The 56,169-nt window shown below is 65.3% G+C and carries 50 protein-coding genes, 4 tRNA genes, 1 other RNA gene, 2 pseudogenes and 1 riboswitch (2 of these 58 only partly in view); of the genes and pseudogenes, 37 read left to right on the top strand and 20 right to left on the bottom strand.

Going from position 1 to position 56,169, the window contains the following annotated elements:
• Both gndA and NQJ30_RS09045 read left to right on the top strand, forming a co-directional pair.
• Positions 1-1,258 carry the 3' portion of an NADP-dependent phosphogluconate dehydrogenase gene (gene gndA / locus NQJ30_RS09050; RefSeq protein ID WP_255769548.1) on the top strand. Its footprint begins 179 nt before the window's first position, so the window shows 1,258 of its 1,437 coding nt (coding positions 180-1,437); its start codon lies beyond the left edge, outside the window; its stop codon occupies positions 1,256-1,258.
• Between the two features lie 111 nt (positions 1,259-1,369).
• Positions 1,370-2,227 (top strand): oxidoreductase, encoded by an 858-nt coding sequence (locus tag NQJ30_RS09045; protein WP_255769547.1) that lies wholly within the window; start codon positions 1,370-1,372, stop codon positions 2,225-2,227.
• A 3-nt stretch (positions 2,228-2,230) separates the two neighbouring features.
• Here NQJ30_RS09045 and epsC read toward each other — a convergent pair whose 3' ends face one another.
• From epsC to msrA, 3 genes are all read right to left on the bottom strand, one after another.
• A complete protein-coding gene (epsC, locus tag NQJ30_RS09040) occupies positions 2,231-2,815 on the bottom strand; it encodes a serine O-acetyltransferase EpsC (protein ID WP_255769546.1) in 585 nt (194 codons plus the stop codon).
• A 39-nt stretch (positions 2,816-2,854) separates the two neighbouring features.
• Complete coding sequence (gene cysK, locus NQJ30_RS09035; RefSeq protein WP_255769545.1) at positions 2,855-3,790, bottom strand: cysteine synthase A; 936 nt, start codon at positions 3,788-3,790, stop codon at positions 2,855-2,857.
• A gap of 65 nt (positions 3,791-3,855) precedes the next feature.
• Positions 3,856-4,380, bottom strand: coding sequence for a peptide-methionine (S)-S-oxide reductase MsrA (gene msrA, locus NQJ30_RS09030; RefSeq protein ID WP_255769544.1), 525 nt, complete (start codon positions 4,378-4,380; stop codon positions 3,856-3,858).
• A 99-nt stretch (positions 4,381-4,479) separates the two neighbouring features.
• On the opposite strand from msrA, the gene NQJ30_RS09025 reads away from it, so the two are divergent.
• Positions 4,480-5,397 (top strand): Nif3-like dinuclear metal center hexameric protein, encoded by a 918-nt coding sequence (locus NQJ30_RS09025; protein WP_255769543.1) that lies wholly within the window; start codon positions 4,480-4,482, stop codon positions 5,395-5,397.
• Positions 5,398-5,575: 178 nt separating this feature from the next.
• Complete coding sequence (locus NQJ30_RS09020) at positions 5,576-6,331, top strand: zinc ribbon domain-containing protein (RefSeq protein WP_255769542.1); 756 nt, start codon at positions 5,576-5,578, stop codon at positions 6,329-6,331.
• Positions 6,332-6,375: 44 nt separating this feature from the next.
• On the opposite strand, the gene NQJ30_RS09015 is transcribed toward NQJ30_RS09020, so the two are convergent.
• Complete coding sequence (locus NQJ30_RS09015; protein ID WP_255769541.1) at positions 6,376-7,140, bottom strand: YaaA family protein; 765 nt, start codon at positions 7,138-7,140, stop codon at positions 6,376-6,378.
• 67 nt (positions 7,141-7,207) lie between these two features.
• Positions 7,208-8,035, bottom strand: coding sequence for a slipin family protein (locus NQJ30_RS09010; protein WP_255769540.1), 828 nt, complete (start codon positions 8,033-8,035; stop codon positions 7,208-7,210).
• Positions 8,036-8,167: 132 nt separating this feature from the next.
• Here NQJ30_RS09010 and rnpB point away from each other — a divergent pair.
• The 4 genes from rnpB (at position 8,168) to NQJ30_RS08990 (ending at position 11,465) form a co-directional block, all read left to right on the top strand.
• Positions 8,168-8,551: RNase P RNA component class A (rnpB, locus tag NQJ30_RS09005), an RNA gene on the top strand.
• Between the two features lie 267 nt (positions 8,552-8,818).
• A complete protein-coding gene (locus tag NQJ30_RS09000; RefSeq protein WP_255769539.1) occupies positions 8,819-10,297 on the top strand; it encodes a glyceraldehyde-3-phosphate dehydrogenase in 1,479 nt (492 codons plus the stop codon).
• 65 nt (positions 10,298-10,362) lie between these two features.
• Positions 10,363-10,566, top strand: coding sequence for a hypothetical protein (locus NQJ30_RS08995; protein WP_255769538.1), 204 nt, complete (start codon positions 10,363-10,365; stop codon positions 10,564-10,566).
• A gap of 101 nt (positions 10,567-10,667) precedes the next feature.
• Positions 10,668-11,465, top strand: a complete 798-nt coding sequence (locus tag NQJ30_RS08990) for an HNH endonuclease family protein (protein ID WP_255769537.1) — start codon at positions 10,668-10,670, stop codon at positions 11,463-11,465.
• Between the two features lie 18 nt (positions 11,466-11,483).
• On the opposite strand, the gene def is transcribed toward NQJ30_RS08990, so the two are convergent.
• The 3 genes from def to orn form a co-directional block, all read right to left on the bottom strand.
• Positions 11,484-12,056: a peptide deformylase gene (gene def / locus NQJ30_RS08985; RefSeq protein ID WP_255769536.1), complete on the bottom strand. Its 573-nt coding sequence runs from the start codon at positions 12,054-12,056 to the stop codon at positions 11,484-11,486.
• A gap of 114 nt (positions 12,057-12,170) precedes the next feature.
• A tRNA-His gene (locus NQJ30_RS08980) sits at positions 12,171-12,243 on the bottom strand.
• A gap of 130 nt (positions 12,244-12,373) precedes the next feature.
• The gene (orn, locus tag NQJ30_RS08975; RefSeq protein ID WP_255769535.1) at positions 12,374-12,988 is read right to left on the bottom strand and encodes an oligoribonuclease; all 615 of its coding nucleotides are present in this window, start codon (positions 12,986-12,988) and stop codon (positions 12,374-12,376) included.
• Positions 12,989-13,139: 151 nt separating this feature from the next.
• Here orn and mptB point away from each other — a divergent pair, with 151 nt between their 5' ends.
• On the top strand, positions 13,140-14,750 hold the full coding sequence (gene mptB / locus NQJ30_RS08970; RefSeq protein WP_255769580.1) for a polyprenol phosphomannose-dependent alpha 1,6 mannosyltransferase MptB: 1,611 nt from the start codon (positions 13,140-13,142) through the stop codon (positions 14,748-14,750).
• Here mptB and NQJ30_RS08965 read toward each other — a convergent pair.
• Positions 14,747-15,430, bottom strand: coding sequence for a DNA alkylation repair protein (locus NQJ30_RS08965; RefSeq protein ID WP_255769534.1), 684 nt, complete (start codon positions 15,428-15,430; stop codon positions 14,747-14,749). The two genes, mptB and NQJ30_RS08965, sit on opposite strands and share 4 nt — an antisense overlap.
• Positions 15,431-15,566: 136 nt before the next feature.
• Between NQJ30_RS08965 and NQJ30_RS08960 the strand changes: the two genes are divergently transcribed.
• On the top strand, positions 15,567-15,965 hold the full coding sequence (locus tag NQJ30_RS08960; RefSeq protein WP_255769533.1) for a hypothetical protein: 399 nt from the start codon (positions 15,567-15,569) through the stop codon (positions 15,963-15,965).
• 127 nt (positions 15,966-16,092) lie between these two features.
• Here the strand turns inward: NQJ30_RS08960 and NQJ30_RS08955 are convergent, their stop codons facing one another.
• Positions 16,093-17,178, bottom strand: coding sequence for a LacI family DNA-binding transcriptional regulator (locus NQJ30_RS08955; protein WP_255769532.1), 1,086 nt, complete (start codon positions 17,176-17,178; stop codon positions 16,093-16,095).
• A 175-nt stretch (positions 17,179-17,353) separates the two neighbouring features.
• Between NQJ30_RS08955 and NQJ30_RS08950 the strand changes: the two are divergent.
• Together NQJ30_RS08950 and NQJ30_RS08945 are read left to right on the top strand one after the other, a co-directional pair.
• Positions 17,354-17,920 (top strand): annotated as a pseudogene (locus NQJ30_RS08950) (Gfo/Idh/MocA family protein); the annotation flags it as partial.
• Between the two features lies 1 nt (position 17,921).
• Positions 17,922-18,518 (top strand): annotated as a pseudogene (locus NQJ30_RS08945) (sugar phosphate isomerase/epimerase family protein); the annotation flags it as partial.
• Between the two features lie 108 nt (positions 18,519-18,626).
• Here the strand turns inward: NQJ30_RS08945 and NQJ30_RS08940 are convergent.
• Positions 18,627-18,702, bottom strand: a tRNA-Arg gene (locus NQJ30_RS08940).
• A 228-nt stretch (positions 18,703-18,930) separates the two neighbouring features.
• Here NQJ30_RS08940 and NQJ30_RS08935 point away from each other — a divergent pair.
• The 3 genes from NQJ30_RS08935 (at position 18,931) to ettA (ending at position 21,864) form a co-directional block, all read left to right on the top strand.
• Complete coding sequence (locus tag NQJ30_RS08935) at positions 18,931-19,467, top strand: single-stranded DNA-binding protein (RefSeq protein WP_255769531.1); 537 nt, start codon at positions 18,931-18,933, stop codon at positions 19,465-19,467.
• 107 nt (positions 19,468-19,574) lie between these two features.
• On the top strand, positions 19,575-20,135 hold the full coding sequence (locus NQJ30_RS08930; RefSeq protein ID WP_255769530.1) for a DUF6993 domain-containing protein: 561 nt from the start codon (positions 19,575-19,577) through the stop codon (positions 20,133-20,135).
• 46 nt (positions 20,136-20,181) lie between these two features.
• The gene (ettA, locus tag NQJ30_RS08925; RefSeq protein ID WP_255769529.1) at positions 20,182-21,864 is read left to right on the top strand and encodes an energy-dependent translational throttle protein EttA; all 1,683 of its coding nucleotides are present in this window, start codon (positions 20,182-20,184) and stop codon (positions 21,862-21,864) included.
• Positions 21,865-21,938: 74 nt separating this feature from the next.
• Here ettA and NQJ30_RS08920 read toward each other — a convergent pair whose 3' ends face one another.
• Positions 21,939-22,919, bottom strand: coding sequence for an acyl-CoA thioesterase (locus NQJ30_RS08920; protein WP_255769528.1), 981 nt, complete (start codon positions 22,917-22,919; stop codon positions 21,939-21,941).
• 62 nt (positions 22,920-22,981) lie between these two features.
• Here NQJ30_RS08920 and NQJ30_RS08915 point away from each other — a divergent pair, with 62 nt between their 5' ends.
• Positions 22,982-23,638 (top strand): hypothetical protein, encoded by a 657-nt coding sequence (locus NQJ30_RS08915; protein WP_255769527.1) that lies wholly within the window; start codon positions 22,982-22,984, stop codon positions 23,636-23,638.
• On the opposite strand, the gene NQJ30_RS08910 is transcribed toward NQJ30_RS08915, so the two are convergent.
• Both NQJ30_RS08910 and NQJ30_RS08905 read right to left on the bottom strand, forming a co-directional pair.
• The gene (locus NQJ30_RS08910) at positions 23,635-24,087 is read right to left on the bottom strand and encodes a globin (RefSeq protein ID WP_304663966.1); all 453 of its coding nucleotides are present in this window, start codon (positions 24,085-24,087) and stop codon (positions 23,635-23,637) included. The genes NQJ30_RS08915 and NQJ30_RS08910 overlap by 4 nt on opposite strands.
• Before the next feature lie 4 nt (positions 24,088-24,091).
• Positions 24,092-24,787, bottom strand: coding sequence for a mechanosensitive ion channel family protein (locus tag NQJ30_RS08905; RefSeq protein ID WP_255769526.1), 696 nt, complete (start codon positions 24,785-24,787; stop codon positions 24,092-24,094).
• A 116-nt stretch (positions 24,788-24,903) separates the two neighbouring features.
• Here NQJ30_RS08905 and NQJ30_RS08900 point away from each other — a divergent pair, with 116 nt between their 5' ends.
• Positions 24,904-25,896: an NAD-dependent epimerase/dehydratase family protein gene (locus NQJ30_RS08900; RefSeq protein WP_255769525.1), complete on the top strand. Its 993-nt coding sequence runs from the start codon at positions 24,904-24,906 to the stop codon at positions 25,894-25,896.
• A 65-nt stretch (positions 25,897-25,961) separates the two neighbouring features.
• On the opposite strand, the gene NQJ30_RS08895 is transcribed toward NQJ30_RS08900, so the two are convergent.
• Both NQJ30_RS08895 and pepN read right to left on the bottom strand, forming a co-directional pair.
• The gene (locus NQJ30_RS08895) at positions 25,962-26,447 is read right to left on the bottom strand and encodes an OsmC family protein (protein ID WP_255769524.1); all 486 of its coding nucleotides are present in this window, start codon (positions 26,445-26,447) and stop codon (positions 25,962-25,964) included.
• Positions 26,448-26,456: 9 nt separating this feature from the next.
• Positions 26,457-29,024: an aminopeptidase N gene (gene pepN, locus NQJ30_RS08890; RefSeq protein WP_255769523.1), complete on the bottom strand. Its 2,568-nt coding sequence runs from the start codon at positions 29,022-29,024 to the stop codon at positions 26,457-26,459.
• A gap of 109 nt (positions 29,025-29,133) precedes the next feature.
• Here pepN and NQJ30_RS08885 point away from each other — a divergent pair, with 109 nt between their 5' ends.
• The 3 genes from NQJ30_RS08885 to NQJ30_RS08875 are packed head-to-tail and all read left to right on the top strand — an operon-like array spanning position 29,134 to position 31,577.
• Entirely contained in the window at positions 29,134-30,144 is a 1,011-nt protein-coding gene (locus NQJ30_RS08885; protein ID WP_255769522.1) for a hypothetical protein, read from the top strand.
• A 51-nt stretch (positions 30,145-30,195) separates the two neighbouring features.
• Positions 30,196-30,690: a ribose-5-phosphate isomerase gene (locus NQJ30_RS08880; RefSeq protein WP_255769521.1), complete on the top strand. Its 495-nt coding sequence runs from the start codon at positions 30,196-30,198 to the stop codon at positions 30,688-30,690.
• Positions 30,690-31,577 carry an Fpg/Nei family DNA glycosylase gene (locus NQJ30_RS08875; protein WP_255769520.1) on the top strand — a complete coding sequence of 296 codons (888 nt, stop codon included), beginning with the start codon at positions 30,690-30,692 and terminating at the stop codon, positions 31,575-31,577. Before NQJ30_RS08880 ends, NQJ30_RS08875 begins: the two co-directional genes overlap by 1 nt.
• A gap of 50 nt (positions 31,578-31,627) precedes the next feature.
• Here NQJ30_RS08875 and NQJ30_RS08870 read toward each other — a convergent pair.
• Positions 31,628-31,698, bottom strand: a tRNA-Gly gene (locus NQJ30_RS08870).
• A gap of 147 nt (positions 31,699-31,845) precedes the next feature.
• Here NQJ30_RS08870 and NQJ30_RS08865 point away from each other — a divergent pair.
• From NQJ30_RS08865 to NQJ30_RS08840, 6 genes are all read left to right on the top strand, one after another.
• Positions 31,846-31,920: transfer RNA gene (locus NQJ30_RS08865), tRNA-Pro, on the top strand.
• A gap of 84 nt (positions 31,921-32,004) precedes the next feature.
• On the top strand, positions 32,005-33,393 hold the full coding sequence (gene tig, locus NQJ30_RS08860; RefSeq protein ID WP_255769518.1) for a trigger factor: 1,389 nt from the start codon (positions 32,005-32,007) through the stop codon (positions 33,391-33,393).
• 267 nt (positions 33,394-33,660) lie between these two features.
• On the top strand, positions 33,661-34,284 hold the full coding sequence (locus tag NQJ30_RS08855; RefSeq protein WP_255769578.1) for an ATP-dependent Clp protease proteolytic subunit: 624 nt from the start codon (positions 33,661-33,663) through the stop codon (positions 34,282-34,284).
• 38 nt (positions 34,285-34,322) lie between these two features.
• The gene (locus NQJ30_RS08850) at positions 34,323-34,982 is read left to right on the top strand and encodes an ATP-dependent Clp protease proteolytic subunit (RefSeq protein ID WP_255769517.1); all 660 of its coding nucleotides are present in this window, start codon (positions 34,323-34,325) and stop codon (positions 34,980-34,982) included.
• Positions 34,983-35,159: 177 nt separating this feature from the next.
• Entirely contained in the window at positions 35,160-36,440 is a 1,281-nt protein-coding gene (gene clpX / locus NQJ30_RS08845; RefSeq protein WP_255769516.1) for an ATP-dependent Clp protease ATP-binding subunit ClpX, read from the top strand.
• Between the two features lie 80 nt (positions 36,441-36,520).
• Entirely contained in the window at positions 36,521-37,135 is a 615-nt protein-coding gene (locus NQJ30_RS08840; protein WP_255769515.1) for a mycothiol-dependent nitroreductase Rv2466c family protein, read from the top strand.
• A 384-nt stretch (positions 37,136-37,519) separates the two neighbouring features.
• On the opposite strand, the gene valS is transcribed toward NQJ30_RS08840, so the two are convergent.
• On the bottom strand, positions 37,520-40,138 hold the full coding sequence (gene valS / locus NQJ30_RS08835) for a valine--tRNA ligase (protein ID WP_255769514.1): 2,619 nt from the start codon (positions 40,136-40,138) through the stop codon (positions 37,520-37,522).
• Positions 40,139-40,200: 62 nt separating this feature from the next.
• On the opposite strand from valS, the gene NQJ30_RS08830 reads away from it, so the two are divergent.
• Positions 40,201-40,581 (top strand): DUF488 domain-containing protein, encoded by a 381-nt coding sequence (locus NQJ30_RS08830; RefSeq protein ID WP_255769513.1) that lies wholly within the window; start codon positions 40,201-40,203, stop codon positions 40,579-40,581.
• A gap of 9 nt (positions 40,582-40,590) precedes the next feature.
• Positions 40,591-41,394, top strand: a complete 804-nt coding sequence (locus NQJ30_RS08825; RefSeq protein WP_304663965.1) for an SDR family oxidoreductase — start codon at positions 40,591-40,593, stop codon at positions 41,392-41,394.
• Positions 41,395-41,478: 84 nt separating this feature from the next.
• On the opposite strand, the gene NQJ30_RS08820 is transcribed toward NQJ30_RS08825, so the two are convergent.
• Positions 41,479-42,552: an endonuclease/exonuclease/phosphatase family protein gene (locus tag NQJ30_RS08820; protein WP_255769512.1), complete on the bottom strand. Its 1,074-nt coding sequence runs from the start codon at positions 42,550-42,552 to the stop codon at positions 41,479-41,481.
• 394 nt (positions 42,553-42,946) lie between these two features.
• On the opposite strand from NQJ30_RS08820, the gene ileS reads away from it, so the two are divergent.
• From ileS to ndk, 4 genes are read left to right on the top strand one after another with little or no spacing between them, the layout of a single operon-like run.
• Complete coding sequence (gene ileS / locus NQJ30_RS08815) at positions 42,947-46,282, top strand: isoleucine--tRNA ligase (protein WP_255769511.1); 3,336 nt, start codon at positions 42,947-42,949, stop codon at positions 46,280-46,282.
• Positions 46,283-46,285: 3 nt separating this feature from the next.
• Positions 46,286-47,656, top strand: coding sequence for a bifunctional folylpolyglutamate synthase/dihydrofolate synthase (locus NQJ30_RS08810; protein ID WP_255769510.1), 1,371 nt, complete (start codon positions 46,286-46,288; stop codon positions 47,654-47,656).
• 1 nt (position 47,657) lies between these two features.
• The gene (locus NQJ30_RS08805; RefSeq protein ID WP_255769509.1) at positions 47,658-48,104 is read left to right on the top strand and encodes a DUF4233 domain-containing protein; all 447 of its coding nucleotides are present in this window, start codon (positions 47,658-47,660) and stop codon (positions 48,102-48,104) included.
• A gap of 38 nt (positions 48,105-48,142) precedes the next feature.
• The gene (gene ndk / locus NQJ30_RS08800) at positions 48,143-48,559 is read left to right on the top strand and encodes a nucleoside-diphosphate kinase (RefSeq protein ID WP_255769508.1); all 417 of its coding nucleotides are present in this window, start codon (positions 48,143-48,145) and stop codon (positions 48,557-48,559) included.
• Positions 48,560-48,649: 90 nt separating this feature from the next.
• Here ndk and NQJ30_RS08795 read toward each other — a convergent pair whose 3' ends face one another.
• The gene (locus tag NQJ30_RS08795) at positions 48,650-49,354 is read right to left on the bottom strand and encodes a vitamin K epoxide reductase family protein (RefSeq protein ID WP_255769507.1); all 705 of its coding nucleotides are present in this window, start codon (positions 49,352-49,354) and stop codon (positions 48,650-48,652) included.
• 465 nt (positions 49,355-49,819) lie between these two features.
• Here NQJ30_RS08795 and NQJ30_RS08790 point away from each other — a divergent pair, with 465 nt between their 5' ends.
• The 5 genes from NQJ30_RS08790 to obgE all read left to right on the top strand — a co-directional run.
• Entirely contained in the window at positions 49,820-53,323 is a 3,504-nt protein-coding gene (locus tag NQJ30_RS08790; RefSeq protein WP_255769506.1) for an Rne/Rng family ribonuclease, read from the top strand.
• Between the two features lie 116 nt (positions 53,324-53,439).
• A riboswitch (TPP riboswitch) is annotated at positions 53,440-53,537 on the top strand.
• Positions 53,538-53,644: 107 nt separating this feature from the next.
• Positions 53,645-55,129 (top strand): bifunctional hydroxymethylpyrimidine kinase/phosphomethylpyrimidine kinase, encoded by a 1,485-nt coding sequence (gene thiD, locus NQJ30_RS08785; protein WP_255769574.1) that lies wholly within the window; start codon positions 53,645-53,647, stop codon positions 55,127-55,129.
• Positions 55,130-55,401: 272 nt separating this feature from the next.
• On the top strand, positions 55,402-55,710 hold the full coding sequence (rplU, locus tag NQJ30_RS08780) for a 50S ribosomal protein L21 (RefSeq protein WP_255769572.1): 309 nt from the start codon (positions 55,402-55,404) through the stop codon (positions 55,708-55,710).
• A 59-nt stretch (positions 55,711-55,769) separates the two neighbouring features.
• A complete protein-coding gene (gene rpmA / locus NQJ30_RS08775; protein WP_009372867.1) occupies positions 55,770-56,033 on the top strand; it encodes a 50S ribosomal protein L27 in 264 nt (87 codons plus the stop codon).
• A 116-nt stretch (positions 56,034-56,149) separates the two neighbouring features.
• A protein-coding gene (gene obgE, locus NQJ30_RS08770; RefSeq protein ID WP_255769505.1) for a GTPase ObgE crosses the window boundary here: on the top strand, positions 56,150-56,169 show its beginning. Its footprint extends 1,570 nt past the window's final position; only the first 20 of its 1,590 coding nucleotides appear in the window; the start codon lies at positions 56,150-56,152; its stop codon lies off the right edge, out of view.

Below are 56,169 nucleotides of genomic sequence, written 5' to 3'. Positions count from 1 at the left end.
GGTCGACTCCCTGGAGAAGCCCCGCCGCGTCCTCATTATGGTCAAGGCCGGCAAGCCGGTGGACTCCGTCATCGAGCAGCTTGAACCGCTGCTGGAAGCCGGCGACATCATCATCGACGCCGGCAACTCGCACTACGAGGACACCCGCCGCCGCGAAGCCGCACTGGCCAAGAAGGACCTGCACTTCGTCGGGGTGGGTGTATCCGGCGGCGAAGAAGGCGCACTGAACGGCCCGTCCATCATGCCCGGCGGTTCCAAGGAGTCCTACAAGGCCCTCGGCCCGCTGCTGGAGAAGATTTCCGCCAAGGTGGACGGGGAACCATGCTGCGCCTGGATTGGCACCGACGGCGCCGGCCACTTCGTGAAGATGGTCCACAACGGCATCGAATACGCCGACATGCAGGTTATCGGCGAAGCCTTCGACCTCCTCCGTTCCGGTGCCGGCATCGAGCCCGCGGAGCAGGCCAAGATCTTCACCGAATGGAACAAGGGCGACCTCTCCTCATTCCTGATCGAAATTTCCGCCGAGGTCCTCGGCCACGTGGACGCCAAGACGGGCAAGCCGTTCGTTGACGTTGTGGTTGACGCTGCCGGCCAGAAGGGTACGGGCCGCTGGACCGTCATCTCCGCACTCGAACTCGGGTCCCCGGTTTCCGGCATCGCAGAGTCCGTCTTCGCCCGTGCACTGTCTTCCCAGACCGAACAGCGCAAGCTCGGCCAGGAACTGCTGGAAGGCGGGGAGGCTGCCGTCGAAATCCCGGAATCCTTCGTGGAGGACGTCCGGCAGGCGCTGTACGCCTCCAAGTTGGTCTCCTATGCGCAGGGACTGGACATGCTGACCTCGTCGGCCAAGGAGTACGGCTGGGACCTCAAGCTGGACGAGATCGCCTCGCTGTGGCGGGCCGGTTGCATCATCCGGGCCGAGCTGCTTAAGGACATCACCAAGGCCTACGCCGCTGATGAAAAGCCTGCCAACCTGCTGTTCGCCCCGGCCTTCACCAAGGCCATCGCGGACGCGCTCCCGGCCTGGCGCCGCGTGGTGGCCACCGCAGTCCAGCTCGGCATCCCGGTACCGGTGTTCTCCTCCTCGCTTGCCTACTACGACGGCCTGCGCCGCAAGCGCGTCGCTGCCGCCCTGATCCAGGGCCAGCGCGATCTCTTCGGGGCCCACACCTACGGCCGCGTGGACTCCGAGGGCACGTTCCACACGCTCTGGGGCGAGGACAAGTCCGAAATCGAAGCGGTGGACACGCACTAGCACTTCATCCGCTGTACCACCTGGCGGCCGGCACTTCCGAGGATATTCTGGGAGTTGCCGGCCGTTGGCGTTTCCCGGCATCCGCGGTGTCCGTCAATCCAAGGAGTCCAGGTGCCCAAGCCAGTCGCATTCGTCACGGGAGCGTCCACCGGAATCGGGTTCGAGGCGGCCAGGACACTCAGCCGCCACGGTTTCCTGGTGTATGCGGGAGCCCGCCGAGTGGAGAGGATGGAGCCGCTGGCGGCGCTCGGAGTCCACGTCCTGGCACTCGACGTGACGGACGAGGATTCGATGCGTGCCGCCGTCGGACGTGTCCTGGAGGAGCGCGGACGGATCGACGTTCTGGTAAACAACGCCGGCTACGGGTCGTTCGGTGCGCTGGAAGAGGTGGACCTGGCCGAAGGCCGGCGCCAGTTCGACGTCAATGTTTTCGGCCTCGCCAGAATGACCCAGCTGGTCCTGCCCGCCATGCGGCAGGCCGGCCGCGGGAGGATCATCAACATTTCGTCGATCGGCGGCAAATTCTATGAGCCGATGGGGGCCTGGTACCACGCGTCGAAGTTCGCCGTGGAGGGCCTAAGTGACTCGCTGCGGCTTGAGCTGAAGCCGCACGGGATCAGCGTGTCCATCATCGAACCTGCCGGCACAGTGTCCGAATGGGGGACTGTTGCCGCCCAGGGGCTGCGTGCCACGAGCGGGACCGGACCGTACGAGTCGCAGGCCCATTTGATGGCAGGTGCGCTCGGGTCCACGGACCGGGCCGGGACCTCAACGCAGCCGGGGGTTGTCGCGGCTGCGGTGCTGCACGCGGCCTCGTCGGTACGGCCCAAAACCCGGTATCCGGTGGGCAACGGGGCCTGGGCCATCCTGGCCTTGCGCCGGGTCCTGCCTGACCGGCTTTTCGACCCCCTGGTAATGCTCGTGCTTAAGCGGGTGGCCGCCGGAACGGTGTCCCGCGGGCGGAGGTAAGCGTCAGATCCGGTATTCGATGTCGTACTCGGCAGGATCCACAGCGGGCTTGGTTTCCCGCTGGGCGTCCCGGTGACGCCACTTGGCGGGTACCCCGGTGACGATGGATTCCGGCGGGGCGTCCTTCACCACCACGGCGTTGGCCCCGATGGCGCTGTCCCGGCCAATGGTGATGGGCCCGAGGACTTTGGCGCCCGCACCAATCGTCACCCGGTCCTCAATAGTCGGGTGACGCTTGACCTTGGCCAGTGACCGTCCACCGAGCGTCACACCGTGATAGATCATGACGTCCTCGCCGATCTCGGCCGTCTCACCGATGACCACTCCCATGCCGTGGTCAATGAAGAAACGTCGGCCGATGGTGGCGCCCGGGTGGATCTCGATGCCCGTCAGGAACCGGCCCAGTTGGGACACCAGCCGCGCCGGGAAGCGCAAGGCAGGGTTTTGCCACAGCCGGTGCGTCAGCCGATGGATCCAAATGGCATGCAGCCCTGAATAGGCAAAAAAGTTCTCAAAAGAACCTCGAGCCGCCGGGTCGTGTGACCGGGCGGCGTCGAGGTCTTCCTTCAGTCTTGCGAAAAAGCCCACAGAGTTCTTTCTACAGGAAACGGGGCGACAACGGCTGGATCAGCCGCGGATGTCGTCATAGAGCACGGTGGAAATGTAACGCTCGCCGAAGTCGCACACAACTGCGACGATCAGTTTGCCTGCGTTCTCCGGGCGCTTGGCAAGTTCCAGGGCTCCCCAGACGATGGCGCCCGAGGAGATGCCGCCGAGGATGCCTTCCTTGACGCCGAGGTCACGTGCCACCCGCACGGAATCTTCCAGGGTGGCGTCCAGGACCTCATCGTAGACGTTCGTGTCCAGCAGTTCCGGGATGAAGTTCGCGCCGAGGCCCTGGATCTTGTGCGGACCGGGGGCCCCTCCGTTGAGGATGGCGGAATCCTTTGGCTCCACAGCCACGATCTGGACACCGGGCTTGCGTTCCTTCAGGACCTGCCCGACGCCGGTGATGGTTCCGCCGGTGCCGATGCCGGAGACAAAGATGTCCACCTTGCCGTCGGTGTCGGACCAGATTTCCTCAGCGGTTGTTTCGCGGTGGATCTGAGGGTTTGCTTCGTTCGCAAACTGCTGGGCCCAGATGGCGTTTTCGGTGTTGGCCACGATTTCCTGGGCCTTCTCCACGGCGCCGCGCATGCCCTCGGAGCCGGGGGTCAGCACAATCTCGGCGCCGAAGGCACGGAGCATCACGCGACGTTCGGTGGACATCGTTTCCGGCATGGTCAGGATGACCTTGTAGCCGCGGGCTGCGCCCACCATGGCCAGGGCGATGCCCGTGTTGCCGGACGTTCCTTCAACAATGGTGCCGCCGGGCTTCAGGGCGCCTGACTTCTCCGCGGCGTCCACGATGGCTACACCGATGCGGTCCTTGACGCTGTTCGCCGGGTTGTAGAACTCGAGCTTGACCGCGACGGTGGCGTCCAGTCCTTCACCCAGCCGGTTCAGTCGGACCAGCGGGGTGCCGCCCACCAGCTGCGTTACATCGTCATAGATCCGTGCCATGTACATACGCCTATCTCAAGAAGGATGAATACTGAGGTCAGCCTAACGACGGCCCGCTGCCGCTGCTAAGCATTAAGCCATGCAGAGTAATATTTGCGGGCCTTCGCAAGCTTGGGGTTGATGATCACCTGGCAGTAGCCCTGCTCAGGGTATTTTGCGTAATAGTCCTGGTGGATGTCCTCAGCCACATGGAACCGTGACAGGCGGCTGACTTCGGTGACGATCGGACGGGACCACAGCGCCTGGTTCCGGTCGATGGCCTCCTCAAAGAGAATCTTCTCCTCGGTGGTCTCATAGAACATCGAGGAGCGGTATTGCGTGCCGACGTCATACCCCTGGCGGTTAAGGGTGGTGGGATCGTGCAGCGCGAAGAACATGTCCAGGATGACTTCAGCCGGAATGATGGCCTCGTCGAAGGTCACTGCCACCGCCTCGGCATGTCCCGTGGTTCCACTGCAGACCGAGTAGTAGTCCGGCTGCGGATCGTGGCCGCCCGTATAGCCGGAGATTACGGAGCTGACGCCCCTGGTTTTCTGGTATACAGCGTCCAGGCACCAGAAGCAGCCCCCGCCAAGAACAAAAGTTTTCATGACCTCTTCAATGGTTGAGCGCCCCGGATGATTCCCTGACCACCCTACGAGACTGTGCCACATGCTGGCCAAACGTGGTGATGGGGTAGAACTGTGTCTATGGAATCTGCAGACACCGGCGTTACAGATGCGGACACGGCCGGCAACGGGGCCGGGGAGAGCACTGACGCGGAAGCCTCCGCTGCCCCCACGTTGGGCCAGGTCCTGCTCGCCGTGGAGGAACTCTGGCCCGAGTCGCTGGCCGAAAACTGGGACGAAGTGGGTCTCGTGGCCGGGCACCCTTCCGCGTCCGTAACCCGGGTGATGTTCGCCGTCGATCCCACCTTGGCGGTGATCGACGAGGCGGTGGAATGGGGTGCCGAGCTTCTCATTACCCACCATCCCTTGCTGCTCAAAGGGGTCACGTCCGTGGCTGCCACCACCGCCAAGGGGCAGGCAATCCACCGGCTCATCGAGTCGGGTACGGCGCTACTGACGGTCCACACCAACGGCGATTCCGCCGTCGGCGGGGTTTCTGATGTCCTTGCCGATGCGCTGGGACTGGAGGATGTTGCACCGCTGACGGTCGCCGCGAACGGGCTCCCCGAAGAGGGCATCGGCCGCGTGGGAGATCTCCCCGAGGTGATGAGCCTCGGCGATTTTGCCGCCCGGGTTTTCGGCATCCTCCCATCGGTGGCCGGGGGAGTCCGCGTTGCCGGGGACAAGGACGGCCTGGTGCGGCGCATTGCGGTCTGCGGTGGAGCCGGCGACTCGCTGTTCGACGAGGTGCGGGCCAGCAGCGCCGATGTTTACGTCACGGCTGACCTCCGGCACCATCCCGCCTCCGAGGCCCGGGAATCGGCGGCGAACGGCAGGCCCTACCTCATTGACGTGTCGCACTTTGCGAGCGAGTGGCTCTGGCTGCCGGCGGCCGCATCGGCACTGGGCAATGTGCTCGCTGACCAGGGCCATGACGTGGAGATCCGCGTCAGCAACACCAACAGTGACCCGTGGGACTTCATTCTGACTCCCGGCTAAGCCTGGCGTGCGAGGTCCTTCGCAGGGCCCACGCCGGCGAGGGACCCACACCGAGCGCAGCGAGGTTTGGGAGCCGGTGGGGATGAAGCGAGGCAGGGGAGCGGGCTAGGCGCTAGAGTCGAGGGAGCGCCGACAGGGTGCCCGGCTCCGGCCGGCAGGATTTAAGCGGAGGTAGCAGTTGGCTAAGGCAGCACCGGCAGAACAGTTGAAGTTGCTCGAACTGCAGGGGCTGGACGCTAAGCTCAAGTCCCTGTCCAACCGCCGCCGCACCCTTAACTCTGATCCGCGGATCACCGATCTCGAGGCCGCGCTCTCTGTCGCCAACGGGGAACTTGGCGGGGCCAAGGTGGCTGTCCACGACGCCGAAGCCGAGCTGAAGCGCGCGGAGGCCGACGTCGAGCAGGTCGCCAACCGGGTGGAACGGGATGAAGCCCGGCTCAACAGCGGAACAGGGCTGTCGAAGGACCTCGTCGCCCTGCAGAAGGACATCGCCTCGCTCAACAAGCGCCGCTCAGACCTTGAGGACGTGGAACTCGAAGTGCTGGAACGCCTCGACTCCCTTCGGGCCCGGCAGGCCGCCCAGCAGCAGATTGTTGATGACATCCAAGGCTCCTTCAGCGGGATCCGTGCCGAACTCGACGCGGCCCTGGCGGACGTGGATGCGGAAGAGCGGCTCATTCGGAGCCAGCGTGACGAATTCGCCGCTGGACTGGACGCCGGAATGCTGGCCATCTATGAAAAGACGCTCGCCAAGCGCGGAGTGGGCGCGGCCCGGCTGTTCCACGGCACCTCCGAGGCGTCCGGAATGAAGCTGAGCCCCGGCGACCTCGCCGAAATCAGGGCTGCGGCGGAGGACGACATTGTGTTCTGCCCTGACTCCGGCGCCATCCTCGTTCGCTCCGCTGAGTGGAACGGCGCCGCCCCAACTAACTAGCAGACAACGTCGTGAAAATCGCGAATGACGACGTTAAATGCGACCTAGTTGGGCAGGATGATGTTCAGGGCGTGCGGCTTGCGGACTGAACCGTCCACCAGCTCCGCCTCCCATCTTTCCCGCGCGGCCTTGAGCAGCTGAGCCGGGGCCTCCGGGGCCTTTCCGCGGCGGGACAACAGGTGCCGGGCCAGTTCGCCGCGGGTATGTTTCGCGAAGTGGCTCACCACCTTGCGCACACCGTTCACCTCGGTGAAAACGTTGACGGAAACGGTTTGTGCGGCCGGCGGGGCCCAGGCGGCGGCATAGGTGCTGGAGCGGCAGTCCACGAGCAGGTGCCCGGCGGCGGCGTCCGTGAGGGCCTCCGCAAGCTGCGGCTTCCAGAATGAGGCGAGGCGGCCGACGTCGGGCAGTGCAGTTCCCATCGACAGCCGGTACGCCGGCACCCGGTCAGCGAAGCGGACGGCGCCCCACAGCGCGGAAACTACCAGTACCGATTCATCGGCTTTGCGGCGCTGCGTCGGGGTCAGCGTCCTGTAGCCGAGGGCGTCATACAGAACGCCGGAGTAGATCTGGTGGGCAGGCGCCGCCGGTTCGATCTGGAGCCGGGTGTTGCGCTCGACGTCGTCCCTGAGTGAGGCGCCGACGCCCAGCAGGGCGAGGGCGTCCTCGTGCGCGCTGACCGTCCCCAATGCTTCGAGGACTTTCGCCCGGTACTGGTTGAGTGCCGGAAAGCTCAGCGCCGGCCAGTCGACGGCGGATCCGCGGACTGCGGGGGTCTTTCCTTCGGAGGGGGGAAGCAGAATCAGCACCGTACGATCCTACCGGCGACGGCGGGACTGCCGCCGCCTGCTCGCGCCGGCCTCGAAGGGCCGGCCCCTACGCGGCCTTAATGGGGGTGGCGGACGCAGCTCCGGCATTGTGAGCCTGGGCCGCCTGGTTTTCGCGGGCAAGGAATGCCGAGAGCTCGCCAATGGTACTCATCAGCGGGGCCGGGAAGACGACGGTGGAGTTCTTGTCCACAGCGATTTCCACGAGTGACTGCAGGTTCCGCAACTGCAAGGCCAAGGGGTGGGCCATCATGGTGTCCGAGGCGTCCCCCAGCGCCGCGGCGGCGATGGATTCGCCTTCGGCAGCAATGATCTTCGCCCGCTTCTCACGCTCGGCCTCGGCCTGCCGCGCCATCGCCCGCTTCATCCCATCCGGGAGTTGGATATCCTTCAGCTCGACTAGGGTCACCTCCACGCCCCAGGCGAAGGTGAGCGCGTCCAGGATCTCCCGGATGTCGCTGTTGATCCGCTCGGTCTCGGACAGCGTCTGGTCCAGGCTGTGCCGGCCGACCACCTTCCGCAGGGTGGTCTGGGCGATCTGGTTGATCGCCGCCGCGACGTTCTCGATGGCCACGACTGACTTCACGGCATCCACAATCCGGTAGTAGGCCACCGCAGAGATGTCCACGCTGACGTTGTCCTGGGTAATGATTCCCTGAGACTGGATCGGCATGGTCACGATCCGCAGACTGACCAGGTGAAGCCTGTCAACCACGGGAATGATGAAGCGCAGGCCCGGCATCCGGACCCCGGCCACGCGGCCCAGCCGGAACAGCACGCCCTGTTCGTACTGGCGCACAATCCGCACTGACATCCTGGCGAGGATGATCAGCACCAGAAGGACGAGGAGGAGCACAACAATGGCGGTGAGGTCCATACGATCACTTCCCGGCTAGGACGGTCCCCGGGCCGTGACCAGCGGCCGGGTCCTACGTCCATTGTCCCACCGGGGCCCCGGAAAGGAACCGGCGACGGCGGTGCCTCCTTCCCCGGTAGACTGGGTTCCGGATGGGTTGACCAGGCGGCCGCGCGTCACGGAAGTGGCTCGAGGAACGTCCGGGCTCCGCAGGGCAGGGTGGTGGGTAACGCCCACTCGGGGTAACCCGCAGGCCAGTGCCACAGAGAACAGACCGCCTGTGTTTCCCTGCCGGGAAGCTGCAGGTAAGGGTGAAACGGTGGTGTAAGAGACCACCAGCTTCCCGGGTGACCGGGAAGGCTAGGTAAACCCCACCCGGAGCAAGGCCAGACAGGACACGTTTGAGGGCTGCCCGCCCGAGTGTCCGGGTAGGCCGCTGGAGGGCGTCGGCAACGGCGTCCGTAGATGGATGGCCGCTACTCCCGCGCTGGTAACGGCACGGGAGCACAGAACCCGGCGTATCGGTCAACCCATCCCGCTCCTCCTGCTGTGACGCGGGAGTCGGGCATGTGAGTGACTTCACGTCCCCGGCGGCTATTGGGAATGCGTCCGCCACTTAGAATAGAGAGCGAACGTAGAAGTTCTGCCACCGGGTCTGCGTTCGCAGCCGGTGGTTTTTCTTTGCGCTTCTCCACGGCGCCCGGGGTGAAAAGAACCCCGCCGGCGCCAGAGCCCCTGGACAACGTCAGGTGGCCGACATTCGTATACGAGGACGTATACGGCTGAACCGAGGAAGGTAGTTCTGTGAGCCAGACGTCAGATTCTTGTCTTGATACGTGGATGGGCCGGGAGGCTCTCGCTGAGGCCATGATTCCGGTGATTGGCCGGCTGTACCGCGAAAACAACGTGGTGACGAGCATCCACGGCCGCAGCCTGATCAACAAGTCCACCATGAACATCCTCAAGGCTCACCGGTTTGCCCGCCGCATGAGCAACACCGAGCTCCTGCTCGAAGAAACCGCACCGCTGCTTAACGCCCTGGCCCAGCTGGACCTTGGTGCAGCCGCCATTGACGTGGCCCGCCTGACGGAGAAGTACAAGCTGGAAGGCAACGGCGCCTCCCTGGAAGAATTCCTCCGCGCCGAACTGGCAGAGATCGTGGGCAAGCGCGGTGCAGATGACCGCACCAGCACCGACGTCGTCCTCTACGGCTTCGGCCGCATCGGACGCTTGCTGGCCCGCCTGCTCATCGAAAAGGCCGGCGGTGGCCACGGCCTGCGCCTGCGCGCCATCGTGGTGCGCCGCGGATCGGACAAGGACCTGACCAAGCGCGCCAGCCTCCTGCGCCGCGATTCGGTGCACGGCTCCTTCGAAGGCACCATCCGCGTTGACGAGGCAGCCAACACCATCACGGCCAACGGCGTGCAGGTCCAGGTCATCTACTCGGACAACCCGGCCACGATCGACTACACCGCCTACGGCATCAAGGACGCCCTGGTAGTGGACAACACGGGCCGGTGGCGCGACGCCGAGGGCCTGTCCCAGCACCTGCAGAGCAAGGGAGTGGCCCGCGTACTCCTGACCGCCCCGGGCAAGGGCGCGCTGAAGAACATCGTGCATGGCATCAACCACGGCGACATCCAGGACACGGACAAGATCGTCTCCGCAGCGTCCTGCACCACCAACGCCATCACCCCGGTCCTGAAGGCCATCAACGACAAGTTCGGCGTGATCCACGGGCACGTGGAAACCGTCCACTCCTTCACGAACGACCAGAACCTGATCGACAACTTCCACAAGGGCGACCGCCGCGGCCGTTCCGCTGCCCTGAACATGGTCATCACCGAGACGGGTGCGGCCACTGCGGTTGCGAAGGCCCTGCCCGAACTTCAGGGCAAGCTTTCCGGCAGCTCCATCCGCGTCCCCACGCCGGACGTTTCCCTGGCCATCCTGAACCTGAGCCTGGAAAACGGCACCACCAAGGATGAGGTGAACGACTACCTGCGCCAGATGTCCCTGCACTCGGACCTGCGCAAGCAGATCGACTACATCGATTCCCCCGAAGTGGTCTCCACCGACTTCGTCGGCTCACGCCGTGCGGGCATCGTGGACGGACTGGCCACCATCTCCAACGACAAGAACGTCATCCTCTACGTCTGGTACGACAACGAGTTCGGCTATAGCTGCCAGGTGGTCCGCGTCATGGAAGAGATGGCCGGAGTCAACCCGCCGTCCTTCCCGGCGAAGGAAGCCGCGGCGGCCCTGGCTGCCATTGCCGTCTAATAACGGTCAGGTGTTTCCCGGCTGATTCACTGGAATCAGCCGGGAAACGGGACCACACTGGTGCCATGGATAACGAAACGCTCCACGACACCACCCTCGAACACGCCCTTGACATCGCCAAGGCCAACCACAAAGAGGCCGTCAGGCTACTTGAGCATGCCCGGGGCGCCCACGCGGCCGGCGACATCAGTGACGACCGCGTCCGGCAACTGGAAAGCCTCCTCCACGTGGCGGAAGAGGATCTTCGTCGGGTGGCAAAAGAGCAGTAACGCCGGCCACTCTTCCTCCCCGCTGTGGATAACAGCCTGCGTGTCAGCGGGGTGGCCTAGGCTCGTCTGGTGCAGGAGATTCCCGGACGGGTTGCCAGTCCATGACAGTCAGCTGGAGCGCCTATCGCCGTGCCCATCGGCGCTCACGGCAAGCATGGGCGCTGCTGGCGGCCCTGGCATTGGCCTTGGTGGCATCGGCCGCATGGTTCTTCACGGCCGGACAATTCGCCGCCGCAGAACCCGCTGCCGCCGGACCAAGCCAGGCACCCGTGTTCGACGGGACCTGGATGAAACCGGTGGCACCCGTGTATCCGGTACCCGCGGGCAGCGCCCGGGCCGCCTTGGAGGGTCTGGCCGTCAAAGGACGGGCACCGAAGGACACCTACCGGCGGGAAGCCTTCGGGCAGGCGTGGCTGGATGTTGACCGGAACGGCTGTGACACCCGCAACGACATCCTGCGCCGGGACCTCACGGCAGTGGGCTTCACCGAGGGATCCACCTGCGGGGTGGCGTCCGGCTCCATCGTGGAGCCCTACACCGGGAAGACCGTGGATTTCCGGCGGGGGCCGGAAAGCAGCAAGGAAATCCAGATTGACCATGTGGTGGCGCTCGGTGACGCGTGGCAGAAAGGCGCCCAGGGGCTTACCCCGCAGCAGCGCCAAAGCCTCGCCAACGATCCGCTGAACCTTATCGCCGCGGACGGCCCGGCCAATCAACAAAAGGGTGCGGGCGATGCCGCCACGTGGCTGCCGAAGAACAAGAACATCCGCTGCCACTATGTTGCCCGCCAGATCTCGGTCAAGGCGTCCTACGGTCTGTGGGTCACCCAGCCGGAGAAGGACGCCATGCGGCGAGTCCTGGACTCGTGCCCGGACCAGCCCACCATTGCGGCACAATAGGGGCCACTGGCAAGTGCCTCAGTGACCGAAGGGGTCGGGGTCCACACCCGGCATCCACGTCAGCCCGGGAACACCCCACCCGCTCTTCTTGGCCAGTTTCATGGCCTTCCGTGAATAACGGTCCAGCAGTCGGTTGACGTACAGCTTGCCGTCCAGGTGGTCGTATTCGTGCTGGATCACCCGCGCAAACCAGCCGGTGGCCTCGAAGTCGACCGGCTGCCCGTAGCCGTCAAAGCCCTGGACGCGGGCCCATTCCGCGCGCTTAAGCGGGAACTGACCGCCCGGGAAGGAAAGGCAGCCTTCTTCCTCTTCATCGGGGTCGGGCAGTGCGCCGGAAATCTTGGACAGCGTCAGGACGGGGTTCACCAGGACTCCCACCGGGGGAGCGCTGTCGTCGTTCGCGAACTTGTAGACGAAGATTCTTTTGCCCACGCCGACCTGCGGCGCTGCCAGGCCCACGCCGTTGGCGGCGTCATTGGTTTCGAACATGTCGGCAATCAAGGTGCGCAGTTCGTCGTCGAACACTTCCACCTCGGCGGCCCGGCGGTGGAGCACCGGTTCGCCCCAGATCGTGATCGGCAGAACTGTCATGGCAGGTGACCTTCCGTGCGTGCGGCGTGGCGCCGGCATTTGTGCAAAAAAGAAGGCCGTACCGGATATCCGGTACGGCCTCCAAACTGACGGCTTCGACTGCCGCCTTGTGAGGGTGAGCTACGGGGGTTGAACCCGCGACCTCCTGGACCACAACCAGGCGCTCTGCCAACTGAGCTAAGCCCACCATGTGCCCTGCAGATGATCCGGTGACCCGGCCCTCTGGGAAGGCAACTCAAATAGCTTACCTGCTGTTGGGCGGTGGTTGTGCCACTTTTGCGGTTTTCGCAGAAAATTCCCCCGAAACGTGGCGCAGATTACTCTTCGGGGGCGCCGGTGACCCGTTGGGCGATTCCGCGGGCCGTGACGCTGTCAGGGCCGGGCGCCGGCACAAAGACCGCCTCGCGGTAGTAGCGGAGCTCGTCAATGGAATCCTTGATGTCGCCCAGGGCGCGGTGGCCACCCTTCTTGGCGGGGGACTGGAAGTATGCCCGGGCGAACCAGCGGCGGGAGAGCTCCTTGATGGTACTGACGTCGATCACCCGGTAATGCAGGTGTTCGACGACGGCCGGCATGTCCCGCGAAAGGAACACGCGGTCCGTGCCGACTGAGTTGCCGCCCAGCGGGGCCTTCCGCGGATCCGGCACCCACTTCTCGATGTATTCCATGACTGCGGACTCGGCCTCAGCCATGGTCTTGCCGTGCGGCAGTTCCTCGAGCAGGCCGGACCGTGTGTGCATGTCCCGGACAAAGTCGTTCATCTGGGCGAGGGCGGCGTCTTCGGGTTTGATCACGACGTCGACGCCGTCGCCCAGGATGTTGAGTTCGGAGTCGGTCACCAGTGCCGCCACCTCGATCAGGGCGTCATTCTTGATGTCCAGGCCAGTCATTTCGCAGTCGATCCAGACGATGCGTTCGTTAGTTATAGGCACGCGACCAGCCTACCGTTTAGCTCCGCAGCAACCGTCCGATGCTAGGATTTCGGATACAGAGAGGCTGCTGATTCGGCCGCTGTGCTGTGCCTGCGCGGCGTTGTGTTTGCCCTGAGTTGTGCGTGCGCGGTGTTGTGCCAGCAGCCCGCGGCTGTCGCGGCCCGCTGGCCGAAGCGCTGAAAGCAAAGAGATTGGACGATCTGAGATGACGGCGCCTGTGCCTGTAACGGGGGAGATGGCCGCCGCTGTGATCCCCAAGTCCGGTGCGGCCGAAGTGGATAAACCCCGGTCCCCGATCCTTGCAGGTTTCATCGGCTCCCTGTTCATGGCTGTCGGTTCCATTGGCGTCGGCTGGCTGGCGCCGGTTTCCGAACTTCGCCGGGTGCCCGTCTTTATCTGGATGCGCACGGAGGCAATCGGGGTTGCCCTGGCCATCGTGCTGGTCGCGGTGGGCGGCATGCTTCTGGTGCGCTCCTGGCTGAGGCTGGGCCAGCGCGTGCGGGTCTGGGGGACTGAAGCCCGCAAGGCAACCCTGCAGGCTGTGGCGGCGTGGGGCCTGCCGATGGTGGTCAGCGTCCCGCTGTTCAGCCGTGATGTGTACGCATACATCGGCCAGGGCCGCCTCATGGTGGAGGGGTTCAACCCCTACGAAAACGGCATCTCGGCGCTGTCCAACTACTTCCAGCTCGGGGCGGACAGGCTGTGGACCGAGGCTCCCGTGCCCTACGGCCAGCTTTTCCTGTGGATTGAGCAGTTCGTTGTCTGGTCCACCAACGTCCAGCCCGAAGCCAGCGTGATGCTCTTCCGGCTGGTGGCACTGGCGGGCGTGGTGCTCTGCATCATTTACGTCCCGAAGCTGGCGGAACTGCACGGCGTCAACCCGCACAGGGCGCTCTGGCTGACCGCGGCCAACCCCCTCTTCCTCACCAACTTCATCGCCAGCGTCCACAATGACGCCCTCATGATCGGGCTGGCGCTGGCCGGGCTGTATTACGCCGCCACGAAGCGGGTGGTGCTCGGAATCGTTCTGGTGACCCTGTCCATCGCCGTGAAGCCCATCACGGTGGTCTTCCTGCCGTTTATCGGCCTGATGTGGGCCGGTAAGCACGCCGGCTGGCCCCGGAAATTCCTTTTCTGGGCCCTCACCGGCGGCCTGAGCCTCGCGCTGCTGTACGCCTTGAGCCTTGTGAACGGATTCGGCTTCGGCTGGATCAACGGGCTCTCGGCCCCCGGCAGCATCTTCATCTGGTACGCCCCGGTGGGACTCGTGGGACTGGTGGTTGCCACCATTTCCAACGCCTTCGGGCTCGACGGTTGGACCTTGGCGAGTTGGGTGTTCGACGCCGGCAAGCTGCTTGCCGTGGGTGTTGTCGCCTTCCAGATCTTCAAGGGTGAGCACGAGCGCCTGATCCGGCGGCTCACCTTGGCTTTCGCGGCCGTGGTGGTGCTGGCTCCGATGATCCAGTCCTGGTACGTGGTGTGGCTCATCCCGCTGTTTGCAGTGACGGGCATCCGTAATGACTGGCAGGTCAAGGCCCTGTATTTCATTGTGTCGTTCTTTATGATCTACGCGATTTCCGACCAGCTGGAAGTATTCCCCTATCTGCAGACCGGGGATCTTGGGCTCGCGTTGATCCTGGCCCGGTTCGCCGCTGCGATCACTGGCCTGCTTTTTGGCCTGTATCTGATCTTCATGGATCCCCGGACCAAGCGGCTCTTCCGCAAGACGAGCGAACCGGTTACCGCGCGCCCCGTCATTTAGGGGTTCAGGTGCCGCAGCGCTTCCTTCCGCGACAGGGGGCTCAGCTGCGCGGCATGTTCTGACACGAAGTCCCGGACCCACGCGGGGTTGGTCTTGGCGAACTCGCGGAGGGCCCAGCCGATGGCCTTCCGGATGAAGAGCTCCGGGTCCGCCAGGTTGGCCTCGAGCACCGTGCGCAGCAGCCCGGTGTCGGTCTCCGACTTCGCCTTCAGCTGGGAAGTGATGGCAGCCCGGCGGATCCAGAAGTCATCATCGGTACTCCATCGAAGCAGCACCGGTGTCATCAGGGGCCGCTGAGCCAGCAGCAACGCGCAGATCCTTTGGCTCACACCGTCCACGAAGTCCCACCAGGCGCCCGTCCGGATGATTTCCTCGTACACCGGCAGCGTCAGCGGGTCCTTGGCTGCCAGCCGAAGCCCGGTGAGGTCGATCGCCGCGTACTTTTCCTCCCGCCACTGCGCCTCCCGCCACAGCACCAGGACGCTGGCGCGCAACTGCTTCGGTGACTCGAACGGAAAAGCTGCGGCCGCGGCCACCACACAACGGCGAACCTCTGGAACCCTGACGCCCAGGGAAAGGACGGATGATTTCATGTAAGCCTGCGCCCCGGCGGCACGCACGGGGTCAGCCCGCTCCATCAGCATCGTTCGGATTGCTGTTATGAGATCGCGGTTCACCATGCAGCAACTCTAGCCACACCGGCACCACCCCTCCGGCCTGTGCCGGGGGCATCGATCCTGTTGGGAAACTGCGCCCGTCGGTAGACTTAACTTGCGCCAGAGAAGACGCAGAGCTCCTTTCGGGAAAGGCACGATCATGACCGACAACAGCGGCTTCGAAGACACCCCGAATGCGGCAGGCCCGGAAAAGCAGCCAGAGCAAGCAGACCTGCGCGGCCGGTATGTCGAGGGAAACTTCGGCAAAACCGGAGCCCAGACCGGCCGCCACGCGGACGATGAAGAAGGCCAATACGGCGAAGGAGACTACGGCGCCGCTGGCAGGGAAGGCGGGCTGCCCGAACCGCTCGGTGACAAGGCCAGGGAATCGGGGCGCTACGTCAAAGCCGACTATGGTGTTGCCGGATCGGTGCCGGGCCGCACCGCGGAGTCCGAAGTTGGGCGGTACACAGAGGGCAGCTACGGGCCGGGCGGTTCCGTGGATCCCACCCGCAAAGCGGGCAGCGGTACCGCTGCCGGGAAAGAGCAACAGAAATAGCGCTCCCACGGCAGGGCTGCCCGGGGTGACTGGTTGATTTTCCATCCCCGGAGCGGCGCGTCGGAGCGGCGGGCCCGCGTGGCCTGCCGGCGCGCCTTTGAAACATGCCCGTCGCCGGGTTGGGTGGTTACGGCGCGGGAAACGCGCCTTCGGTACTGCGGCGGAGCGTGACATGGCCGGTGATGGCCGGCGGCACGGCGTTTTCGCCGGCAGTCTCTCCTGCCCTCCGGGTGGCCTGCCGACCGATTTCCTCGAGTGGCAGGTGCACCGTGGAGAGGGGCGGCCGGAAGTCCCGGAGCGACTCGATGTCGTCAAAGCCGGCGATGATGGCGTCCCGGGGAATGCGCAGGCCCTCGGCACGCAACGCCGCGGCCGCCCCGATGGCCATAACATCATTGACGGCAAAGATGCAGATCCGCTTTGTGTCCCCTGACGTGTTGGCTGCCGCCTGGGAAGCCTTGATCCGGGCAGCCAAGGCAATGCCGACGTCGAATCCGCCGGAGCGGGTGAACTCGGTGCGGATGATTTCGGCAGGTGGTAATGCGGTGTCCGCCAGGCCACGCTGGAAGCCGCGGATGCGGTCGTCCGAGGTGAACAGGCCGGCCGGACCGCCGATGATGACGAAATGCCCGTGATGTGACGCTGCCAGCTCGGCGGCGAGTTTGGCAGCCAATTCCTCATTGGGCACGGTCACTACGTGGTATCCCTCGGTGGAGGCGGCGCCCACGACGCCGTGTCCGACCACGGCGACCTGCCCGCCGTTGCGGCAGTATCGGTCAAGCTCCGCCGCCAGCCCGGCGTTCCCTTGACGGTCCTCGGGACGGGCCGAGCGGGATCCGGCGATCACGATCGAATCTGCCCGCCGGGCCGCAAACGCAGCCACCGCTTCCCTTTCGTCGGCCGGGGCTCCGGCCGTGGTTGCAAGGAGGACCATCCGGCCCTGTTCCCGGGCAGCTTCCTGGACTCCGCGCGCGATTGCCGCAAAGTACGGGTCGGCTATGTCATGCACGATCAAACCGATCAGCCCTGAGCTCGACTTGGCAAGCGCCTGTGCCTGGGCATTCGGGACGTACCCTAGGGATTCGGCTGCCGAGCGCACGCGCTCGGCGATGTCCGGCCCTGGTTTTCGGGCGGATCCGTTAAGGACCCGGGACGCGGTGGCCGGTGAAACGCCCGCCAGGCGGGCGACCTCTGAAAGGGTACTTGCAACCACGGCGTCTCCTATTCGGCAAATCTCTGTGCAATTGGTCCGTAGCTCAGTATTGCAGTTGCACGATCTTTGGGAAAGCGCTTGCCAAGGATGAACGGGCTAAGGCATCATGAAGACACTGGGAATGCGCTTTCCCACCTTACTTGCCATCACAACGCTCACTCACCGTGGAGGACACATGGGCTTCGAAACAAGGACGATCCGGATAGCCATGAACGGAATTACCGGCAGGATGGGGCACCGCCAGCACCTGCTGCGCTCCATACTGCCCATCCGGGACGCCGGCGGGTTCACGCTGGAGGACGGCACGAAGGTCCAGGTGGAACCGATCCTGGTGGGCCGGAACGAAGCCAAAATCCGTGAACTAGCAGAGCTTCACAAGGTGTCCGAGTGGACCACAGACCTGGACTCCGTCATCAGCGACCCCTCAGTGGACATCATTTTTGATGCCTCCATGACCAGCCTCCGCGCCGAGACGCTCAGGAAGGCCATGCTTGCCGGCAACCACATCTTCACCGAAAAGCCCACGGCCGAGACCCTCGACGAAGCCATCGGCCTCGCCCGCATCGGCAAAGAAGCCGGTGTCACCGCCGGAGTGGTCCATGACAAGCTCTATCTCCCCGGTCTGGTCAAGCTGCGCCGCCTCGCGGATGAGGGCTTCTTCGGCCGGATCCTCTCCATTCGCGGAGAGTTCGGCTATTGGGTGTTCGAAGGCGACGTCCAGGCAGCCCAGCGTCCGTCCTGGCGCCGACAACCGTGCGGCCATCCTTGAAGCAGCTGCCCTGGACACCCGGGAATTGTTCCTGGTAATCGGCGGGCTGGCGCCGGGGGAGAAGGACGTGGTGGCGGCCCGTCAGCGGGTGGCCGACCGGCTTGCCGATCTTGTCCCATTCGCGGCCGAGAACGGGATCCGGCTGGTCCTCGAACCGCTGCATCCCATGTACGCTGCGAACCGCGCCCTGATCTCCACCCTGGGGCAATCGCTGGACCTGGCCGCGCCGTTCGACGCGCACACTGTTGGCGTCGCCGTCGACACCTTCCATGTCTGGTGGGACCCGGAGCTTAAGGCGCAGATCGAGCCTGCCGGCCACGAGGGGCGCCTGGCCTCCTACCAGGTCTGTGACTTCAACATGCCCATCGCGGCTGATCCGCTGTTGTCCCGCGGGTACATGGGCGACGGCGTCATTGACTTCGCCACCGTTACCACCTGGGTGCGGGAGGCCGGCTACACGGGCGATATCGAAGTGGAAATCTTCAATCAGGAAGTCTGGGACGCCGACGGCGACTCCGTGGTTGAGACGGTTAAGGCGCGTTACGCAGAACTCGTGCTGCCGTACGCCTGACGTGACTGTGCCGGGGCAGACAGGCAAAGGGGAACACCCCGGTCCGAAGACCGGGGTGTTCCCCTTTGCGTCGCCACATCCGTGGAGGATGTCCCGACTCATCACAAGTGGTGCCCCAGGAGGGAATCGAACCCCCGACCGGCGGATTAGAAGGCCGCTGCTCTATCCCCTGAGCTACTGGGGCACGTGGCGCCACGACCGGAAATCCGGCGCATGAAAAGTTTACATTGCCCGCGGGGCCCGCCGTGTCAATGCCGCACCATCGATGGCGCAACTCGGTTGGCACTTGTCCTCAACATGACAGCCCAAGGACGGGTTGTCCACATACGGAAGTTTGTCCATCGCCGCCCGGCGCTGTCCGCGCGAAGCTGGTTCTGCCGCTACGGCACACCTTCCGAGACAGGACAAGACAATGAGCGATTACATGACGTTCCGGGGCTTCGTCGCCACCGACATCAAGACCTCCACCACCACTACCGGTGTGGGAACTGCCTCGTTCCGCCTGGGCTCAACGGCCCGGCGTTTCGATCGCAACACAAGCACCTGGGTGGACACGCACACGAACTGGTTCACCGTCCAGGGCTACCGCCAGCTGGCCGGAAACATGGGCTGCAGCATCAAGAAGGGCCAGCGCGTGATCGTGGTGGGCAGGCTCAAGCTGCGCACCTGGGAGAAAGACGGCCGCATTCACTTCGCCCACGAAATCGACGCCGAGTCCGTGGGCCACGATCTCATGTGGGGCTCGGCCAACTACATCCGCACCGTAAACAACGGGCCTCAACATGTCTCCGACGAAGGCCCTGCCGATCCTGACGAAGACGGTGAGCCGGACGAAGGGGAACCCGGTGAGGGCGATGCCGCGGCATCGGCGGTCTTCCTTGAGGACTCCGGCGGCACCTACACCTCCGTTGATGCTGAAACTGGCGAACTCATCGATTCTGCCGTCTGACATGGAGACTGATATCACTGGGCTGGGCGCCCACCAGCGGGATGCCGGCAGCCCGCCGGCATCCCGGCGGTTCCACTGCCCGCTCGGCGCCGTGGCAGAATGGCGGCATGAAGCGCGCGGCCGACATCCGGCAGGAAACCCTTGTCACAAGCCTGCCGGCACTTACCCGGCAGCGCACAAGAGCCATGGACAAGGCCTCGGCGGCCATTGCAGCGTCTCTCCTGACAGCCATGCTGCTGACCGGCTGCACGGCCGGGACGCCGGCTGCTACGGGACCGTCCACCACGGGGGATTCTTCGGCGGCGCAAGGCACTGCCACACCCACTGAGACAAGCGCCGCAGTGCCATCGGTGAGCGCACCCACCGAAGGCCCGGGCACGGCAGCGATGAAACAGACGGTGACGGATGCGCTGGGCCGCCTCGCAGCGGGAACCCCCAAACCGGCCACGGCGCAGGTGACGGCGGCCCTCACCGGGGCCGGTGTTGCCCCGGCGGCACTGGAGGTATCGGCGAGCCGCACGCCCACCGGGCTGGAGGCCGATGCCATCGAGTCCGCTGTCCTGCAGGGCACGGACTGTGTCTTTGGCCAGATCCGTGACGGCAGCGTCTCAGTAACCGTCCTGCCAGTCCTGGCCAGCGGCAAGTGCTTCGTGGGAGCACCTGCTTAGGCACCCGAATGTGAGTTAAGCCCGCCAACCCACTAGATTTGGAACCATGGCGGAATTTATCTACACAATGACCAAGGCCCGCAAGGCCGTTGGCGAAAAACTCATTCTTGACGACGTAAGCATGTCCTTCTTCCCGGGCGCCAAAATTGGTGTTGTTGGCCCGAACGGTGCCGGTAAGTCCACCATCCTGAAGATCATGGCCGGCCTGGACACCCCCTCCAACGGTGAGGCCCGGCTCAGCCCCGGCTACACCGTAGGCATCCTGCTGCAGGAACCGCCGCTGAACGAGGAAAAGACCGTCCTGGGCAACGTCCAGGAGGGTGTTGGCGAGATCTACGGCAAGATTCAGCGCTTCAACGAGATCTCCGAGGAAATGGCCAGCCCCGACGCTGACTATGACGTCCTGCTCGAAGAAATGGGTCAGCTGCAGGAAGCCATTGACGCCGCGGACGCCTGGGACCTCGATTCCCAGCTTGAGCAGGCCATGGACGCGCTCCGCTGCCCTCCCGCCGACGCTGACGTGACCCTCCTCTCCGGTGGTGAGCGCCGCCGCGTGGCACTCTGCAAGCTCCTGCTGCAGAAGCCGGACCTCCTCCTCCTGGATGAGCCCACCAACCACTTGGACGCCGAAAGTGTGCTGTGGCTCGAGCAGCACCTGTCCAGCTACGCCGGTGCCGTCCTGGCCGTCACCCACGACCGCTACTTCCTTGACCACGTCGCGGAATGGATCGCCGAGGTCGACCGGGGCCACCTGTACCCCTACGAAGGCAACTACTCCACCTACTTGGAGAAGAAGCGTGCGCGGCTGGAAGTCCAGGGCAAGAAGGACGCCAAGCAGGCCAAGCGCCTGAGCGAGGAACTCGAATGGGTGCGCTCCAACGCCAAGGGGCGCCAGACCAAGTCCAAGGCCCGCCTGGCCCGCTACGAGGAGATGGCTGCCGAGGCAGACCGCACCCGCAAGCTCGACTTCGAAGAGATCCAGATCCCGCCGGGCCCGCGCCTCGGCGGCCTCGTGCTGGAAGCCAAGAACCTCCAAAAGGGCTTTGACGACCGCACGCTGATCGACGGGCTGTCCTTCACGCTGCCCCGCAACGGCATTGTGGGTGTCATCGGCCCCAACGGCGTCGGCAAATCGACGCTGTTCAAGACCATCGTTGGCCTGGAGCCGCTAGATGGCGGCGAACTGAAGATCGGCGATTCGGTCAAGATTTCCTACGCTGACCAGAGCCGTGGCGGCATCGACCCGAACAAGACGCTTTGGGAAGTTGTTTCCGATGGCCTGGACTACATCCAGGTCGGCCAGGTTGAAATGCCGTCGCGTGCCTATGTCGCTGCTTTCGGCTTCAAGGGACCTGACCAGCAGAAGAAGGCCGGGGTACTCTCCGGTGGTGAGCGCAACCGCCTTAACCTGGCGCTGACGCTCAAGCAGGGCGGCAACCTGCTGCTCCTTGACGAACCCACCAACGACCTCGACGTCGAAACGCTCAGCAGCCTCGAGAACGCGCTGCTGGAATTCCCCGGTTGTGCCGTGGTGGTCTCGCACGACCGCTGGTTCCTGGACCGGGTGGCCACCCACATCCTGGCCTACGAAGGCGACGAGGAGAACCCCTCCAAGTGGTACTGGTTCGAGGGCAACTTCGAATCCTACGAGGAGAACAAGGTCGAGCGGCTCGGCCCTGATGCGGCCAAACCGCACCGCGTGACGCACCGCCGTCTGACGCGCGACTGACCCGCGCAGGCTGATCCAAAGCCGAAAAGGCCGGCGCCCTGACGGGTGCCGGCCTTTCTGCTGCCCGGGGGCCGTCAGTCCCGGACGGCCTTGCGGATCTGGTGCTGCAGCAGTTTGGCCTGGACTGCGCCCACCACTTTGTCTTTCAGGTCCGTGGGCAATCGGACCATGCCCTCCTGCGCCACCGAGGCCACCAGCTGCCCGGCCCGGTTGAAGATTTTTCCGGTGGCGAGTCCCCGTGCGCCCTGGGCGCTGGGGGACTCCTGGACGTAAAGCAGCCACTCATCCACGCGGGCCGGCCGGTGCCACCACATGGCGTGGTCCAGGCTGGCGACGCTCATGCCGGGGGTGATCCAGCTGAGGCCATGACGGCGCAGGATGGACTCCAGCAACGTGTAGTCGCTCGCGTAGGCTAGTGCGGCCCGGTGCAGGTTGGAATCGTCCGGCATGGCTCCGAAGGTCTTCATCCAGACGGCGTTCCGGGCTTCCCGCTTTCCCTTGGCGGAAACGTAAAGGGGCGGGTCCACGTGCCTGATGTCAAAGGGCCGTTCGAAGGCCCAGTGCTGTGCGACGGGGTGGTCGAACTTGCCCAGCAGTTCGGCTGTGGTGGGCAGCGACTCGGGATCGGGGATCCCGGACGGCATGGCCGATTCGTGGTCGACACCCTCGTCCGTGTCCTGGAACGAGGCAATCATCGACAGGATGGGGACACCCTCCTGGTACGCCTGGACGCGCCGGGCCGAGAAGGACCTGCCGTCCCGCAGCCGCTGAACCCCAAAGGTGATGGGCTTGTTGGCGTCACCGGGCCGCAGGAAATAGCCGTGCATGGAATGGACAAACCGGTCCGGGTCCACCGTGCGCATCGAAGCAACCAGTGACTGCGCCAGCACCTGGCCGCCGAACACCCGCTGAGCGGGCTGCGGTTGCGTTGGCCCCACGAAGATGTCTTCGTCCGTCCTGGCCCCTTCCCACTCACCCAGATCAAGCAACTGGATGAGCATGGACGTGGGGTCGCCGCTGGGGGCCGCCAGCAGTCCGGTTTCGGCTTCAGTCATGGTTCGACTCTAGACGCAGCCCCTGAACCGCTCAACAAGGCGCAGCCGGTAGTGTTCTCAGTGTGTCTGATCTCCTTACCCAGTCCTTGCGCTTCGCCGATCCGCGCGATCTCGCCGACCTTCGCACCTTCGCAACCCGCGCCAAAGCAATTGACGACGGCGCCATCCGGCTCCAGGCATCCGGTTCAGTTTTAGCCGCCTACGTGTGCGTCCTGCGGCCTCGGCTGCTGGGCGAAAGCACGCCCACCATCCTGGGCCTGAGGACCATCGGGCTGGCGGAACCCTCCAACGTTGACGCCACCGTTGCCCTGTCAGCGGTCCTTGACCGTCTGGCCCGGGCAGGGGAGGACGACGTTGAGCTGCCGGTTCCGCCGTCCACCATCTCCGAATCCTGGACGGGCGTCGGGGCGCCACGGACGGGCTGGGAGCGCGTCGGCGCGCTGCAGGATTCCGAACTCCGGCGGGCCGCTGAAGCCGGCATTGCCGAGGTGGCGGGAATTGTCCCGGCGCAGCCCGGGGCGCTGATCGTCAATAACGCGCGCGCCGCGGTGTGGGGCCGCGCCCTGGACGACTCCGGGCTCCCGGCAGGGGCAGCCTTCGCAGCCCTCACCCTGGGGTTCCTGGCAGACGGCGAGCAGCAGCTGTTCAGGGCAGGCCGGTGGTTCCGCCTCAGCGGTTCACGCGGGCACGTCCTGGTGCGGACAGGCAGCGGGCTCTAGGCTTCCGAAGGGCTGTTCACCATGGACAGGGCGGCGCGTTCCATGTAGTCCCAGAGTGTTCCCTCGTATAACGGGGGCAACTCCAGGGAGTCCACTGCCGTGCGCATGTGGAACAGCCACCGTTCCTTTGCCTCCGGGGTGACCCGGAACGGCATGTGCCGCATCCGCAGGCGCGGGTGTCCGCGTTCCTCGCCGTAAGTGGTGGGGCCGCCCCAGTACTGTTCCAGGAACATCCGGAAGCGGCGCTTGGCCGGCTCAAGGTCCTCTTCCGGGTACATGGGCCGCAGCAGCGGGTCCACGGCAACGCCGTCGTAGAACACATCTATCAGCCGGACAAAGGTCTCGCGCCCGCCCACGGCGTCATAGAAGTTGTCCGTGTAGCCGGGCTGGCTGAACGGATCGTTCTGCATGAGCTGGTGTGGCCGTTGCGGTTCGACGGGTATGGTCATGGCTCTATTCTCCCGCCTTCTGGTCGGTCTTCTTAATCTCCGTGTTCGTGGCGGGTTCGTGCAAGGCGGCCTCGCTGCCTGCCGCCGGAACCTCGGCGGGGATGTAGCTTCCCTGCGAACGGTTTCCCACGCGCAGGATTTCGCCGTTGCGCAGGTACCAGATGGCGCCATCCTCGGAGCGTACCCTGGTGATGCGCAGTCCCATGGATTCGACCACGCCCACCACCTCGCTGGTCTCGATGACGTCGCCGATCCCGTACTGGTCCTCGATGGTGATAAAGATGCCGGCCAGGAAATCGCGGATCAGCTGCTGGGCGCCGAAGCCGATGGCGACACCCAGGATGCCCACACTGGTCAACAGCGGCGCAATGTTGATGTCCAGGTTTTGCAGCACATACATGCCGGTGATGACCGCCACGAGCACACCCACGATGCTGTTAAGCAACGAACCGATGGTCTCGGCCCGTTGCACGCGCCGCTCGTGGTCCAAAGCCCGGATCGCCGGAGCTACCCACTTGAAATGCGGTTTCTTGAAGAAGTTGCTGCCCGAGGCCACGCGCCGGCTGATACGGGAAATTACGAAGGTCGCCACCAGCCAGATGGCGACTCCGATTCCCAGGCTGATCACAATGCCCGTAATGCTGACTCCACTCGGCTGCGAGGTGAGGGGCGGGGGTGTAATCGACAACGTGCTGAACATAAACGCAAAACTCCTTGGGGGTCACCGGCGGCGGCCGGGGATAACGTAGGCACGCACGGGTTAGCCCGGCGCAAAAGGCCTGTTCTTCTTCAACCCTAGCGCCGTAGCGTGTACCCATGCGCATCCTGATCCTCGGCGGAACAGCCTTTCTCTCTGCGGAAATCGCGCGGCAGGCGGTCGCCGCGGGACACGATGTCACCTGCCTGGCCCGCGGCTCCGCAGCGGAGCCGCCGGCTGGTGCCCGGTGGGTGAAAGCAGACCGTTCACTCGGCGCGGAATGTTACGCCGACGCGGCAGGGGACTGGGATGCCGTCATCGACGTAGCCCGTAATCCAGTGCCGGCCGCCGAAGCGCTCGCTGCCCTGGCAGGACGGACGGGCCACTGGACGTTTGTGTCCAGCTGCTCGGTGTATGCGGATCATGCGACCCCCAATGACGATGAGTATGCAGCCCTGCTGCAGCCCCTCGCGCCCGGAGCGGAATCCACGCCCGAAAACTATGGGGAGTCCAAGTCAGCCATCGAAAACGAAACACTAAGCGCCACTGGAGGCAACGCCCATCTGTGCCGGGCCGGCCTCATCGGCGGTCCCGGGGACCGGACTGACCGCTATGGGTACTGGCCGGCGAGGTTTGCGCGGGACAACCGGGCCGCCGTCGTCCCCGACATCGCCGCTCATGCGACACAGGTGATCGACGTGCGCGACCTGGTGCTCTGGATCCTCACGGCGGCGGAGCGCAGCGTGACGGGTCCGCTCAACGCGGTGGGGGACCCGGTGCAGTTCGGCGACTACCTTGACGAGGCGCGGACCGCTGCCGGGTACACCGGTGAGGTGCTGGCCGCCGGGGAGGACTGGCTCGTGGCGCGCGGCGTCGATTACTGGTCCGGACCGGACTCCCTGCCGCTGTGGCTGCCACCGGGACACGACGGGTTCTGCACACGAAGCAACGACGCCGCCAAGGCAGCGGGCATGGTGACCAGGCCCTGGCAGCAGACCCTGGCGGACACGCTGGCGGACGAGCGCCGGCAAGGCTTGGCACGCCGCCGCAAGGCAGGACTGACGCCTGCCACGGAGGCCCGACTCGCGGAGGAGCTCCTGCTGGGCCGCTGATCGCCGCCCCCCATGTAGGTAGCAGCGGGTGTCGTTATGGGCCTCAAAACGACATCTGGTGCTACCTAGTTGGGCTGACCGGAAGCGACGGTGACGGGGGAGTGCTGCACCGGGAAATTCACGCTCCGGGCGATGAAGCAGACCTGGTTCGCTTCCCGGTGGAGCTGGTCGGCCAGCTCCACATGGGCGGGATCGGCCACCGTGACGTGCGGGTGAAGGGTTACGGATTCGAACTGGCCGCTGCCGTCCTGGTTGAGGCGCAGACGTCCTGTGGCCTCGTCCCGGTAATCAGTGACCACCACCCCGTGCCGCACCGCCACATGCAGGAAGGACAGCATGTGGCACTGCGCCAGCGCCGCCAGCAGCAGCTGTTCAGGGTTGTACCGGTCGCGGTCCCCGTGGAACGTCGGATCCGCCGACCCCTTGAGCACCGGCAGACCGGGGATCACGATGTCATGGCCCCGTGAATAACCGCGGTAGGAGGTGGTCCCCTCACCCAGATTGCCGGTCCACTGCACCGTCAGCGAATAGTGGTGCTCACTCAGTCCCATCCGCGCAGCCTACCGCTCGTCAGCCAGGACGTCAGCAGCGCGTGCCCGCAAAGCCCGCGCCACGCCGTCGCGGTTTTCCAACATCATCCGCCGCAGCGCCGCGCTGTCGGCCGGGAGCTCGGCCAGGAACGCGTCCGTGCGGTCCACCGTGGCCTGGGTGGTCAGCAGCGCCGGGTAAAGTCCGACGACGATCTGCTGGGCGAGTGCGTGGGTGCGGTCCGCGACGATCCCGGGAACGGCGTCGAAATACTTCTCCGCGTACGGTTCCAGGAGGGTACGGTCCAGCACGCGCATAAAGCCCGTGACCGCCGAACCCTGCAGCGCATTGGAGAGATCCCCCTTGACCACTATCGACTCCCACGCCGCGGCCTTGGCCTCCGGGGTGGGGATCGCGGCCGTGGCCAGTGCCGCGGCGTTCTGCCCGCTGGCGGTGTTGTCGCGCTCCAGTTCCGCGTCGATCGCTGGCTGTCCCAGGCGGCCACCCGCCACCAGGGAAGCGAGCAGTTCCCACCGCAGGTCCTGGTCAACGGCCAGCCCGTCCAGCGTCATGGAGCCGTCCAACAGGCCGGCCATGCTGTCCAGCTGGGTGCCACTGGATGCCAGCAGGGCGAACGACTTCACAAACTGGAGCTGGGCGTCCGAGCCGCCGGCCGCCGCGCTGGCCAGGTCCCACAGGGTGTCCACGGCGGCCACGGTGGTGGCCACGCGGTGCTCTTCGGCCACATAGAAGTTCAAGGTGGTGGCCAGCTGGCGCAGCTGGACCAGAATGACGGACGAGTCCGTTTCGGCAGCCACGTTGGCCAGGACCAGTTCAACGTAGCGGCGCGCGGGGGTCTCGCCGTCGCGGGCGGCATCCCAGGCGGAGTTCCAGATCAGGGTGCGGGGAAGGCTGCCGCTGAAATCCTTCAGGTGGGCCGTGGCTGTGGCCAGGGACTTTTCGTCGAGCCTGACCTTCGCGTAGGCGAGGTCGTCGTCGTTGACCAGGATCAGGTCCGGCTGCGCCAGCCCCACCAGCGCGGGCACCTCGGTGCGTTCGCCGTCGACGTCGAGCTCCTCCCGGTGCACACGCTCAAGCTTGCCGGCGCTGTCCAGGTTGTAGAACCCGACGGCCAGCCGGTGCGGACGGATGGTTGGCCATTCCGCCACGGCCGACTGGACGATGCTGAAGGACGTCAGCGTGCCGGAACCGTCCACTTCAAGTTCGGGGGTGAGGGTGTTCACCCCTGCGGTCTCCAGCCAGAGCCGGCCCCACTGGTCAAGGTCGCGGCCGCTGGCCTTTTCCAGCTCCGCCATGAGATCGCTGAGCTCCGTGTTCTGCCAGGCGTGCTTGGCAAAGTATTCGCGGACACCGGCCATGAACTGCTCCGGCCCCACCCAGGCCACCAACTGTCGCAGCACCGAGGCGCCCTTGGCGTAGGTGATCCCGTCGAAGTTGACCTCCACATCCTGAAGGTCGTTGATTTCGGCGAAGATCGGGTGCGTGGTGGGGAGCTGGTCCTGGCGGTAGGCCCAGGACTTCTCCACTGACGCGAACGTGGTCCAGGCGCTCGTGAAGGACGTGTTTTCCACCGCGGCGAGGTGCGACATGTATTCGGCGAAGGACTCGTTGAGCCAGAGGTCGTTCCACCAGCGCATGGTCACGAGGTCACCGAACCACATGTGGGCGAGCTCGTGGAGCACAGTGATGGCACGGCGTTCGATCTGCGCGCCGGTGACCTTGCTGCGGAACACGTAGCCTTCGAGGATGGTCACGGCACCGGCGTTCTCCATGGCGCCGGCATTGAACTCCGGCACGAACAGCTGGTCGTACTTTTCGAACGGATAAGCGACGCCGAACTGGGCCTCGAAGAATTCGAAGCCCTGCCGCGTCAGTTCAAAGATGTTGTCCGCGTCGAGGTACTGCATCAGCGACTTGCGCGCGAAGACGCCGAGCGGAACCACCCGCCCGTCGGAGCTGGACACTTCGCTGCGGACCGACTGGTACGGGCCGGCGATGAGCGCCGTCACGTACGAGGACAGCCGCGGGGTGGGGGCAAACGTCCACACCGAGCGGGCGCCGCCGTCGTCCCCCGGGGCGGCTTCCACCGGAGCGGGGGTGGGGGAGTTGGAGATGACGTCCCAGGCCGACGGTGCCGTGACGGTGAAGGCAAAGGTGCCCTTGAGGTCCGGCTGTTCGAAGACTGCGAACATGCGCCGCGAATCCGGCACCTCGAACTGGGTGTACAGGTAGACTTCACCATCCACGGGATCAACGAACCGGTGCAGGCCTTCGCCGGTGTTCATGTAGGGGGCGTCCGCCACCACGGTGAGCTCGTTGGTCGCGGCCAGGTCCGGCAGCTGGATGCGGACGCCGTCGGAGGCGGCGGCCGGGTCCAGTGCCTGCCCGTTGAGCGTAATGCTGTGCACGGTGTGGGTGACGGCATCAATGAAGGTGGAGGACCCCGGCACGGCCGTGAACTTCACCGTTGTGGTGGTCCCGAAGACCTGCCCGCCCCTGGTGAGGTCCAGGGCGACGTCGTAGGAGTCAACATTGATGAGTTCGGCGCGCTCGCGGGCTTCGGCGCGAGTCAGATTCATACCTGGCAAGTGGGCCTCCAGATGGGTTTGGGTTGCCGGCGGGCGGTGGCCTGCTGCGGCACAAGTGAAGTCATTCTGTCACGGCCGCCGGCCGGAGTAGCGTTAGAGCATGGGAAAGTTCCGGGAATCGGTGGATGCCAGGGCCCTTCGTTTCGCGGTGGGCTTTCCGGTGATCCTTGCCGGCGCTTTTGTTGTCAGCGCCTTTTTGTTGCGTGCCGATCTTCCGAATCCGGTCGCCATCGGCTGGACGGCCGACGGCGGCGCTTACTTTGCGCCGTTCGGTGCCTACGCGGGGGGAGGCGCGGCGCTGATCATCGCCGCCGGCTGGCTGGTGCTCTCCCAGGCGGTGCCCCTGTCGCGGCCCGCCGTGATGCGGCGGATCATGATGGGCGCGGGACTGTTCGTGAGTCTGTTCATCACCGCTGTGCTGGCAGGGGGACTCGTAGGCCAGACCGGGCTCGCCGATGCCCGCCAGTCCCACGTGGACATGATCGTCGTAGCAGTGGGAAGCGGAGCCGCGCTGTCGCTCGGAGTCATCATGGGCTTCGTCTTCAAGGCCGACAACAAGTGGACCCCCGAAGATGACCGGGCCCTCGCGGTTGCCCTGGCCCGTGAACTGGATCCCGATTTGGCCGGCGATACGTACCGGCTCTGGGTACACGCCCGAAGTTCCGTGTTTGTCATGATCGCTGTTGCCAGCCTGTTTCCGGCCGCGCTGATTGCCGTCGCGCTGCCGTGGCTTGGTGCCCTGGTGGCGGCGCTTGCCGTGGTGGCCGCTGCCTTCCTCTTCGCCCGGGTCAAGGCTGACCGCCGGGGCCTGCGCGTGCTGGTGGCCGGCGTGCTGCCGGTCATGGACGTCCCCGCAGCCGCGATTTCTGCCGCCAGCGCCGCAGACGTTCGCGCCGCCGATTACGGCGGGTGGGGCTACCGCAACCACGGCGGCACCGCCGCGATGCTGGTCAGCAGCGGCCCCGCCGTCGTCGTCCGTAAGACTGACGGCCACAATGTGGCGGTGAGCGGCGGCAGCCCCGCAAAGGCCGCCCGGCTGGCCGAGGTCCTGACGCGCGTCGCGGCGAGGGCACAGCGTGGGGGCACCGGTTCGGTGCCGGGAGAGTCCTAGTATCCTTGTCGATGTTGATCTGACCCTCGCCCGAAACGAACGGACACTGCCGTGACTTCTTCCCCTGCCTTCCCGCGGGTACATATCGCCACCGACCATGCAGGCATGGAACTCAGCGCCCACCTGGTCACCCACCTCACGGCCAGGGGCTACGACGTGGTGGACCACGGTCCCAAGGAATACGACGCGCAGGATGACTACCCGTCCTTCTGCATCAATGCCGCGCTCGCCGTCGTGGCGGACCAGCAGGCAGGCGTCCACGCCCTGGGCATCGTGCTGGGCGGTTCGGGCAACGGCGAACAGATCGCCGCGAACAAGGTCAAGGGTGTCCGCGCTGCCCTGGCCTGGAACCTCTCCACCGCCACACTGGCGCGCGAACACAACGACGCCAACGTGGTGGCCGTCGGGGGCCGCCAGCATACGGTCGAGGAAGCCACCGAACTGATCGAAGCCTTCCTTGCCGAGCCGTTCAGCAACGACGAGCGCCACGTCCGCCGGATCGGCAAGATCGCGGCCTATGAGGCCACCGGCGAGGTCATCGAATAGTGCCTGAAGGGCACTCAGTCCGGCGCCTCGCCCAACAATTCGGCGATGTCTTTACCGGCGAACCGTTGGCCGTCAGCAGCCCGCAGGGCCGGTTCGCCGCCGGCGCCGCGCTGCTCGACGGGCAGGTCCTGACGGACTCGCGGGCCCACGGCAAGCACCTCTTCCTGCATTTCGACCATGCTGTCGTCCTGCACGTCCATCTGGGCCTTTACGGCGCCTGGGACTTCGGCGGCGATGCCACCTTCCGCGGCGCATCCAGCATCGGCGCGCCACGGAAGATCGGCGAGAGTGAACTTTTCGAGGACGTTGCGGCCGTTGAGTACACGGGGCCGCCCGAACCCAAAGGCGCCGTCAGGGTGCGGCTGGTGGGCCGGCACGGCTGGGCGGACCTGCGCGGTGCCACCACGTGCGCCGCCATCACCGAGGCCGAGGTGGGTGCCGTCCTGGCCCGGCTCGGCCCCGACCCGCTGCGGAACCTCCCCGGGGACAAGGAACGGTTCGTGGCCGGAGTGTTGGCCCGCAAGGCCCCCGTCGCGGCGCTGCTCATGGACCAGAAGGTAATCGCCGGCGTCGGGAACGTCTACCGGGCCGAAGTGCTCTTCCGGCAGCGGCTGGACCCGTGGCTTCCGGGCACCGCCCTGACCGCGGGTACTGCCGGCCAGGTGTGGGACGAAACAGCCGCCGTGATGGCCGACGGCGTTCGCGACGGGCGGATCATCACCACGCCGGCGTCGTATTGGGAGGAAGGCGCCGTGCTGCCTTCCGGGGATGACGCGCATTTTGTGTACAAGCGGGAAGGGCTCCCGTGCAGGGTCTGCGGCACACCGGTGGCGATGACGGAGCTGGTGGGCCGCAAGCTTTACTGGTGCCCGGGCTGCCAGCAGTAGGAACTAAAAAAGCAGGACCCTCAGCGAGGGCCCTGCTTTTTCTTATTCGGAGGGGACGACGGGAATCGAACCCGCGTAATCAGTTTGGAAGACTGAGGCTTTACCATTAAGCTACGTCCCCGGAAAAATGCAGGTCAGCCGTGCAATGGGCCTGACTGCGTTTCTTCGGGCTGGCTGTTGAAGCCGGATACAACTAAACCTAATTCATGCCCCACGTGTCAAATGTGCAAACCGGGCCGGAATGACCGTAGACTTGCCTGTGCACTTACGGGGTGTAGCTCAGCTTGGCTAGAGCACCTGCTTTGGGAGCAGGAAGTCGCAGGTTCAAATCCTGTCACCCCGACTCTGCGGCCTCGACCGTCTACGCGGCCCGGGGAAGAAATGCGTTGCAGATACCCATCCCACAAACCCCAGGAGTACTTAGACCGTGAAGAGCGCTGTCGAGAACCTCACCCCCACACGGGTCAAGCTCAATGTTGAGGTCCCCTTTGAGGAATTGAAGCCCAGCATCGACGAGGCCTACAAGACTGTTGCTTCGCAGATCCAGGTCCCTGGCTTCCGTAAGGGCAAAGTCCCCTCCAAGCTGATCGACCAGCGCGTCGGCCGCGGCTACGTCCTGGAGACCGCCATCAACGAAGGCCTCAACGGCTGGTACCAGGCAGCAGTCCAGGAATCCGGCATTCGCCCCCTGAGCCGCCCCGAGGTTGAGATCACCGAAGTTCCGGACCCCACCTCCACCGACGGGGAACTGAAGTTCCACGCCGAGGTTGACGTCCGCCCCGAGATCGAACTCCCGGACTACGCCGGCATCAAGGTCGAGGTAGCCGCCGCTGAATCGTCCGACGAAGACGTGGACAAGGCCCTCGACGAACTGCGTGGCCGCTTCGGCACGCTGAAGTCCGTGGACCGTCCGGCCGCCGACGGCGACTTCCTGACCATTGACATCACCGCCACGATCGACGGCACCGACGTTGACTCCGCCGCCGGCCTGTCCTACCAGGTAGGCGCCGGCACCATGCTTGAAGGCCTGGACGAAGCCGTCACGGGTCTGAGCGCTGACGAGGACGCCATCTTCGACACCACCCTGGTTGGTGGCGAGCACGCCGGCGAGTCCGCCCAGGTCAAGGTTGTCCTGAAGGCCGTCAAGGAGCGCGAACTCCCCGAGGCCGACGACGACTTCGCCCAGCTGGCGTCCGAGTTCGACACCCTCGCTGAGCTCCGTGAAGACCTCGCCAAGCAGGCTGCTGAGTCCAAGGTTGTGGAGCAGGGCGTCGAAGCCCGCGACAAGGTACTGGACAAGCTGGTCGAGCTGGTCGAGGTTCCGGTTCCGGACTCCGTCGTCGAAGAGCAGCTCGAAGCCCACTTCAAGGAGGGCAACGGCCACGGTGACGGCGAGCACGACACCGAGGAGCACCGCGAAGAGGTCAAGGCCAACACGGCCCGCGCCTTCCAGAACGAAATCATCCTCGACGCGATCGCCGAGAAGGAAGAAGTCAACGTCAGCCAGAACGAGCTGATCGACTACATCGTCTCCACCGCCAGCCAGTACGGCATGGACCCGAACCAGTTCGCCCAGATCATCGATCAGAGCGGCCAGGTTCCCATGATGGTGTCCGAGGTCCGCCGCCGCAAGGCACTGGCAGTGGTTCTCGGCCAGGCCACCGTGACCGACACCGACGGCAAGGCCGTTGACCTGAGCGACTTCGTCCGCCCCGGCGGCGAAGAGGAAGCTCCCGCCGTTGAGGAGTCCGCAGAGGACACCACCGCAGCGACGGAAGCCACCCCCAGCGACGACCCGGCAGCCGTGAAGTTCTAGCACGCCCCGGCACTGCACCTGAAGGAGCCCCTGGACCGACCGGTCCGGGGGCTCCTCGGTTTAACGCCGCGGCTTGCGCGACCGGCATTGCTTTCGGCGGCGGCCCGGGGGATCGTGCGCCGTCAGCGAACAGTGCGATTCCGGCGAACAAATCGGCCAGCAAACCGGTTAGTGTCCAAGTAGTGAAGTTCAGTGATGTCGTTCAGTGATGTCACCGTCACCAGCGAGAGGTAAGTACACATGGCACAGCACGCAGAGGCCCCCCGGATGGCGACTGTCGATCCCGCAGCCCAGGACAACTACATCTACAACCGGCTCCTCAAAGAGCGGATCATCTGGCTCGGCTCCGAGGTGCGTGACGACAACGCCAACGCCATTTGCTCCCAGCTGCTGCTCCTTTCCGCCGAGAACCCGGAAAAGGACATCTACCTCTACATCAACTCTCCGGGCGGCTCCGTGACGGCCGGCATGGCCATCTACGACACCATGCAGTTCATCCCGAACGACGTCGTCACCGTCGCCACCGGCCTGGCAGCCTCCATGGGCCAGTTCCTGCTCTCCTCCGGGACCAAGGGCAAGCGTTACGCCACCCCCAACGCCCGCGTCCTCATGCACCAGCCTTCCGGCGGCATCGGCGGCACGGCCTCGGACATCAAGATCCAGGCAGAGCTGATCCTGCACATGAAGAAGGTCATGGCCGAACTGACGGCTGAGCAGACCGGGCAGACTGTGGAAACCATCCTCAAGGACAACGACCGCGACAAGTGGTTCACGGCCGCCGAAGCCCTCGAATACGGCTTCTTCGACAAGATTGCGGCCCACGCAGGCTCCGTCTCCGGCGGCGGCGGAACCGCCAACGGGACCTCCGGCGAGCCGGCCTCCGAGAAGTAAACCGGCACTTTCGAACATTCAGATCAGGAGCAACAAAAATGACCTACAACTTCGGATCGACTGCCGGTAACCTTCCGACCAGCCGCTACGTACTTCCCCAGTTCGAAGAGCGCACGCCGTACGGCTTTAAGCGCCAAGATCCCTACACCAAGCTCTTCGAGGACCGCATTATCTTCCTCGGTGTCCAGATCGATGACGCGTCAGCCGACGACGTCATGGCCCAGCTGCTGGTACTCGAGTCCACGGACCCGGACCGTGACATCACGCTGTACATCAATTCCCCCGGCGGTTCCTTCACGGCCATGACCGCGATCTACGACACCATGACGTACATCCGGCCCGAGATCCAGACCGTCTGCCTCGGCCAGGCCGCAAGCGCCGCCGCAGTGATCCTCGCCGCCGGCACCCCGGGCAAGCGCCTGGCGCTTCCCAACGCCCGCGTCCTGATCCACCAGCCGGCCCTTTCCGGCGGCCAGGGTGGCCAGGCGTCGGACCTGGAAATCCAGGCCGCGGAAGTCATGCGGATGCGCTCATGGCTCGAGGACACCCTCGCCCACCACTCCGGCCGCACGCCGGAGCAGGTCAACAACGACATTGAGCGTGACAAGATCCTGACCGCCGCCGAGGCCCTCGACTACGGCCTCATCGACCAGGTGCTTGATTCCCGCAAGATCAAGCCGCAGGCAATCGCCCGGTAATCAGTTCTCCAGCGGCCGGTGCGGTCCAGTATTTGGGCCGCACCGGCCTTCGCTTTCCACCCTTGCGGGCAATTGTGACCTAGAGTGGAAGGTGTCACGGCCGGTCCTCCCAGGCCCGCCGCGATTCCAGCAACGGTGCACAGCTGCCTGGCAGCAAGATACTAAAGGGGTTCACATATGGCTCGGATTGGCGAGAGCACGGATCTGCTGAAGTGTTCTTTCTGCGGAAAGAGCCAGAAGCAGGTGCGCAAGCTCATTGCCGGGCCCGGTGTTTACATCTGCGACGAATGCATTGAACTCTGCAACGAGATCATTGAGGAAGAGCTCGCGGAAGTTGCCGATCTGGGAAGTTTCGAACTGCCCAAGCCCCGCGAAATCTTTGACTTCCTCCAGGAATACGTCATCGGCCAGGAGCCCGCCAAGCGCTCCCTCGCCGTCGCCGTCTACAACCACTACAAGCGGATCCAGGCAGGCCACGCCCCGAAGAGCGGCAGCCTCGCCGACGGCGGCCACCACGACGACGTCGAAATCGCCAAGTCCAACATCCTGCTGATCGGCCCCACGGGTTGCGGCAAGACCTACCTCGCCCAGACCCTGGCCCGGCGGCTCAACGTACCGTTCGCCGTTGCCGACGCCACCGCGCTGACAGAGGCCGGCTACGTGGGTGAGGACGTGGAGAACATCCTCCTCAAGCTCATCCAGGCAGCGGACTACGACGTCAAGAAGGCCGAACAGGGCATTATCTACATTGACGAAATCGACAAGATTTCGCGCAAGAGCGAAAACCCCTCCATTACCCGGGACGTTTCCGGAGAAGGGGTCCAGCAGGCCCTGCTGAAGATCCTGGAAGGGACCGTGGCCTCGGTACCGCCGCAGGGCGGCCGCAAGCACCCGCATCAGGAATTCATCCAGATCGATACCACCAACGTGCTGTTCATCGTGGCAGGCGCGTTCGCCGGCCTCGAGGAGATCATCGGCTCGCGCTCCGGACGCAAGGGCATCGGTTTTGGTGCACCGCTCAACGACGCCAGCAACAAGGTGGACTCCTACGGCGAGGTGATGCCTGAGGATCTGCTGAAGTTCGGCCTGATCCCGGAGTTCATCGGCCGCTTGCCCGTAATCACCACGGTCTCGAGCCTGGACCGGGACGCACTCATCCAGATCCTCTCCACACCCAAGAACGCGCTGGTCAAGCAGTACCAGAAGATGTTCCAAATCGACGGCGTGGAACTTGTTTTCGACGACGATGCACTCAACGCGATCGCCGATCAGGCCCTGGAGCGCGGCACGGGCGCCCGCGGCCTGCGCGCGATCATGGAGGAAGTGCTGCTGCCGGTCATGTTCGACCTTCCCAGCCGGGAGGACGTGGCCAGCGTGGTGATCACAGCTGACGTCGTCTTGAAGAAGGCGGAGCCCACGCTGATCCCGCACGTGACCAAGCGTCGTAAATCCGCCTAACCCCGAACGCACCACCGTTTTGCGGCCTGGACGAACACCATTGACGAGCCGCAGCACTAATGAACGCAGAGGACTCATCCATGACTGAAACCACCACCAACCAGGCCGATTTCTGGTTCGACCCCCTGTGCCCGTTTGCGTGGATCACATCCCGCTGGATTGGCGAGGTTGAAGCGGTCCGGGACATCAGGACCGACTGGCACGTAATGAGTCTTTCCGTGCTGAACGAGGGACGCGACCTTGACGCCGGCTACCGGGAACTCATGGAGCGGGGCTGGGCTCCGGTGCGCGTCATCATCGCCGCACAGGAGCAGCATGGCGATCAGGTGGTCAAGCCCCTGTATGACGCCATGGGCACGCTGATCCATGTTGGCGGCGAGAAGGACTTCGACGTCGTCATCAGCAAGGCCCTGGCTGAGTGCGGGCTTCCGGCGAGCCTGGCGGACGCTGCGACGACGGACGCCTTCGACCCCCAACTGCGGGCCAGCCATGAAAAAGGCATCTCCCTGGTGGGCCAGGATGTTGGTACGCCGGTGGTGGCCTTCAACGGGACAGCCTTCTTCGGGCCCGTCCTGACCCGCATCCCCCGGGGCGAGCAGGCCGGGCAGCTGTGGGACGCCTCCGTCACGCTGGCTTCCTACCCGCACTTCTTTGAGATCAAGCGCAGCCGGAGCGAAAGCCCCGAATTCAACTGACCCGCGCCCTGTGCCGGCAACAAAGAGCCCCTGCAGAACTACTCTCGTGTAGTTCTGCAGGGGCTCTTGCGCATGCCCGGTCATGGGACCAAAATAGTTCTTACCAACTTCGAAAGAAGGGGGACGCAGGAACCAAAGATTCAGTGATAAATATCTGACGCAGCCTTCGGCAAAGTCAGATTGAAACTACCAGTGACGAGGTAGGAAGACCTGAAAATCCAAGGATCCTGCCAGACCATCAAGACGTCACCAGATGGCCGTAAAGTCGAAGCCCCACCAACGGCAAAACGCTGATGGGGCTTCCCCTTTGCCCAAAAACAGGGTGCTGTCTCCCGGGCGGGCACCCGGCCGCAACCCTGGCTAGGGCCGCGACCCCCGCGAGGGTCAGGCGGTGGGCTGTTCCTCCGGGGCTGCCAGCACCACGTCACTGACCGTGAGGTCGCCGTCGCCTGCCACCAGGGTCAGCTCGCGGGCGTTCGAGGCGGCCTTCAGATCGCCCAGCCCGGCCTTCAGCTGCGTGGTCAGGGACTCCGACGCCGTAATGGTGGCGGAGAGGACCTCGGTGCGCTGTTTGACCTTCGCCTCCGACTTCGCCTTGCGGACACCGCTGAGCGCAGTGCCCACGGTGGCCAGCAGGGTGGTGTCGCCATCCACCTCAACGGCGGCGGGCCACGCAGCACGGTGGACTGAACCGGTGCGCCACCAGCTCCAGACCTCTTCGGTGGCGAAGGGCAGGAACGGGGCGAACAGGCGCAGCAGCGTGTCCAGGCTCGTGGCCAGGGCGGCCAGCACGGATGCCTGCTCGGCCTCGCCGGCAGCACCGTAGGCGCGGTCCTTGATGAGCTCCACGTAGTCATCCGTGAACTGCCAGAAGAAGCTCTCCGTGATCTGCAGGGCACGGGCGTAGTCGTAGTTATCGAACGCCTTGGTGGACTGCTGCACCACTTCGGCCAGCTGCGCCAGCACGGCACGGTCCAGCGGATTGGTGACAACCGAGAGGTCCGCGGCAACCACGGAGTTCTCCGTGGCTCCCAGGTTCAGGACAAACTTGGACGCGTTCAGCAGCTTGATGGCCAACCGGCGCCCGATCTTCATTTGGGCAATCTCGTAGGCCGTGTCAGCGCCGAGCTTCGCCGAGGTTGCCCAGTAGCGGACCGCGTCGGAACCGAATTCGTCGAGCACGTCGGTGGGAACCACCACGTTGCCCTTGGACTTGGACATCTTCTTCCGGTCCGGGTCGAGGATCCAGCCGGAGATGGCCGCATGCTTCCACGGGGCCACGTTCTGCAGCGAGTCTGCCTGTACCACCGAGGAGAAGAGCCAGGTGCGGATGATGTCGTGGCCCTGCGGCCGGAGGTCGAACGGGAAGACCTTCGCGAACAGGTCCTCGTCTCGGCTCCAGCCGCCCACGATCTGCGGGGTCAGGGAGGAGGTGGCCCAGGTGTCCAGGATGTCGGCGTCGCCGGTGAAGCCACCGGGAACGTCGCGCTGGGTTTCGTCATAGCCCGGCGCGACGTCGGCTGCCGGATCAACCGGGAGCTGCTCGTCCGAGGGCACGATCGGTGCGTCGTAGTCGGGGTTGCCATCGGCGTCCAGCGGGTACCAGACCGGGATCGGCACACCGAAGAACCGCTGCCGGGAAACCAGCCAGTCGCCGTTCAGGCCCGAGATCCAGTTCTCGTAGCGGGACCGCATGAAGGCCGGGTGGAAGTCGATCTCGTGGCCGCGCGCGATCAGGCGTTCGCGGCGGTCTTCGTTGCGGCCGCCGTTGCGGTAGTACCACTGGCGCGACGTGACCACTTCGAGTGGTTTGTCGCCCTTTTCGTAGAAGTTCACCGGGTGCATGATCTTCTTCGGTTCGCCGTCGATCAGGTCCTCGGCGGTAAGGAGCTCCACCACCTTCTCCTTGGCGCTGAAGACCGTCTTGCCGGCGATTTCCCCGAAGGCGGCGCGGCCGGCGTCTGTGGTGATCCAGTCCGGGGTATCGCCGACGATCCGTCCGTCGCGGCCCACAATGGCGCGGGTGGGCAGCTGGAGTTCACGCCACCAGGTGACGTCGGTGAGATCGCCGAAGGTGCAGACCATGGCAACGCCGGAACCCTTGTCCGCTTTGGCGAGGGGATGGGCCTTAACCTCGACCTCGACGCCGAACACGGGGGAGGTGACCTTCTTGCCGAACAGCGGCTGGTAGCGCTCGTCGTCGGGGTTTGCCACCAGGGCCGCGCACGCTGCGAGCAGTTCCGGACGCGTGGTCTCGATGTAGATTTTCTCGCCGGTCTCGGTGAAGAACGGGTACCGGTAGTACGCGCCGGCCACTTCGCGGTCCTCAAGCTCGGCCTGGGCCACGGCGGTGCGGAACGTGATGTCCCACAGGGTGGGGGCCTCGGCCATGTAGGCGTCACCGGCTGCGAGGTTGGCCAGGAAGGCGCGCTGGGAGACCTGGCGAGAGGCGTCGTCGATGGTCCGGTACGTCAGCTGCCAGTCCACTGAGAGGCCCAACTGCTGGAAGAGGCTCTCGAAGACCTTCTCATCCTCGACGGCCAGTTCTTCGCAGAGCTCGATGAAGTTCCGGCGCGAGACGACATCGAAGTCACGCTGGTTCTTGGCGGGCTGTGCCGGCGGGCGGTAGCCGGCGTTGTACGGGATGGCCGGGTCGCAGCGGACACCGTAGTAGTTCTGCACGCGGCGCTCGGTGGGAAGGCCGTTGTCGTCCCAGCCCATCGGGTAGAACACGTTCTTGCCGATCATGCGCTGGTAGCGCGCCAGGACGTCCGTCTGGGTGAAGGAGAACATGTGTCCGACGTGCAATGAACCTGACGCGGTGGGCGGGGGAGTGTCGATTGAGTAGACCTGCTCCCGGGTGGTGTCCGGGTTGAACTTGTAGGTCCCTTCGGCAAGCCAGCGCTGCGTGAGGGCAGCTTCGAGCCCCTCGAGGGCAGGCTTATCCGGAACGTTGATAGGGGCGGTTGAGGGCGTGTCTGTACCCTGAGTGTCTTCAGCCATTTGGCAATTGTTTCATGGACTCATCCGCCCCGTGGTTCCGGGACTGCAGTAGCATGCGGCGTATGGTCACCGCGGCGGCAACTTTTGGGATCAAACGCATCTATGCGGCACCGGCGGACGACGACGGCTGCCGGGTTCTGGTGGACAGGCTCTGGCCCCGCGGCCTGAGCAAGGAGAACGCGCGGCTGGACCTGTGGTTGAGGGAGGTGGCGCCCTCGGCGCCGCTCCGGCAGGAGTTTGGCCACATGAAAGAGCGCTTCGAGGACTTCAGGCGGCAGTACCTGCAGGAACTCGCCGACAACCCGGCCGTGGGCACGCTGCATGAGCTGGCGGCGACCCACAAAAAGGTCACTCTCCTCTACGGCGCCCGGGATCCGGAGGTGAACCACGCGCTGGTGTTACTGGAGTTCATACAACGGCACCCGCAGCCCCATGGCCACTAGGGTGGTGCCATGACTGACGATTCACAGACCAGGACAGTGCCCAACCAGGAATCACAGATCGATCCGAGCCGGAACCGGGCGGCAGTGGTGACCGGCGCCAGCACCGGCATTGGCGAGGCCACTGTCCGCGCCCTGCGGGCGGAAGGCTGGACGGTCTTCGCGGTGGCGCGCCGCGCTGAACGGCTGGCAGCGCTGGAAGATGAGACCGGCGCCGTCGGGATTCCCGCCGACATCGTCGAGGACGACGACGTCGAACGGCTCCTCGCCCGCGTTACCGAAGCCGGGGGCGTGGGAACGCTGATCAACATCGCCGGCGGGGCGAAGGGCGCCGACTACGTGGGCGCCGCCAACACCGAAGACTGGGAGTGGATGTACCGGGTCAACGTTCTAGGCACCCTGAAGCTCACCCGGGCGTTCCTGCCCATGCTGCGGGCCAACGGGGAAGGAACGGTCCTGAACCTGACGTCCACCGCCGGACTGACGGCCTATGAGGGCGGAGCAGGGTACAACGCCGCGAAGTTTGCCCAGCACGCCCTGACCGGTGCGCTCCGGCTGGAGGAGGCGGAGAACAACCTCCGGGTCATCGAAGTGGCGCCCGGCCTGGTGCAGACCGAAGAGTTCGCCCTGAACCGGCTCGGCGATGCCCAGGCGGCGTCGAAGGTCTACCAGGGGGTGGAGAAGCCCCTCACGGCAGAGGACGTGGCCGACGTCGTACGTTACGCCGTCAGCGCACCGCACCACGTCAACCTGGACCAGATCGTCATCCGGCCTGTCGCCCAGGCTGCCACCCATAAGCTCATCCGCAAGGGTTAGGCGGAGCTCCGGGCTTGCCCTAACGGCGGCATGGTGGTTCGCGCTGACGGGGCAGAGCCGGCCGGCCCGCCGGGCGGCAGGGCTTTAGTCCGGGAGCAGCAGTTCCGCCACCACGCCGGCGTGGTCGGTGCCGGGAACCGCGACGATGGCGAAGCTTCGGATCCCGATGCCACCCGTGACCAGGACGTGGTCCAGTGTCACGAATGGCGGGATCCGTGAACCGGCAGGCCACGTGGGCACCATGCCCTTGCCCGAGGCCTGCGCCGCGTCCGTGAACCCGGCGGCCAGCAGCTCCCGGAACTCGCGGTGGTCATAGCTGGCGTTGAAATCGCCCAGCAGGATGGCCGGAGCGGAGCTTGCCGCCTCCTGCCGGGTCCCGCCCAGCTGACGAAGCTCCTGGCGCCATGCGGGTGTATGGCCGGGACGGGGCGAGGCGACATGGACTGCGGTCAGGTTGATGTTCCAGGCCGTTCCCGGAAACGTTACGGTGCCCCTGCTCTGGTAGAACGCGCTGTCCGGCACACGATCCGAGGCCTGCAGCGGGAACCGGGAAAAGATCGCGCTGCCTACGCCAGCCCAATCGACGTCGACGGCACGGTACGGGAAGTCCGCCCCAATTCCGGCCTTCTCCAGGGCCTCCAGCCCGGGAGGGGACAGTTCAGGGAGCGCCAGGATATCGACCTGCCGGGATCGGGCCTCTGCAAGGAGGATCGCGGAGTCAACGCCCGTGGAGCCAACGTTGAGGGCCATGACCGTTACCGCGCGGCTCGAGGCGGAAGCGGGGGCGCCGGCTGTTCCTGCGGCCTGGGGCGCCCTGTCTGCCGCGTCGCCGGGCACCAGGCCGGGAGCGACCATCTGCAGCTGGACCAGCAACAGGCCCGCAACCACAGCGGCGAGGACCGTCCGGCTGGGCCGGGAACTCAGGCAAACTGCCAGCACGGCGGCCGCCAGCGCCGCCGTCGTCAGCATAAGGCTCGCCGTAAACAAGGACAGCAGCTGGATCCAGGGCGTGCCCAGGTCCGCCCGGATCAGGCGCAGGACTGTGAGCGCGGCGCCGGGCAGGCAGAGAACTGCGGCGGCAGCCCAGCAGAACCAGCCGCTGACACGCCGGAATTGGGTGCCTTGCCTGCGTGCACCGGCCGTCTGCATACGGTCCATTATTGGAGGCTGGAGGGCTACCGCCTACGGGTCGGGCTCCCTAACCACCCCCTAATCCCGGCCCGCGCCGGGGAATGGCGGTGGACGGCCGGGCGATAGTAGACTCAATGGTGGCTATGACCCGGCTATCACCGGTGAGCTTCCGGAAGAACGCACCGAACGCCAGCCTGCTGGCAGCCGGTGTCACTAGAACCGGACGGGTAAGCCCGTCACAGCAGTAATGAGCGGCCGGCACCTCAACAGCTCCTGGCAGGGGCTGATGCAGTGCCGGTAAGTGAGGTGGTACCGCGGTGAGCGTGCAGTCCAAGGACCGCGCAGGACCCGTCCTCGCATCCTGACAAGAACCGGCCGGCAGCGGCTGGACGGTTCACCAGTTCAACCCAGGATGTCGAGAATGACGTATTACCCCAAAGCATCATCTTCCCCTTCGGCTACTGCTTCGGGCGGCGCGGCCGCCGGCGTCTCCGCCTCCGTGAAATTCCCGGAGATCGAAGAGCGCATCCTGAAGTACTGGGAGCAGGACGGCACCTTCCAGGCAAGCATTGACCAGCGCAGCGCCGACGCGCCCGGCGGACAGCCCGGCAGCAACGAGTTCGTCTTCTACGACGGGCCGCCCTTCGCCAACGGTCTGCCCCACTACGGCCACCTGCTGACCGGCTACGCCAAGGACCTGGTGGGCCGCTACCAGACCCAGCGCGGCCGCCGGGTGGAGCGCCGGTTCGGCTGGGATACCCACGGGCTTCCCGCCGAGCTGGAAGCCATGAAGCAGCTGGGCATGACGGACAAAACCCAGATCGAAGCCATGGGCATCGACAAGTTCAATGACGCCTGCCGGGCATCCGTCATGAAGTACGCGGACGAATGGAAGAGCTACGTCACCCGCCAGGCCCGCTGGGTGGACTTCGACAACGACTACAAAACGCTCAACGTCGATTACATGGAATCGGTCCTCTGGGCCTTCAAGCAGCTGCATGAAAAGGGCCTGACCTACAACGGCTACCGCGTCCTGCCGTACTGCTGGAAGGACGAGACACCGCTGTCCAACCACGAACTGCGCATGGACGATGACGTCTACAAGAACCGGCAGGACCAGACCGTCACGGTCACGTTCCCCATCACGGCAGGGGAGTCCGAACTCTCAAAGCAGCTCGCCGGGGTGCAGGCGCTCGCCTGGACCACCACCCCCTGGACGCTGCCCACCAACCTGGCGCTCGCCGTCGGACCTTCGATCACGTACGCGGTGCTCCCTGCCGGCCCGAATGGAATCAAGGCCGCCTCGCCGGATGCTCCCGTCACCGGCAGCTTCCTGCTGGCTGCCGACCTGCTGGCCGCGTACGCCAAGGACCTTGGCTATGACGACTTCGACTCCGCCGAAGCCGCCGTCACGTCCACCCACACCGGCGCCGAGCTCGAAGGCCTCCAGTACCAGCCGCTGTGGCATGACTTCGCCGACACCGAAAAATACGGGACGCAGAACGCCTGGCGCTTCCTGGTGGCCGACTATGTGACCACCACGGACGGCACCGGCATCGTCCACCAGGCCCCCGCCTACGGCGAAGACGACCAGAAGGTCTGTGAAGAGGCCGGCATCCCGGTGGTGCTGTCCGTGGACGAGGGCGCCAAGTTCCTGCCGCTGTTCAGCCACGGCGACCTGCACGACATCGTGGGCCTGCAGGTCTTCGACGCCAACAAGCCCATCACCCAGGTGCTCCGCGCGCAGGGCCGGCTGGTCCGCCAGGCCAGCTACGAGCACAGCTACCCGCACTGCTGGCGCTGCCGCAACCCGCTGATCTACCGGGCCGTGTCCTCCTGGTACGTGGAAGTCACCAAGTTCAAGGACCGGATGTCCGAACTGAACCAGGAGATCAACTGGATCCCCGGCAACGTCAAGGACGGCCAGTTCGGCAAGTGGCTTGCCAATGCCCGCGACTGGTCCATCAGCCGCAACCGCTACTGGGGCAGCCCCATCCCGGTGTGGCAGTCCAGCGATCCCGAGTACCCGCGCACGGACGTCTATGGTTCACTCGCGGAGCTGGAAGCCGACTTCGGCCGGCTGCCGCTAAACAACGACGGCCAGGTTGACCTGCATCGCCCCTTCATCGACGAACTGACTCGCCCCAACCCGGACGATCCCCGCACGCCCGAAGAGGGCCAGTCCGTCATGCGTCGCGTCGAGGACGTCCTGGACGTCTGGTTCGACTCCGGCTCCATGCCGTACGGGCAGGTCCACTACCCGTTCCAGAACGAAGCCTGGTTCGATACCCACAACCCCGCGGACTTCATCGTGGAGTACATCGGCCAGACCCGCGGCTGGTTCTACATGCTGCACATCCTCTCCACGGCGCTGTTCGACCGGCCGGCCTTCCGGAACGTCATCAGCCACGGCATTGTGCTGGGTTCGGACGGGCAGAAGATGTCCAAGAGCCTGCGGAACTACCCGGACGTCTCCGAGGTCCTGGACCGCGACGGCTCCGACGCCATGCGCTGGTTCCTCATGTCCAGCCCCATCCTGCGCGGCGGCAACCTGGTGGTCACCGAACAGGGAATCCGCGACGGCGTCCGCCAGGTCATCCTGCCGCTGTGGAACGTGTACAGCTTCTTCACGCTGTACACGAACGCCGCCAACGGTGGGGCTGGCTACGACGCCAAGCTGCGCTACGACGGCTACGCCGACACCCTGGACCAGTACCTGCTGGCCAACACCGGCGACCTGGTCCGCAACATGACCGCCCAGTTGGACAGCTATGACATCTCCGGCGCCTGCGACGAACTGCGCAGCTACCTGGACATGCTCACCAACTGGTACGTCCGCCGCAGCCGCCAGCGCTTCTTCGACGAAAGCGCTGACGCGTTCGATGCGCTCTACACCGCGCTGGAGACTGTCTGCCGCGCCGCCGCCTCACTGCTGCCGCTGGTCTCGGAGGAGATCTGGCGCGGCCTCACCGGCGGCCGCTCCGTGCACCTGGCCGACTGGCCGGACGCCGGGCTCTTCCCGTCCAACGCGGCCCTGGTGGAAGCGATGGACCGCGTTCAGCAGATCTGCTCCACCGGGTCCTCGCTGCGTAAGGCAGCGAACCTCCGTGTCCGCCTGCCGCTGCAGGAGCTCACCGTGGTGGCACCTGGCGCGGACGCGCTGGCAGGGTTCGCCGCCGTCGTCGCGGACGAACTGAACATCCGTTCCGTCCGCCTGCTCGACGCAGAGAGCGCCTCCCCGGAGGAGTTCGGCATCGAGCAGAAGCTCGTGGTGAACGCCCGGGCTGCCGGTCCGCGGCTCGGCAAGAACGTGCAGCAGGCCATCAAGGGCTCCAAGTCGGGTGACTGGTCCGTGTCCGAGGACGGCACGGTCACCGCCGGCGGCCTGGAGCTCGAGCCGCAGGAGTACACGCTGGAAACGGTGGTGGCCGGGGCCGACGGCGGTTCCGGTGCGGCATCCTCTGCTGTGGCAGTACTGCCCGGCGGTGGTTTTGTGGTGCTCAACACCGAGGTCACTCCTGAGCTGGAGGCCGAAGGAACTGCGCGCGACATGGTCCGCGCCATCCAGCAGGCACGCAAGGACGCAGGGCTGAACGTCAGCGATCGGATCCGGACCACCGTGACCGCAACGCAGGATGTGCTTGATGCATTGCTCGCCAACGCGGAGCTGGTCAAGGCCGAAACCCTGACCCTCGAGTTGGCTACCGTCTCCGCTGCGGGCGATCCCGGCATTTCCGTCGAAAAAGCAGAGGCCTGATCCATGTCTTTTGAACCGACTGACGAATTCTCCGTAGAAAGTGTGTATGCGGAGCTCCTGGGGCGCGCACCCGAGAACAAGATGGAGCCGCGCCTGGCGCCGCTGTTCCGGGCCATGGACGTGCTGGGGGAGCCGAACAAGGCGTTCCCGATCATCCACGTCACCGGTACCAACGGCAAGACCTCCACAGCCCGGATGATCGAGGCAGGGTTGCGCGCCTACGGCCTGAGCACCGGGCGCTACACCAGCCCCCACCTGTCCAAGGTCACCGAACGGATCAGCATCGACGGCCATCCCGTTTCAGACGAAACATTCGTCCGGATCTGGGACGAGATCCGCCCGTACCTGCAGATCGTGGATTCCGAACTGGAGGCCGCAGGGGAGCCCCGGCTCACCTACTTTGAATGCCTGACCATCCTGGGCTTCGCCATCTTCGCCGACCAGCCCGTCAACGTGGCCGTCATCGAAGTGGGCCTGGGCGGCATCACAGACGCCACCAACGTGGGCGACGGGCAGGTCTCGGTGATCACGCCGATCTCGCTGGACCACACGGACCTGCTGGGCGACACCACCGAGGACATCGCCCACGAGAAGGCGGGCATCATCAAGCCCGGCGGCTACCTCATCAGCGCGGCCCAGCCCGTCGATGCTGCCCAGGTCCTGCTGGAGAAGGCCCAGGATGTGGGGGTGCCGTTCCGGTTCGAAGGCGTGGAATTCGGCGTCGAGGCCCGGACCGTGGCAGTGGGCGGCCAAATGGTGAGCATCCAAGGCATCGCGGGCCGGTACCCCGATCTGCTGCTCCCGCTGCACGGCGCCCACCAGGCCCAGAACGCGGCCGTGGCGGTGGCCGCACTCGAGGCATTCTTTGGCGGTGAAAAGGAACTGGACGCCGAAGTGCTGCAGGAAGCCCTCGCGTCCGTCACCTCACCGGGCCGGCTGGAGGTTGTCCGGACCGCGCCCACCATCATCGTGGACGCCGCCCACAACCCGGACGGCATCAGAGTCTCCGCCGAGGCCATCAAGGAGGCCTTCACCTTCACCCGGCTCGTCCCGGTGGTGGGCGTCCTCAAGGAGAAAGACGCCGAAGAGATCCTGCGCCAGCTCAAGGAGTCCCTGGGCGACCTGGCCGAGGAATACTGTTTCACGCAGTCCAACTCACCGCGCGCCGTTCCGGCAGCTGAACTCGCGGAACTTGCTGTGGAACTGGGCTTCGGCGAAGACAACATCCACATCGCGGAGAAGCTCGACGACGCGCTGGAGTGGGCCGTGGAACGCGCCGAAGCCAACGATGACCTGTCCGGCGGCGTGCTGGTGACCGGTTCCATCACCCTGGTGGCGGAAGCACGGATCCTGCTCGGAAAGACGGAGGCCTAGCGTGGCAAAGCTGACCAAGGCGCAGCGTGAATGGCGTCCGGGGATGCCCAAGAAGCGCCGTTCCACCAAGGTGATGTTTGCCTCAACCGTCCTGCTGCTCGAAGCGTTTGTGGTCTTTTTCGCCACCCTGGCCGTCTTCGGGCTCCGGCGCGGGGAATTCCCGCCGGCACTCATCCTCGGGATCGGCATCGCGCTCAGCCTGGTCATGGTCTTCGCGTGTGCAGTGCTGTCCAAACCGTGGGGTGTGGCCCTGGGCTGGATCCTGCAGGTTGTGCTGATCTTCACCGGCATCTTTGAGCCCATGATGTACCTGGTGGGGGCCCTGTTCGGCCTGGCCTGGTGGTACGGAATCCGTACCGGCATCAGGATCGACACCGAGTCCGCACAGCGTGAACGTGAACAGGCCGAATGGAACGCCGCGCACGGCGACACCCCGCCGGCCTCGTAGACTTGTCCCGAAACCCCCACCAACGCATTGGAGCAACTGTGAGCACTGAGCGCACCCTCGTCCTGATCAAGCCCGACGGCGTGGCCCGCAACCTCAGCGGCGCCATCCTGGGCCGCATTGAAGCCAAGGGGTACACCCTCGCGGAGCTGAAGAAAGTTGACGCCAGCCGTGAACTCCTGGAGCAGCACTACGAAGAGCACGTAGGCAAGCCTTTTTACGAGCCGCTTGTGGAATTCATGCTGAGCGGCCCGGTTGTTGCGGCGATCTTCGAAGGCCACCGCGTCATTGAAGGCTTCCGGTCCCTGGCCGGTACCACCGACCCCACCACGGCCGCCCCGGGCACCATCCGTGGCGACTTCGGCCGCGACTGGGGCCTGAAGGTCCAGCAGAACCTGGTCCACGGATCTGATTCCGTTGACTCGGCCGAGCGCGAGATCAAGATCTGGTTCCAGTAAGCCTGGCGAGATCACAGATAAGGCCAATGTTCTTCGTGAACATTGGCCTTATCTGTCATCTCGGCGGGGAGGGTTCGGGGGAGCGCCTTCCTAGAAGCCGGACGTGCCGGCGAACACCTGGATGAAGGCGAAGAAGATGGTGGCGATGACCGCGACATAGAGCAGTGCGGTGATGATCCAGCCCGAGTCGCCCACGACCTTTGCAGCGCCGGCAGGCAGGGGAATCACGCCGTGGCTGATGTTCCTGATGGTGGTCCAGACAAAGAGCGGAATCATGGCAGCCCAGACGATCATGCAGAACGGGCACAGGACGTGGATGGAGTACAGGGCCTGGGACCACAGCCAGACCACGAAAATGAAACCGAGGGTGACGCCGGCCTGCAGTCCCATCCAGTACCAGCGGGCAAATGTGGCGCCGGACAGCAGCGCCATACCCACCGTGATGATGATGGCGAATGCCACGATGCCGATAAACATGTTGGGGAAGCCGAAGAGCGAACTCTGCCAGGTCTTCATCACTTCGCCGCAGGAAATCCACGGGTTCACATCACACACGGTGACGTGGTTGGGATCCTTGAGGACCTCGAGCTTTTCCAGGACCAGCGTTCCTGAGGCCAGCCAGCCAACAACACCGGTAATGACCAGCAGCCAACCAAAGGGCCGGTTCCGGGCCATGCGCGGCAGTGCGGACGTCTTGGTCCCGGTAACCGCGGCGGCCGGCGTTTCAACTGCTGGACCGCCCGCCTTGGGGGCGGCGGATGGTGTCTCGGTGCCGTGCGGGGAAATGCTGGGCATGGTGTCTGGCGTCCTTCGTTTCGGGTGCTCCTAGGCCGATTGTAACGCCGGCGCCTGAACAATCTCTGCGGCCGGAGCCGCAACGCGCAGTCTTTGGGCGCGGATTCGTTGACCCTGCTTCCGCAGTCCCGAAGCCGGGGTGTGAGAGAATGAACATGGCTGGAGGCCGACCCACATTCGGACTCCGGTCCGGTGGCTTGTTTCAAGACCGCCAATGATGAGCAGGGCGGGCTTTGGATTCTCTGATCCGGCCTCCCGCAATTCCATTGGTCGGCACCTGGTTGTGGCGTTTAGAACAACGGGTTTCAGGACACAGCCAACGGCTCCTACGGGCTGCCGCACCCCAATGCCGGTGCGAACCTGGGAGTATCCACTTGACTTCTGTCAACGCCTGCGGGTTTGACAAAAATTGCCCCAACGGGTGCCGGATGTGGCGGCACATCAGGGGCAGGAGTGTAGCTACATATGGACAACGAACACGTACCAGCCGTTAATGCTGAAGCAGCTGCAGCTAATGCTGAAACGGCTGCAGCGGAGATCACCGAGGCGCCACGGAAGGCCACCCGGACCCGCCGGAAAGCGGCGCCGAAGGCAGACAGCGTCCCGTCCACTGGTGAAGGGTCCCCAGCAGAAGCCGCGGCCCAGCCCGACGCCGGGACCGCCGCGGTCCTTGGAGCAGTTGATGCGGTGGAAGCCGCGCCGGAAGTCAAAGCGCCCGTCCGGCGGACCCGCGCCCGGAAGAAGCCGGAAGCCGCGGAACCGTTGCCCGCCTTCGCCGCCGAAGCCACTGAAGCGCCAGCAGTCGGTACCCCCGCCACCGGGGCGTCAGCCGCCGAATCGCCCGCCACCCCAGCGGCCGACGCAGCGGCCGTCACCGCGCCGGAACCCGCCGCCGGGTCCCCGCTTGCCGACGCAGCCCCGGACGCCAAGCCGGTCCGCCGCCGCCGTGTGGCCACCCGCAAGGCCTCCGCCCCCGAAAGTGCAGCCACTGAAATAGCGGCCCCTGACGCTGCAGCGGCTGGGACTGCAGCGACTGGCACGGAAGCGGCTGAGACTACTGCGCCAGACACTGCTGCGCCCGACAACGCCGTAGCCGGTGATGAAGCCCCGAAGACGGTAGCTCCCGAGCCGACAGCCCCCGAGGCAACAGTCACCGCCGCAGCCGTGGCCACCGCCAGCGCCGCGGCGACAACCCCGGCGCAGGCTGACGCCGCCGCGCGGGCCGACGAGCAGGACGCCACGGCAGCCGCAAGCCCGTTCGGGTCACTCTTCCTGGAGCCGGGCTCAGCAACGTCCGTACTCTTCCAGGCCCCGGACCTGACAGCCGTTGTCCGCCCCGCTCCCGCCGCCGCGGAAGAGACTGAAGAGGACGACGCCGAAGAGGACGAAGAGGACGACGCCAACAGCCGCCGTCGTCGCCGCAGCCGTGGCCGCCGCGGTCGCAGCCGCGGCAGCGACACCGAGGCCGGCGCCGACACTGAGGGTTCCGAAAACGGCCAGGACGGTGCCGGAGACGACGACGAAGAGACCTCCGGTCCGGCCGATGAGGGCGTGACGTCCCGTCGTCGTCGTCGCCGCCGCCGCGGTGACCAGGATCTTGAACTGACCGGTGGAGAGGGCGATGATCCGCCCAACACGGTGACCCGGGTGCGCGCGCCGCGCGCGGTGAGCGAAGCACCCGTCAACAACCGGGTGACCAGCGTGAAGGGCTCCACCAGGCTCGAAGCCAAGAAGCAGCGCCGCCGTGAGTCCCGCGACACGGGCCGCCGCAGGACCGTGATCACCGAGGCCGAGTTCCTGGCCCGCCGCGAATCAGTGGACCGCCAGATGATCGTCCGGCAGCGCGACGACAGAATCCAGATCGGCGTCCTGGAGGACGGCGTCCTGGCAGAGCACTTTGTCTCCAAGACCCAGCAGGACTCCCTGATCGGCAACGTCTACCTCGGCAAGGTGCAGAACGTCCTGCCCTCCATGGAAGCGGCGTTCGTTGACATTGGACGCGGCCGCAACGCCGTGCTGTACGCCGGCGAGGTGAACTGGGAAGCCGTCAACCTCGAAGGCAAGCAGCGCCGCATCGAAAATGCCCTGAAATCCGGCGACACCGTCCTGGTCCAGGTGACCAAGGACCCCGTGGGACACAAGGGTGCCCGGCTGACCAGCCAGATCTCCCTCCCGGGCCGCTACCTGGTCTACGTCCCCGGCGGCTCGATGACGGGCATTTCCCGCAAACTGCCCGACGTCGAACGCAACCGCCTTAAGCGGATCCTCAAGGACCGTTTGCCCGAGCACGCCGGTGTGATTGTCCGGACCGCCGCGGAAGGTGCCTCCGAAGAGGAACTCACGCACGACATCAACCGGCTGCGCGCGCAGTGGGAGGGCATCGAAAGCCAGTCCACGTCCACCAAGATCCTGGCCCCGGAACTGCTTTACGGCGAACCGGACCTCACCATCAAGGTGGTCCGCGACGTCTTCAACGAGGACTTCTCGAAGCTGATCGTCTCCGGTGAAGAGGCATGGGACACCATCGAGGCGTACGTCACGTACGTTGCCCCGGACCTGGTGGGCCGCCTGGAAAAGTGGACCAAGGACCAGGACATTTTCGCCGCCTGGCGGATCGATGAACAGATCCACAAGGCCCTCGAGCGCAAGGTGTTCCTGCCGTCCGGCGGTTCGCTGGTCATTGACCGCACCGAAGCCATGACCGTGGTGGACGTCAACACCGGCAAGTTCACCGGCAGCGGCGGAAACCTCGAGGAGACCGTCACCAAGAACAACCTCGAAGCGGCCGAAGAAGTGGTCCGTCAGCTCCGGCTCCGCGACATCGGCGGCATCATCGTTATCGACTTCATCGATATGGTCCTTGAATCCAACCGCGACCTTGTGCTGCGCCGCATGGTGGAATGCTTGGGCCGTGACCGGACCAAGCACCAGGTGGCTGAAGTGACATCGCTGGGACTGGTGCAGATGACGCGCAAGCGCATGGGAACCGGACTCCTGGAGGTCTTCGGCGAACAGTGCGAAACCTGCGCCGGACGGGGAATTGTCACCCACGACGACCCCGTGGAACACCGCCGCGCCAACACCGTCGCCGCCGAGCACCACGTGCAGCGTGCGGACAACCGCCCGGACACGCAGCGCACGGACAACCAGCGCAATGAGACGCGTCAGGACGCCCAGCAGGGTGGCCGGACGGACCGCAAGCGCCGCCGCGGCCGCGGCGGGCAGGCGTTGGACGTGGCGCCGGCAGCCCCGGTGCAGGTCCACACGGTCCACCCGGATCCGAGCGACGCCGAGCGCCATGCCAAGGCCGAGGCCACCAGGGCTGCCCTTGCCAACATTGCCGCGGCCGCCCACGCCGCCCACCTGCACGACGAGGAAGTAGCCCACGCTGCCGCCGGCAAGGCATCCGGCACGGAGGCCCCGGCCGCTGCCCCGGCCCATCCTTCCGCTCCTTCCGCGGCGGACAGCACCGGCCGCCCGGCCGCCGTGCTGACGTTCGGTGGCGAGCAGGTGGTGCTGCCGTTCGTGGAGCACCATGAGGACCAGCCGCAGGCTCCTGCTCTGACTCTCGACCGCCTGGCGGAGGCGTTCGCCAAGCTTGGCGAACCGGCACCGGAAGCTGAAACCGCTCCGGCCGAAAGCCGGCAGGCTGTTCGGCAGGCGGCAGAGCCTGCCCGTCAGGCGCCGTCGCAGGCTCCGGTCCAGGCTCCCGTCGCGGCGGAGAAGGACTACTCCGACCACACCGAGCAGTCCCGGACCCGCCGTCCGCGGCGGACCCGGAGTGCCAGCCGGGCCCAGGGCGCAGCCAACGCCACCACGGTGGAGCACCACGAGGCCGTCCCGGTGGCCTCGGCGGGACACACCCATACCGCCAAGGCACCGGAACCGGCCAAGGCTTCCGCCACCACACCGACAGACACCAACGCGCCAATCATCCTCGGTGTAGGGGTACCCGCTTCGGAACTCTGATTCTTCGCGGGGCCACCCACACAGAATGCCCGCACCTGCCCCATTCCGGGGCGGGTGCGGGCATTCTGTGTTGGTGCTTCATCTGAGGCGGCGGGACGGCGAAAACGCTAGGGTGGGTTACTGACACGGGGTGCCGCGCAAAGAGCCGGCTGAGATCCAGACCCGTTGAACCTGTCCGGTTAGCACCGGCGAAGGGATGTCTCGTTGGCTTCTATTTCTGTCCTTCCTTCCGCAACTCCCGAAACGTCCGATACCGCTGTGCCTACCCAACCGGCACAATCGCGTGCCGGGCGGCTCCCGGCAGCCGGGTCCGCTGCTTCGGTGGCCGTCCTGCGCGATACCCCGCGTGTGTTGTCGATCGCCGGCTCGGATCCGTCCGGCGGGGCAGGCGTCCAGGCGGACCTCAAGAGCATTGCTGCCCTGGGCGGCTATGGCATGGCCGCCATCACCGCGTTGACCGTGCAGAACACGCAGGGTGTCCAGGATGTCCACGTGCCGCCTGCTGATTTCCTGCGTCGGCAGCTTGACGCGATCAGCGATGACATCAGCATCGACGCCGTCAAGATCGGCATGCTGGGCAATGCGGAGGTAATCGGCACGGTCCGCACCTGGTTGGAACAGGTCCGTCCCGCCGTCGTGGTTCTCGATCCGGTGATGGTGGCCACGAGCGGCGACCGGCTGCTGAAGGAGTCCGCAGAGGCCGCCCTGCGTGCCCTGCTGCCGCTCGCGGACCTGATCACGCCCAACCTCGCCGAGCTGGCCATCCTGGTGGGCGAACCGCAGGCGAAGGATTGGACCGGCGCGCTGGAGCAGGGGACGCGGCTCGCTGCCGCCACCGGAGCCACCATCCTCGTCAAGGGAGGCCACCTCGACGGCGATGCCTGCCCGGATGCGCTGGTCAACGCCGGGGGACTGCTCTCCGGCCCGGTGGTGGAAGTGGCGGGGGACCGGATCGCCACCCGCAACAGCCACGGAACCGGCTGCTCGCTGTCTTCCGCCATGGCCACGGCACAGGCCCGGCTGGGGGACTGGGAAGCCTCCCTGCGGCAGGTGAAGTCCTGGCTTGCCGGTGCCCTTCAGGCTTCCGGCCAGCTGGAGGTCGGCTCCGGCAATGGACCCATCCACCACTTCCACCACCTGCAGCCGGCTCCCGCCGCCGGGGAATTCGCAGCGGCCCTTCGCCAGGCGGCGGCCGCCGACCTGGACGCCATCTACGGGCTTGACTTCATCCGCGGACTGGCCGCCGGCACCCTGGCGGAGGATCAGTTCGCCTACTACCTCGCCCAGGACGCCATCTACCTGAACGGCTACTCCCGGGTGCTGGCCCGCGCAAGTGCCCTCGCACCCACTGAAGCCGCCCAGCTGTTCTGGGCCCGGTCCGCCCGGCAATGCCTCGAGGTCGAATCGGAACTGCACCGCACCTGGCTGAGTACCCGGACGGTGGAACACGTCCTGGGCCCGGTCACCAAGTCCTACGTGGACCATCTCCTGGCAGTGTCCGCATCCGGCAGCTACGGAGTGCTTGTGGCGGCGCTCCTGCCGTGTTTCTGGTTGTACGCCGAGGTGGGACAAACCCTCCATTCCCAGTTCCTTGCGGCCGGCGCGCCTGCCGCGCATCCGTATGCGGAATGGCTGCGGACCTACGCGGACGAGGATTTCGCGCAGGCCACGCGCGAAGCCCTGGGGTGGGCCGACGAGGCCGGACGGAAGGCATCGGGCGAGGAACGGGAGGCCATGCTGGAGGCCTTCCGGCACTCATGCCGTTTCGAAGTTGACTTCTTTGACGCGCCGCGGCTGCATGCCTGAACCGCAATGGCCGTTGCAGCCGGTACGATAGTCGGGCACGGTTTCGGATTGTCAGGACTGTTCCCCGACGTGGGAGCTATCACAGGCAACCGGCCGTTACCAGCCTCATTTGCGGCCGAAGGCGAAATTAGCGTATTCTAGATCTTCGGTGCTTACGCCAACACTTGGGTTATGACCCCACGGCGTTGAGGCACAGCGGGAAACCCAGCCAGTTTTGGTTCCGGGTCCGCACGCAAATTTAGTTATAAACGTCGAGAGAAGTGAGTTCCCAAGTGGTGTACGCGATTGTCCGCGCAGGCGGCCGGCAAGAGAAGGTCTCCGTAGGAGACTTCGTTACCCTCAACCGCGTCGCCGGTGGAGCTGGCAGCACCATTGAGCTGCCTGCCCTGCTCCTGGTGGACGGTGACAAGGTCACCTCCGCAGCTGCGGACCTGGCCAAGGTAACTGTCACGGCTGAGATCCTCAATGACCTCCGTGGTCCGAAGATCGTCATCCAGAAGTTCAAGAACAAGACCGGTTACAAGAAGCGCCAGGGTCACCGTCAGGAACTGACCAAGGTCAAGATCACTGGTATCAAGTAACCTTCGTTACTGTTCAGGTTTTCAGCAGATTCCCCAGAATTTAGAGGCAGGCATTTCAAATGGCACATAAAAAAGGCGCGAGTTCCACTCGCAACGGTCGTGACTCCAACGCCCAGTACCTCGGCGTCAAGCGCTTCGGCGGCCAGGTAGTTTCCGCAGGCGAGATCATCGTCCGCCAGCGCGGCACCCACTTCCACCCGGGCGCCGGCGTTGGCCGCGGCGGCGACGACACCCTGTTCGCGCTGACCCCGGGAGCCGTCGAATTCGGCACCCGCCGCGGTCGCCGCGTCGTCAACATCGTTGCTGCTGCAGCTGCAGAGTAACAAATAGTTCTGAAGCGGTGGAGCGGGCCATATGGTCCGCTCCACTGTTCTTTTAACCGCATTACAATCGTTGTGGCGCCTGCGGGCGACCAGGAAACAGCACTGAGGAGATCCACGTGGCGAGCTTTGTAGACCG

This window comes from Pseudarthrobacter sulfonivorans (genome assembly GCF_024391045.1).
Classification (GTDB): domain Bacteria; phylum Actinomycetota; class Actinomycetes; order Actinomycetales; family Micrococcaceae; genus Arthrobacter; species Arthrobacter sulfonivorans_B.
Note: the sequence above shows the minus strand (reverse complement) of the source record. Positions and strands in the feature narration are given on the sequence as shown.

What these genes read in the sequence shown, in the direction of transcription:
- NQJ30_RS08795 (WP_255769507.1), bottom strand. Translation starts at nt 49,354, where the DNA reads ATGCCCAGCATTTCCCCGCACGGCACCGAGACACCATCCGCCGCCCCC.
- rpmA (WP_009372867.1), top strand. Translation starts at nt 55,770, where the DNA reads ATGGCACATAAAAAAGGCGCGAGTTCCACTCGCAACGGTCGTGACTCC.
- ileS (WP_255769511.1), top strand. Translation starts at nt 42,947, where the DNA reads ATGACGTATTACCCCAAAGCATCATCTTCCCCTTCGGCTACTGCTTCG.
- NQJ30_RS08920 (WP_255769528.1), bottom strand. Translation starts at nt 22,919, where the DNA reads ATGACTGAAGCCGAAACCGGACTGCTGGCGGCCCCCAGCGGCGACCCC.
- msrA (WP_255769544.1), bottom strand. Translation starts at nt 4,380, where the DNA reads ATGAAAACTTTTGTTCTTGGCGGGGGCTGCTTCTGGTGCCTGGACGCT.
- ettA (WP_255769529.1), top strand. Translation starts at nt 20,182, where the DNA reads ATGGCGGAATTTATCTACACAATGACCAAGGCCCGCAAGGCCGTTGGC.
- NQJ30_RS08850 (WP_255769517.1), top strand. Translation starts at nt 34,323, where the DNA reads ATGACCTACAACTTCGGATCGACTGCCGGTAACCTTCCGACCAGCCGC.
- cysK (WP_255769545.1), bottom strand. Translation starts at nt 3,790, where the DNA reads ATGGCACGGATCTATGACGATGTAACGCAGCTGGTGGGCGGCACCCCG.
- NQJ30_RS08790 (WP_255769506.1), top strand. Translation starts at nt 49,820, where the DNA reads ATGGACAACGAACACGTACCAGCCGTTAATGCTGAAGCAGCTGCAGCT.
- NQJ30_RS08855 (WP_255769578.1), top strand. Translation starts at nt 33,661, where the DNA reads ATGGCGACTGTCGATCCCGCAGCCCAGGACAACTACATCTACAACCGG.
- clpX (WP_255769516.1), top strand. Translation starts at nt 35,160, where the DNA reads ATGGCTCGGATTGGCGAGAGCACGGATCTGCTGAAGTGTTCTTTCTGC.
- valS (WP_255769514.1), bottom strand. Translation starts at nt 40,138, where the DNA reads ATGGCTGAAGACACTCAGGGTACAGACACGCCCTCAACCGCCCCTATC.
- NQJ30_RS08830 (WP_255769513.1), top strand. Translation starts at nt 40,201, where the DNA reads ATGGTCACCGCGGCGGCAACTTTTGGGATCAAACGCATCTATGCGGCA.
- NQJ30_RS08810 (WP_255769510.1), top strand. Translation starts at nt 46,286, where the DNA reads ATGTCTTTTGAACCGACTGACGAATTCTCCGTAGAAAGTGTGTATGCG.
- pepN (WP_255769523.1), bottom strand. Translation starts at nt 29,024, where the DNA reads ATGAATCTGACTCGCGCCGAAGCCCGCGAGCGCGCCGAACTCATCAAT.
- NQJ30_RS08895 (WP_255769524.1), bottom strand. Translation starts at nt 26,447, where the DNA reads ATGGGACTGAGTGAGCACCACTATTCGCTGACGGTGCAGTGGACCGGC.
- NQJ30_RS08910 (WP_304663966.1), bottom strand. Translation starts at nt 24,087, where the DNA reads ATGACCATACCCGTCGAACCGCAACGGCCACACCAGCTCATGCAGAAC.
- NQJ30_RS08960 (WP_255769533.1), top strand. Translation starts at nt 15,567, where the DNA reads ATGACCGACAACAGCGGCTTCGAAGACACCCCGAATGCGGCAGGCCCG.
- NQJ30_RS08885 (WP_255769522.1), top strand. Translation starts at nt 29,134, where the DNA reads ATGGGAAAGTTCCGGGAATCGGTGGATGCCAGGGCCCTTCGTTTCGCG.
- NQJ30_RS08820 (WP_255769512.1), bottom strand. Translation starts at nt 42,552, where the DNA reads ATGGACCGTATGCAGACGGCCGGTGCACGCAGGCAAGGCACCCAATTC.
- NQJ30_RS08930 (WP_255769530.1), top strand. Translation starts at nt 19,575, where the DNA reads ATGAAGCGCGCGGCCGACATCCGGCAGGAAACCCTTGTCACAAGCCTG.
- NQJ30_RS08905 (WP_255769526.1), bottom strand. Translation starts at nt 24,787, where the DNA reads ATGTTCAGCACGTTGTCGATTACACCCCCGCCCCTCACCTCGCAGCCG.
- NQJ30_RS08900 (WP_255769525.1), top strand. Translation starts at nt 24,904, where the DNA reads ATGCGCATCCTGATCCTCGGCGGAACAGCCTTTCTCTCTGCGGAAATC.
- NQJ30_RS09010 (WP_255769540.1), bottom strand. Translation starts at nt 8,035, where the DNA reads ATGGACCTCACCGCCATTGTTGTGCTCCTCCTCGTCCTTCTGGTGCTG.
- def (WP_255769536.1), bottom strand. Translation starts at nt 12,056, where the DNA reads ATGACAGTTCTGCCGATCACGATCTGGGGCGAACCGGTGCTCCACCGC.
- NQJ30_RS09025 (WP_255769543.1), top strand. Translation starts at nt 4,480, where the DNA reads ATGGAATCTGCAGACACCGGCGTTACAGATGCGGACACGGCCGGCAAC.
- NQJ30_RS08935 (WP_255769531.1), top strand. Translation starts at nt 18,931, where the DNA reads ATGAGCGATTACATGACGTTCCGGGGCTTCGTCGCCACCGACATCAAG.
- NQJ30_RS08995 (WP_255769538.1), top strand. Translation starts at nt 10,363, where the DNA reads ATGGATAACGAAACGCTCCACGACACCACCCTCGAACACGCCCTTGAC.
- NQJ30_RS08825 (WP_304663965.1), top strand. Translation starts at nt 40,591, where the DNA reads ATGACTGACGATTCACAGACCAGGACAGTGCCCAACCAGGAATCACAG.
- NQJ30_RS08840 (WP_255769515.1), top strand. Translation starts at nt 36,521, where the DNA reads ATGACTGAAACCACCACCAACCAGGCCGATTTCTGGTTCGACCCCCTG.
- NQJ30_RS08990 (WP_255769537.1), top strand. Translation starts at nt 10,668, where the DNA reads ATGACAGTCAGCTGGAGCGCCTATCGCCGTGCCCATCGGCGCTCACGG.
- NQJ30_RS08965 (WP_255769534.1), bottom strand. Translation starts at nt 15,430, where the DNA reads ATGGTGAACCGCGATCTCATAACAGCAATCCGAACGATGCTGATGGAG.